The sequence below is a fragment of the Pseudomonas sp. NFIX10 genome, assembly GCF_900111955.1.
GTDB classification, from domain to species: Bacteria; Pseudomonadota; Gammaproteobacteria; order Pseudomonadales; family Pseudomonadaceae; genus Aquipseudomonas; species Aquipseudomonas fluorescens_AA.
Genome location: NZ_FOKH01000018.1, coordinates 57,112 through 114,782 on the forward strand (window position 1 = coordinate 57,112; position 57,671 = coordinate 114,782).

Below are 57,671 nucleotides of genomic sequence, written 5' to 3' on the forward strand. Positions count from 1 at the left end.
TTCTTTGCCTGGGCCCGGTCGAGGGGTTTTACCCAGCGCCGATGCTCGCCCTGGAGGGTTGGGCGCAACCGCGTCCGCTCAATGAACTGCTGTATGAAAACCGTTGGGGAGTGAGCCCATGAGCGTGGCGTTGCTCAGTGCCGCCGCAGTGGCGCTGGATGCGCTGTTGGGCGAGCCCCGGCGCTGGCACCCGCTGGTGGCGTTCGGTGGCTTTGCCGATCGCATCGAACAACGTTTCAACTCCGGCGGACGTGGCTGGCGCAGCCACGGGGTGACGGCCTGGGTGATCGCCGTGGTGCCGTTGACCTTGTTCGCCACGGCCCTGTCCTGGGCGCCGATGGTGGGCTGGTTGGTGGACATCCTGGCGTTGTACTGTGCCCTCGGCCTGCGCAGCCTCGGCGAGCATGTCGAGCCGGTGGCGCGGGCACTGCGCAGCGGTGATCTGGAGCAGGCGCGCCAGCGCGTCGGCTACCTCGTCAGTCGCGAGACGGCTGGACTGGATGAAACCGCCGTGGCCCGCGCCGCCACCGAGTCGGTGCTGGAAAACGGCAGCGACGCGGTGTTCGCCGCGTTGTTCTGGTTCGCCGTGGCCGGCACGCCCGGGGTGGTGCTGTACCGCTTGAGCAATACTCTCGACGCCATGTGGGGCTATCGCAACGAACGCTTCGAGCGCTTCGGCTGGGCGGCGGCCAAGATCGACGATGTACTCAACTACGTTCCGGCGCGCCTGGTGGCGTTGACCTACGCACTGCTCGGCCAGACCCGCCTGGCGCTCAAGTGCTGGCGCAGCCAGGGCCCGACCTGGGACAGCCCCAACGCCGGGCCGGTCATGGCCGCCGGGGCCGGAGCGCTGGGTGTCGAGCTGGGCGGGGCGGCGGTTTACCACGGCGAACTGCACCAACGTCCGCCCTTGGGCGATGGTGTGCCGGCGAGTGCCGATTCCATTGATCGCGGCTGGCAATTGGTCCAGCGCGGGGTATGGTTGTGGTTGCTGATTCTCTGCCTGGGAGCTGAGTTCTATGCTTGAGCACGGTGGACGCTTGCGCAACGCGGCCCGGCAATACGGCATTGCCGAGGCCGATTGGCTCGATTTGTCCAGCGGCCTCGCGCCTTGGCCGTTCGATGTTCCGGCGATTCCCTTGCGGGCTTGGGCGCGCCTGCCGGAAGCCGATGATGGCTTGGAGCAAGCCGCCTGCGATTACTACGGTGCGTTGGATGTGCTGCCGGTGGCCGGTTCGCAGATGGCCATCCAGCTGTTGCCGCGCCTGCGTCGCAGTGGCAAGGTCGGCGTCTTGTCGCCGTGTTACGCCGAGCACGCCGAAGCCTGGCGCCGCAGCGGCTATATCGTGCGCGAAGTGCTGGAAGCGGAAGTGGATTTCTTCCTCGACAGCCTCGACGTGCTGGTGGTGGTCAATCCGAACAACCCCACGGGCCTGAGCCTGGCGCCCGAGCGTTTGCTGGATTGGCATGCCCGCCTGGCCCAGCGCGGTGGCTGGTTGGTGGTGGATGAAGCGTTCATGGACGTCACCCCGGCGCTGAGCCTGGCGGCGTACACCCATCTGGTCGGGCTGATCGTCCTGCGTTCGTTCGGCAAGTTCTTCGGCCTGGCCGGAGTTCGCCTGGGCTTTGTATTGGCCGAACGCCGCTTGCTCAAGTTGCTCGCCGAACAGGTCGGGCCGTGGGCCGTCAGCGGGCCGACCCGGGTGCTGGGCCAGGCGTGCCTGCTGGACAGCACTGCCCACGCAGACCAGCGTCAACGCTGCGAAGCCACCAGCCAACGCCTGGCGTTGTTGCTCGAACGCCACGGCTTCAAGCCGCAGGGCGGCTGCGGGTTGTTCCAATGGCTGGTCACCGAACACGCCCAGGGGCTTCACGATTTCATGGCCCATCGCGGCATTCTCCTGCGCCTGTTCGTGAACACCAGCAGCCTGCGTTTCGGGCTGCCGGCCGACGACAGCGAGTTCCTGCGCCTCGAACAAGCCTTCGAGGCCTACGCCAAGGACAACCCATGACCACAGTGATGGTGCAGGGCACCACCTCCGATGCTGGCAAAAGTACCCTGGTCACGGCCTTGTGCCGCTGGGTCAGGCGCCAGGGTGTGGGCGTGGTGCCGTTCAAGCCGCAGAACATGGCCCTCAACAGCGCCGTGACCGCCGACGGCGGCGAAATCGGCCGGGCCCAGGCGGTGCAGGCCCAGGCGGCGGGGCTCGAGCCGCACACCGACATGAACCCGGTGCTGCTCAAGCCCAACAGCGACACCGGCGCCCAGGTGATCATCCATGGTCGTGCCGTCACCACCATGAACGCCGTGGCTTATCACGATTACAAAGCCATCGCGATGCAAGCGGTGCTGGCCTCCCACGCGCGCTTGAGCGCGGCCTATGCGGTGGTGATGGTGGAAGGCGCCGGCTCGCCGGCGGAGATCAACCTGCGCGCCGGTGACATCGCCAACATGGGCTTTGCCGAGGCGGTGGACTGCCCGGTGCTGCTGATCGCCGATATCAATCGCGGCGGGGTGTTCGCCCATCTGGTCGGCACGCTGGAGTTGCTTTCCCCCAGCGAGCAGGCACGGGTAAAGGGCTTCATCATCAACCGTTTTCGTGGCGACATCGCCTTGCTGCAACCGGGCCTGGACTGGTTGGAGGCGCGCACCGGCAAACCGGTGATCGGCGTGTTGCCGTACGTCATGGATCTGCACCTGGAAGCCGAGGATGGCCTCGATCAGCGCCAGATCGACAAGGCCGAGCAGGTGCTGAAAGTGGTGGTGCCAGTCTTGCCGCGCATCAGCAACCACACCGATTTCGATCCGTTGCGCCTGCACCCTCAGGTCGACCTGCAATTCGTCGGCCCCGGCCAGCCCATCCCGCCGGCCGACCTGATCATCCTGCCCGGCTCGAAAAGCGTGCGCAGCGACCTGGCTTACCTGCGGGCCAACGGTTGGGAGACGGCGATCCATCGTCACCTGCGCTACGGCGGCAAATTGCTGGGCATCTGCGGCGGTTTGCAGATGCTTGGCCAGCAGGTCCACGACCCGCTGGGGCTGGAAGGCGCGGCGGGTTCCAGTGCCGGGCTGGGCCTGCTGGATTTTGAAACGACCCTGGAGCACGAGAAGCAACTGCGCAATGTGCGCGGGCGACTGGCCTTGGAAGCGGCCGAAGTCAGCGGCTATGAGATCCACGCGGGCGTGACCACTGGCCCTGCCCTGGAACAGGCTGCGGTGCATCTGGAGAGTGGCCGTTGCGACGGTGCCCAGAGCCTCGATGGGCAAATTTTCGCCACCTACCTGCACGGGCTGTTCGAGTCCCCCCAGGCCAGCAGTGCGTTGCTGCGTTGGGCGGGGTTGGCGGATGTGCAAACGGTGGATTACCACGGCTTGCGCGAGCGGGACATCGAGCGGTTGGCGGATCTGGTGGAGCGGCATCTGGATACTGGATTGTTGCGTGAGCTCTGTGGGATTTGAGGTGGCTGGGCTGGCCTCATCGCGAGCAGGCTCGCTCCCACATGGGATCTCTGATGACCACAGAATTTATGTACGCCCCAGATCGACTGTGGGAGCGAGCTTGCTCGCGATGGCGCCAGTCGCCACACCGCCAAATAAAGGTAATGACCCATGCTGCAACTGATCCTCGGCGGCGCCCGCTCCGGCAAGAGTCGCCTGGCTGAAAAACTCGCGGCGGACACCGGCTTGCCAGTGACCTACATCGCCACCAGCCAACCCCTGGACGGTGAGATGAACGATCGCATCGCCCAGCACCGCGCCCGGCGGCCGGCCGAATGGGCGCTGGTGGAGGAGCCCTTGGCCCTGGCCCGGGTGCTGCGGGAAAACGCCGCCACCGGGCAATGCCTGCTGGTGGATTGCCTGACCCTGTGGCTGACCAACCTGCTGATGCTCGACGCGCCCGAGCAACTGAACGCCGAGCGCCAAGCGCTGCTGGACAGCCTGGCCGCGCTGCCCGGGGAGATCATTTTTGTCAGCAACGAGACCGGCATGGGTGTCGTGCCGCTGGGCGAGCTGACGCGCCGTTATGTCGATGAAGCCGGTTGGCTGCATCAAGCCTTGGCCGAACGTTGTCAGCGCGTCGTGCTGACCGTCGCTGGCCTGCCCCTGACTCTCAAAGGTACTGCGTTATGAATCATCGCTGGTGGCTGGACCCGTGCAAGCCCGTCGATACCCAAGTGCTGGAACTGGCCGCGGCCCGTCAGCAACAACTGACCAAGCCGGCCGGTTCCCTGGGGCGGCTGGAATCGGTGGCGGTGCAACTGGCGGGTCTGCAGGGGCAGCTCAAACCGAGCCTGGAGCGGTTGTGGATCGCGATTTTCGCCGGCGACCATGGCGTGGTTGCAGAAGGTGTATCGGCTTATCCCCAAGAGGTCACCGGGCAAATGCTGCTCAATTTCGTCAGCGGCGGCGCGGCCATCAGCGTCCTGGCGCGACAACTGGGCGCGTCCCTGGAAGTGGTTGACCTGGGCACCGTCACGCCTACGCTGGACCTGCCCGGTGTGCGGCACCTGAACCTGGGGCCGGGCACGGCGAATTTCGTCCAGGGCCCGGCGATGACCGCGACCCAGGGCGAGCAAGCCCTGCAAGCCGGGCGCGACAGCGTCGCCCGCGCCATCGCGGCCGGGACGCAATTGTTCATCGGCGGCGAGATGGGCATCGGCAACACCACCGCCGCCAGCGCCCTGGCCTGTGCTTTGCTCGATTGCCCGGTGGCGCATCTGGTCGGGCCGGGCACGGGATTGGACGCCGCGGGTGTCAGCCGCAAGGCCCAGGTGATCGAACGGGCCCTGGTGTTGCACGCTGCCCAGGGTAACGACCCGTTGCAGACCCTGTTCAACCTCGGCGGTTTTGAAATCGCCGCGCTGGTCGGTGCATACCTGGCCTGTGCCCAGCAAGGCGTCGCCGTGCTGGTGGATGGCTTCATCTGCAGCGTCGCGGCCCTGGTGGCGGTGCGCCTCAATCCTGAATGCCGGCCATGGCTGCTGTTCGGTCATCGCGGCGCCGAACCGGGCCATCGCCACGTGCTGGAAACCCTCGGCGCCGAACCGCTGCTGGACCTCGGCCTGCGCCTGGGCGAGGGCAGTGGCGCGGCGTTGGCGGTGCCGCTGTTGCGCCTGGCGTGTGACCTTCACGGGCAGATGGCGACGTTTGCCGAAGCGGCCGTGGCGGACCGCCCGGCATGACCTTGCGCCTTGACCTGCTGCGTCACGGCGAAACCGAATTGGGCGGCGGCTTGCGCGGTAGCCTCGACGATGCCCTGACCGCCAAGGGCTGGGAGCAGATGCATACCGCCGTTGCTCAAGGCGGGCCCTGGGATCGCCTGGTCAGCTCACCCTTGCAGCGCTGCGCCCGTTTCGCCGAGCAACTCGGTGCCCGACTCGGCGTGCCGGTGCATGTGGACAAGGATCTGCAAGAGCTACATTTCGGCGCCTGGGAGGGTCGCAGCGCAGCGGCCTTGGTGGAGACCGATTCCGAAGCCCTGGGTCGGTTCTGGGCCGACCCTTACAGCTTCACACCGCCCGACGGCGAGCCAGTGCTGGAATTTTCCAGACGGGTTCTGGCGGCGGTGGAGCGTCTGCACGCGGCCTATGCCGGCCAGCGCATCTTGCTGGTCAGCCACGGCGGCGTGATGCGCTTGTTACTGGCCCAGGCCCGCGGCCTGCCACGGGAGCAGTTGCTCAATGTCGAAGTCGCCCATGGCGCGCTGTTCGCTCTTCAGGTGTCATCCGGTCCCGCACTGAACGAGGTGGGTTAGACATGCTGCCGTTCTGGATCGCCCTGCAATTTCTCAGCAGCCTGCCGGTGCGATTGCCGGGCATGCCAGAACCTGCGCAGCTAGGCCGCTCGCTGCTGTTCTACCCGCTGGTGGGCTTGTTGTTCGGCGGCCTGCTCTGGCTGCTCAATGCACTGCTGACCGGCGCACCGCCACTGCTTCACGCCGCGTTGCTGCTCACCGCTTGGGTCCTGCTCAGCGGCGGCCTGCACCTCGATGGCTTGGCCGACAGCGCCGACGCCTGGCTCGGCGGTTTCGGCGACCGCGAACGCACGCTGCTGATCATGAAAGACCCGCGCAGCGGGCCGATTGCGGTCATCACCCTGGTGCTGGTGTTGCTGCTCAAATTCACCGCGTTGCTGGCGCTGATCGAGCAGGGCCAGAGTCTGGCTTTGCTCATCGTCCCGGTGCTGGGGCGCGGGGCGTTGCTTGGGTTGTTTCTCACCACGCCTTACGTGCGCGCCGGCGGGTTGGGGCAGGCGTTGGCCGATCATCTGCCGCGGCGTGCTGGATGGCGGGTGTTAGCCGGATGTGCGTTGGGTTGCGTGCTGGTGACCGGGTGGAGCGCGATAATCGCGCTGGTGGTTGCCGTGGGAGTGTTTGTCGGCTTGCGGCGGATGATGCTGCGAAGGTTGGGGGGCTGCACCGGGGATACAGCCGGGGCGTTGCTTGAACTGTTGGAAGTCGCGGTGTTGGTAGGGTTGGTTTCGGTCTGATTTAATCAAACCACCTGTCAACTCTGACAGTATCGGTGATCGCCAATAGAGTTTTAAATCATTGCCAGGCCCTTAGCGGCCATCCAATACCTACGAAGTGTCTGCGGACTGTTTTCTCGATCAGGTGGCTGAATTAATCACCGTCATGGTTTGCCCGTGGCGGACACAATTCAAGTCAAGAGCGAGGACTGGCGATGAGCAGCGTATACAGGAAGCGTAAAGGCGAAGAGGCTCGGCAAGCTTACGACAGGTCATTGAAAGAGCCGAGGCTCGTCGGTGAGATGACCCCTCCCGTTGTTGTAGATGCGATACCTGGCGACCCGGATGGATTGCTTCCCAGGCGAGTGCTCGATGCGCCGATCCGCATCCAGATTCCTGCCTTTCGCCTTGAGTCCGACCCCAATCCTGACGGTACTATCTTTGAGACCGAGCTAAAATTACAGTGGCGACGGGAAAGTGAAGAAGAGTTCCAAACGGTTAGGGACACCGAAATACTACGGAACGACGGATCGATCAACTTTCCTATAGGCCGTACCATCGAAGTGGAAAAGCACGATGGCCTGGAAGGTAAGTTAATGCTTCGCTACTTTGTCATATTATGGGATGGCAATCAGGACTGGTCCGAAGAAGTTCCGATTCGTTTAGATAAAACAGGGCCTTATCTTCATCTACAAGATCCTGATGATATTCCACCAGAGGTAATACTCACTTCAAATCCGATAACGGACGCCACTTTGGATGCAGAAGACGGCGTTGAATGTGAAATTCCTGATTTCGATGATCCGGACAAAGACCGTATTGTCGTTGCGGTCGGCTGGGCCGACGCTCCTCCAAAACCTTCAGACCCTATCGACCCAGTGGTAACAATCCTGTTACCTCCGCTACGAAAGGTGAAAGTTCCCAGAGACAGGGTCGAGCCCCTTAGATCCGGTACACATTATGTGAGTTATGTGCTGGTTGATCCGGCGGGAAATGTCAGTAAGTTGTCGTGGGTAAAGGAGGTGCCGGTGGCCTTGGGGGCTTTACCGACTAATCTGCACCCGCATACCGTCCCTTTGGCGGCAGATGGTTTGATCAATCGCGACGATGCCGATCACGAGGTGACGGTGGATATTCCTCTTTACGACAATCCTGAGCCGGAAGACAATATTTTCGTTGAGTGGGGGGCGTCGAAATTGTCTGCATTTCCGGTGGGCGAGGTGCCGCCGAGCGTATTTCGGATACCGGTTTCCTGGGATCGTTTGAAATCACAATACGATTACACAAACCCGGGGGTGCAAACCGTTTCGGTCGGCTATCGGGTCGAGCGGGCACCGACCGTCGAGTTTTTCCCCAACCCCACCACTATCGATGTCGATGTCGATTTTTCCGTAACGGGCCCAGTCGATCCGGCCGATCCGGATCCCAGTCCGGTTAACCCGTTGCTGGACAAGGTGACGGTATATGGTGATTCCGGTGGTATCAATAAACTGACCGATGCAGATTTCGGTCGTTCTGCCACCGCCAAGTTCAAGGCACCGTATCCAATCGTCGTTGGCGATATCTTTACCTTGTACTGGAAGGGTGTGCCCGTGACTGAGACCTATGCAGCCACTGGCGCGGAAAGACCCGGTCTCACTGACATCGTTATCAATGTTACCTGGGATGAGATCGAACGCGGTGGTTCGCACCCCGAACTGCCGGTGATGTATGTAATGAGTAATCCCATCAACTTTCCTAACAATGACCAGGAATCGGTGACGACCAAGGTTGGGGTCAACGCTATCAGGGTCAACCTCCCTGAACCTTCCTTTCCTGATATGGGCTCTACTCCAGGTCCAGTGCTCAACTGCAGTCATTTACGTAGTGTAGGCGGAGTCGTTGGATACAGGATTAAGGTTCCGCCTTCGTCCTATCTGGTACCAGGAGATGACATTACACTGCGTTGGCGGGCTTTCGGGGCCGATGGTACGACCCCTATCGATGCGGTTGACAAGAATTCAACGTTTGCAATACCAGACGGCGCGCAAACCACCGGTGTTGATTGGTTTGTTGAGTATGACGCGCATGTTTTACCTACAGATCCACTCGTGGGGACTAACAGGCACGCCTTCGTTGAGGTGGATTACACCATTCCCGTAGATGGATCGGGAAAAGACTCGATAAAGCTGCGCAAGATGGTGTCGATTGCCTTGGGGTCGGCTGGCGCAACTTGTGACCTGGATATTGTCGTGCCCACGCCTTGAAATTTCCGACGTGCCCAGGATCCGCAGACGGTGTCCTGGGCGCCGACGGAGTCTCTTGCCAATGAACGGAATGAGATTAAGGAATAATCTCTACATAAATAGGAATTTTCCTACATAGCGCACTAGGGTCAATCTGTAGTCTTCGGCGCCTATTGAATGGTGTCGTACGTAGTTTCTGGAATTTACCTACGACGTTGGTGTTAAACCGGAATTTCTCTACGGTGCTTTCCATGACGTGTGTAAAAACCTTTACCTTGTGCCCATTGCCCCTGGCCTTGAAGCTGCTTTCCATCGCCCCCTTTCTGATGGTCAGCCAACCGGCATTCGCCATGATCATCGATGGCGGCAGCCCGGTGGTCATTGACGGCACGGCGCCGCTGGACCGCTATACCGTGCGCAACAACGCCCAGCTCACCGCCAACGGCGCGACGACCAATGAAATCGTCGTGCAAACCGATTCCCAGCTCAACCTGAACGGCTCGGCTGTCAACGCCACTGGAATTACGAACGGCGTCACGCTGACGCAGAGCAGTGCGACCATCAATGGCAGCACCATCGTCAGCAGCCGTTCGGGGCTTTTCCTAGGGCATACCGTCGGCTCGGGAGTTGGGGCCCAGGCCAGTGTCGCCGACAGTTCGATTACCGGCGGCAACCGCGGTGTCACCGTCGCCAGCCTGGGGGTGCTTGACCTGTCGCGCACGGCGGTCACGGCGACCGATGCCAATGGCATCGGCCTGCAAATGACCGAAGCTTCGGTGATAGCACGGGCCAGCACCATCAGCGGTGGCCAGAATGGCATCCTGATGATGTCCAGTGGCAGTGGCCCGGCCGGGGCGTCGCGCACCCTGGAGCTCGACGGCACCCATGTCGAAGGTTTGACCGGCGCGGCCATCAGTGTCACCGACCCCGGCGCCACTTCGGAGCCAGCCGAGATCCTGATCAAGAATGGTTCGACCCTGGTAGGCGGTAACGGCGTGGTGCTGGAGGTGCGGAACGGCGCCATCGCCAACACCACCGTGGACAATAGCAACCTGGTGGGCGATGTGATCGTTAACGACGGCAGCACGGCCAACCTCACCTTGCAGAACTTCGCGACCTTGACCGGGCGCCTGCAGAATGTCGAGACCCTGGACCTCAACAGCCAGGGCAAGTGGATCATGGTCGAGGACGGCCAACTGAACAACCTGAACATGGGCGGTGGTTCGGTGCAGTTCGGTCAGTCGAATGAATACCTGCGCCTGTCGGTGGCCAACCTCAGCGGCAATGGCAACTTCATCATGCACACCGACTTTGCCAGCGGGCAGACTGACTTCCTCGAGGTCACCGGCACCGCCACCGGCAGCCATACCCTGGACATCGCCAGTAGCGGCGCCGATCCGCAGTCCGACAAACAGATCCATGTGGTGCACACCGCCGGCGGCGACGCTGCGTTCTCGCTGCTCAACGGGCGGGTCGACCTCGGTACCTACTCCTATGACTTGCAGCAGGTGGGTGCCAATGACTGGTACCTGGACGCCGCCAGCAAGGTGATCAGCCCGGGCACTGCCTCGGTGCTGGCGCTGTTCGATGCCTCGCGCTCGGCCTGGTACGGCGAGCTGAGCACCCTGCGTACCCGGATGGGTGAAGTGCGCATGAACAGCGGCCAGGCCGGCGGCTGGATCCGCACCTATGGCAATCGTTTCGATGTTTCGGCCGAATCCGGCATGGCCTACAAACAGACCCAGCACGGCCTGTCCCTGGGGGTCGATACGCCGGTCCCGGCGTTGGGCGATGGACAATGGGTGATCGGCCTACTGGGTGGCTACAGCCGTTCCGACTTGCAGATCAAGCACGGCACTTCCGGTGAGGTGGACAGCTTTTATGTCGGTACCTATGCCACCTGGCTGGATGCCGACAGCGGTTACTACTTCGATGGCGTGCTCAAGCTGAACCGCTTCCAGAACGAATCCAAGGTGGCCCTCAGCGATGGCGCCAAGGCCAAGGGCAGTTATGACACCCATGGCGTGGGCACCACGCTGGAGTTTGGCCGGCATATCAAGCTCGACGACGGTTACTTTGTCGAGCCTTTCGTTCAGGCGGCCGCGCTGGTGGTACAGGGCAAGGACTATTCGCTGGATAACGGGATGACCGCTGAGGGTAGTCGCAGCCATTCTTTGCTGGGCACGGCGGGCGCCACGGTGGGCCGGGATATCAACCTGGGCGGTGGGCAGATTCTCCAACCGTACCTGAAGGCGGCCTTGGTGCATGAGTTTGCCAAGGAGAACGAGGTCAAGGTCAACAACACCCGTTTCGACAACGACCTGTCCGGTTCGCGCCTGGCCTTGGGTGGCGGGGTGGCGATGAAGGTCACGGACAAGGTCAGCTTGCATGCCGACCTCGACTACAGTCATGGCGACAAGATCGAGCAACCCTGGGGCGTCAACCTCGGCGCATCTTATGCCTGGTGATCTATCGAAATAACGACAAAGGGCTGGTTATTCCAGCCCTTTGTCGTTTTTGCACACCGGGTTCCAAACGGGTTGTCAACCTAGCAGTTCTATCAGTACTCAAGTTGCAGAGTGCGGTGTTAAATGCTCGTTATTACGTCGGGGCTGATGGATGAAGTTGATAGTTCATTGGCATGTTTGTTCCTGCTTGAAGGAGTATCGCCATGGCTGATGACAACTCTCCACGCCGCCTACTGCGTAAGCCGATTGTTTCAGTACTGCTGCCCGATAGTTCCGATTGGGACGAAACCGGATTGTTGCCGGTTGAGCATGTGAGTAAGCCGTTGCGGGTGGAAGTTCCACCTTGGATCGATTCACCGCCAAGTCCCGGGCTGAGGTCGTTTCTACGGGTTTACTGGGATAACCTGCCCCGTCCCGTTTATGAAAAGGAATGGACATCGACTGACTGGGGGAGTGGAAACAGTCCTCCGCCTGCCGATTTGTTTTTCGATCTTGAGGCATTGCATGTTGTTCATGGTATCCATGATCTGTGGTACGAAGTGACGCTCTTTGGCGGCAATATTGACCCCTCTGAACATCTGACGGTCACCATCGATGAAATCCCCCCCAACCTCGGCAGCGATCCCAGGCTGGTCTTCGACACCACCGAGGTGACCAACCAGTACCTGGACAACAACGATGACAAGTTGATGGGGGATGTGCCGCCGTATGGCGGTGGCGCTCCGGGTGATGTCATCACCTGGTATTGGAGCCAGGTTTCGTCTCCGGTGAACCCGGCGGATAAAGTCGACTCACGGACGCTGTTGCGTGGCGAAAGTGGCCAGCCGCTGCCGCTGGAGGTCCCGGGGCGTGTCATTCGGGACAATAACAATGGCGAGCGTTTTGCGTACTACCAGATCAGCGACCGCGCCGGTAATGTCTCAACCTCTCGCGAGGTGCGCCTGAATGTGAACATTCGGCCGCCTACGCCACGGCGTTTTCCCACCGTGAAGGAGGCGAACAGTACCCCGTCAGGCACGGGCACGTTGAATCCATTCAACGGTGGCTCAGGGGTGACCGTGGTGGTGGAGGCCTCGGAGGTCGATCCTCACGAAGACGTCATCGTGGACTTTGTCGGCCTGGGCGGCGAGGACGGTGTCGGCTCCATCACGGGCGTGCGACCTATTACCGCCGGCGGGTTGGAATTTGCCATCCCGGCAGCCGTCGTCGCGGCGAACATTCCGGTGGACAGCTCCGACTTGCGCAAGGTCGAGACCTATTATTGGCCCGGCACGTCCCCCCAGCATTCGGCGATTTATACCCTGCGCATCAACCCGTTCGCCGTCGGGGCGCTGGGTCAGGTGCATTGCCGCCAGGCGCAGGTGGGCTCGCCGGCGACCCTTTCCAAATCGGGTGTTCCGCCAGAGGGCGCGGACCTGGAAATTGCCCGGTGGATTTATCAGGCCCGGGGCCAGCGGATGAACGTGTGGGCCATCGCGGAAGGCGTGCGCACCGATTTCCAACGCGGGGTCCCGCATGGTTTCGATGGGACATTCAGCATGAAGATCGCGAAGGATTACGTGGATAGGCTGGCGCTTGATTCCATGTTTACGCTTTATGCGGGGGTGAGTTTTGATGGGGGGGAGAGTTATGTTGAGTTCAGGAGTTTGGCGTTGAAAGTTGTGGCTTAAAAACGTCTGGGGCTACCCGGTAGGGAACCTACCGGTTTTTTCAATGGTGCCATTGTATCGCTAGCTCTTTGAATAAAATCTAGCTACGGTCTCTGATCCATTTTCCGTCCTTCGATATCTTGGCGCTGAATGACTTGACATTAAGTTTGCCGTTAGTGACTTCGGATTGGACAAGATGCCATTTTCCGTCTCTGCCGTGTATTAGCTCCCCACCTGCTCCGGAAAGCTCTGTTGCGTTTGAACTGACTTCAGCACCAGCGCGATCTCCCCCAGCAGGGGAGTCACCTACGCTACGGGATCGTTTTAGCTTACGGGAGTTCGTAGGCCCAGTGTATTGGGATCGCACCCTAGGGAGTTTTTCTCTCCGATAGAAGCGATACTTGCTCCTGAATACCTCATTCAAGAAATCGGTTTCTTCTGTGGCACTGGCGCTACGCTTTACAGCGTTTGCGCTTTGCACCGCCGCTGACGCTCCTTCATCAGCCATGCTAGCGGTTGCGCGGCTATTCTTCAGGTTTTTCCCTACTTGCAAGTAACGGGAAAGGTCTCCGACGGTACTTTCAACCGCGTTATGCCAACTTTTTTGAGCAGCAGCAGCAATAGCCGCCTTTGCAGCAGCTTTTCCTGCTTGCCAGAGTCCCAATAAACCAAATCCAGTATCAAATGCACCCGAAATTACCGAACTCATTGCCTTTTTTTCACGATCTCGCAACCTTGTAGCGTGGGTAGCCATGATGCCTTCATACATGCCATAAACACCCGTCCCAACCCCCACCAAGGTAAAGGTACTCGTAACGCCTATCGCCAGCGCTCCAGCCGGAGGCGCAATAAACACCGCCGCTATCGACAACGCAATACCAATCGCCGACAGCGCCGCGCCCAGCGCGCCCAGCCAGTTCACGCCACGATTGGCATGCCCGGTGGGGTCGACGAAGTTGATCGGGTCGCCTGCCGTGTACATATAAGGGTTGATCCCCCCGGCATCGAACGGGCTCAGCGAGTCCGGGCTGTGGAAGCACATCAGCGTCGGGTTGTAGGCGCGGTAGCCGCGGCCCAGCAGATACCAACCACTGGCTTCATCGCGGACTTCGCCGTTGAAGCCCAGCAGGCATTGCAGGTCATCCTGCGGGCGGCGTTCGCCATAGGCGCCATATACGGCCTTGCGCAACTCATCCTGGCTGCTCTCGCCCAGTACGCTGTTCTTCGCATCGGTCAGCAGCAGCAGGGTTCGCTCGGGATCGTCCTGTTGCTGCTGGCCCAAGGGTTGGCCGTCGATTCCCAGATAATGGATCTTCCTGTCGCCTTGTTCGGTCCGGGTCAGGCTGTCGTCATCGTAGAAGCGCAAGGTTTCCTCGTCCGCCTCGCGGGTGACGCCGAACAAATGGTCGTGGGCGTCGTAGCGGTATTGGCTGACGGTCTTGCCGTCGCTGTCGGTGACGCGCAACAAACGACCCTGGCTGTCATACGTCAGGCGCTGGCCGTTTTCGTCGTGCAACAGGTTGCCATCCTCGTCGTAGTCGAGCTCGATGCTGTCCGGATAGTCGGGGTGCTTGTGGGTAATCCTGATCAATTGGCAGTGATCGTCATCGGCGAACGTGCGCACGGTTTCGTCGCGGCTACCGTCGGCGAACAGCGTATAAACCTCGGTGATATTGTCCAGCGCATCGAAGGCGAACAGCTGTTCACAAATCCCGTTGCCATAGCGATCTTGCGGCAGTTGGCTGCCTTCGCAGTTGTACTGCACCAGCCGTCCGCGCGGGTCGTAGCCGAAGGTTTCGAGCAGTTCGGTTTCATCGCCCTGTTGCCGATGGCGGCTGTGCAGCTTGCTGTCTGCCCGGTAGACCTGGGTGATGGTCTGCTGCGGGTGACCACTGCTCAGGTTTATCTGGCGGAGTATCTCGCGGCCCTGGTCGTCGAAGCTCAGCCGGGTTTCCAGTGACTGCCGGGTATGGGTGTTCTGCGTGGTGATCAGGCTGATCTGGCCGAGGCTGTCGTATTCGAAGGTCGCCTGGATCTGGCCCTGGGTCACACTCTTGAGCCGGGCCTTTTCGTCATAGTCATAGGTGCAAAGCAGGCCATTGTCGTTGGTGCGGGTCAGGGGCCGGCCATTCAACGTATGGGTGTAGTGACTTTGCCATTGTTTGCCCGAGCGCTTCTCGGTCCAGCTCTCGCGTCGCAGTTGGCCGGTGGAGCTGTAGTCGAAGCTGTGCTGGCCCTGAGTGTTTTCCGAAAGCGTGAGCTGCGCGCTTTGCTGGTCGTAGTTGAAGCTCGACTGCTCGTCCGGGGCGATGCTGGCGACCGGTGCGCCGGTCAGTCCCAACTGGTACTCGTAGCTGATGGATTGGTTGCTGGCGGTGATCCGCGTATCGACCTGGAGTTGCCCGCCTTTGTACTGGAACTGTTGCAGGCGCGGGCCGACTTTCAGGGTGGTCTGGCGATCCAGCCCGTCGAAGGTCTGCGAGCCGATGCAGGTGCTCGTCTCATTGACGACCACCTCAAGCTTGATGGGTAACTCATCGGCGCTGTGAGGGGCGTACGTGCGATGGATTTCACTGTAGTCGGGCAATGTGGTGGCCTGCACCCGGCCGAACAGGTCGTAGGTGAAACGGGTGGATTCGCCCATCGGGTCGATCTGCTCGACACAATTGCCCAACCCGTCATAGAAAAACCGCATTTCGCTGACCGTCTTGCCCGCTGCGTCCAGCGCCTCGATTTTGTCTTCCTTGCCAAAGCGATTGAGCGTCGAGCGGGTCTTGCCCGTTATTTTCACCGGGGTGGCAACGCTCTCGCTCCAACTGCGCAGAGTTTGCGAGGGCGGGTCGTTTTCAGTGACATGCGCCACGCCATCGCTGCCGATGACCTTGTATTGCTCGCCCCAGGCGTCGTACTCGTAGCGGCTGGTCAGGGCAACATTTTTGCTGCCTTCCCAATCGATGTCGGTCTCGCTGGCCAGTTGTCCGAGGGCGTTGTAGGTCGCTCGGTAGGTATCTCGCAAGGCATCGGGTTCGCCGCCCATGGCATCGGCATCCTGACGCTGCACTTTCAATACGCGGTTCAAGCCATCCAGCCAGGTAATGGTTTCGACGCCCTTGGCATCCTTGGCCCACTGCTGCGCCTGTTGCTCCGGTGCATGGGTCAACGTGTAGCTGTAGGTGCGCTTGGCGTGGTAGGCGGTTTCCGGCGCCACGCTCTCCTCGATAACCCGGCCCAGGCGATCGTATTGGTAGACGATCTCGGTGCCGACATCATCGGTGCTGAGCAGTCTGGCGCCATTGAACAGCGAGTGTTCTTCAATGATCGTTTTGCGGATTGGTGCACGGGGTTGGTCGTCATAGCCGACCAGGGTGGTTTCGGTGCGCATGACTATGGCCCCGGTACGGGCGCTGCGGCTCATGCTGTAGGCGTATTCGGTGGTGGTCCGGGTATCGTCCTGGCCGTGCAGCGTTTGCCGCATTTTGCTGAGCAACCCGTGCTGGCGGGGATCATCGGGGTTGACGAGATACTCATGGGCGATACGGCGCAACTCGGTCTGTGGTTGGTCGTCCACCACCTGAAACAGGGTCTCGTCGCTCAAGGCCAGCCAACGGTCGCTGCTGGCGAGCCCGGGGTATTCAACGTAGCGATAACAGGTTTGCAGAACAGGCGCCTCACCGTACTCGGAAGCGGCCGGCGTCACGGTCTTGCTCTTGATATTGCGCACGAACCCGTGCGGATCGGCCGGGCAGTCATCCTCGCCCAAGGCGCTGTACCAGGTATTGGTTTCGGTCACGCCATTGGCATTGACCTGCACCAGCAGGTTGCCGAAATCATCGTAGGTGCTGGTCGTCACCTCACTGTGCCGGGGCACGGTGGCGGCAGCATTGCGCCAGGTCTGGGTCAGGCGCTTGGGCAACTGGAAGTAGGTCGGTTGGTCCTTGAAGTCATCCAGCGGGTCGCCGTAGTACTCGGTCTCGGTCACCAGCAGGGAGTCGTCCTTGCCTGGTGTGCTGGCTTTTTGCGAAGTCTCTTCCAGCACCTGCAGGTGGAACCGGTTGAACACCCGGCGGGTGGTTCGTATCGGTTTCTGGGCCAGGGCGTCCCAGAGAATCTCGCTGGTTTCATAGCGATAGCCCCGGACCACGCCATCGCGATAAAGGTTATCCAGGCCATTATTGGTCCAGGTGACACCACTGCCATAACCGAGGAAGTTGTTGCCGGTTCGGTCGTACTCATAATGGGTTTCGATGATCGGCTGCCCGAATCCCGGATCGATCTTGTGCCAGTGCACCCTGGGCAGCGTACGGTCGAGCACGCCTGGGAAGGAGTGCGGTGTGCCTGAATAACTGACGCTTTCATGGCCGCCAGCGGGGGTACGGACCTCCTTGAGCAGGGTCAGGCCGCTCAGGGAAATGTACTCGAAACGCCAGGACGCCTGGTCGTCGGTGGGCAGCACCACGCTTTTGGTTTCGCCGCCGAGGATGTTCAGCACGAACAGTGCTTCCAACGCGCTGTCGGGATACAGCTTGACCTCCAGGGTGTTGGTGCTGCGTTCCAGTCTGAGCAGCTCGGTACGGTCGGCATTGCGGATTTTGCTCAGCAGTGGCTGGGTACCGAAGGCTGCGTATTCCAGGGTCACGCTATGGCCCTGGGGCGAGAGCATTTCCACGGGCATCGCGACCTGGCCCTGGCCCACCTGGAGGATTTCCACCAAGCCGGATTTATGCACGACCTTGTAGCGTTGATCGCCCAGGTCGTGGAAGTGAAAGGTATCGAGTTTCTTTTCCGGGATCTCCATGCCATCGGGCCCGGGATCGACCTTGAAGGTTTCCCCGGAATACAGGGAAAGTATCCGGCTGTTCGGGTTGTACTGGGACAGTTGCAGGTCCCAACCTTTGCCAAAGCCACTGTCGCTGGTGTTGAGGGCATTGAAATTCAATTGCAGCGGTACGACTGGGCCACAGAGGTTATTGGCCTTGAGTTCGGGCAGGGAGATGGCGCAAGTGTATTGTCCGGTGCGGGGGTCGACCTGGCTGAGGATGAAGTTCAGGAAGTTGAAGGCGTTGGAGGGCACGGAGGTGGCGGTGGTCATGGACTTATCCTCGTTGAAGGCAGCGCAATGGCGGTGCCAGTCAATCCACGGTAGTGATCAGTTTGCAGGTTGCGAGCGCTCGATATAAATGCAACTAAGCCGCTCATTGAGGTTCTTGTTGGTTAGATCGGAACCTACAAAAGCCCCATCGGGGTCAACCCTTAGGTGTTTTCCGGCAATCAGCTCTCCCGGCCGCAGGTGTCGCAGTGCATCGATGGACTGTGTCACGGTGCTGTGCGGAGTCCAGTCAGTGGGTTGCTTGACGGTTTTCAACAGGAAGAAAAAATTACTCGGCTCTATTACATTCGAGCAGGATTCATTTGCAAAGAATTGAATCAAAGTTGCCGAGGGTACGTTTTCCAGCCAGAAAGTTGAAACCATATTGTTTTCGCAATATTCAGTGGGGTTTTGGAGGTGAAATCTTTTATTGGTTTCCGGTATGGGTAAAGTGCACTTCTCCTCGCCCTTGTCATTATTTAAATGAATGCTTCCGAAGGCGTTGCTCGTTGTGTTGCCTCGGTCGGGTGCAACGCACGCCACAGTGGCGAGAGCGCTGAAGCCGACAAGCATCATCCAGGTACAAGTTCTCAATATCGATTTAAGCGAGTTCATTCTCGGACACCTCTTTATTAGACATTGACGAAGGCGGCTTGAAAGGGCGGTTGCACAGTTACCTTCTCTTGGAATCTAGCACCGGTTGGCACCATTGGAACCTAGTAGTTCTGCTAGTACCCAGCCTGTTTGGCCAAGCGTATAAATAAAAAAAACTCAGGTATTTGCACGGGCAATTGTCCGGCTACCGGCATTGACTCAAGGGTGGCAATATGACTACAAGCCATATCAAAGACGGAAAAAAAACGCCGACCAAACCTCGTCAGGATGGCCTGTTACCCGCCCCGCAAATCAAGGAGTCCCACGACCAGCACCTGGATGCCGACAAGATCGACGGCAGCATGACCCTCGCTGTCGTGCCTTATCCCGGCATGGCCAACGGTGATGTAGTCCGCTTGTTCTGGGTGGGAACCCGTGGCGATGGGACCTCCGGCCCTCCGGTCAACCTGCCTGCCAAGACCTTGAGCGACAGTGACACCGACCCGAGCAACAACCCCGGTTCGGTGCTGACCTGGACCGTGTTGAAAAGCAGTGCCGTGGCGGTGCGCGACGGCAGTATCGCTTTGCACTATCAGGTCAAGTACGCATCCCCCTCACAACCCGATGACGAATCGGTGGAACGCACGATCCTGGTCACGCCACCCAGCACACCCGAACTGCCGGCGGCGACCGTCAAGGGTCTGACCGGCAGCGTGATCAATCCCATCCAGTTCCCCGAGGGCATCCGGGTGGTGGTGGCGCCTTACCCGGGGATCCTCGCGGGTGACGATCTGCTGGTGTATGGCACACGCACCGGGTTGGGCAGTGGGCAGAACAAAAACACGGTCCAGTATTTGCGCATCGACCAGGCGATGATCGACAGCGGCCGGATCGAGGTGCCGATGCCGCTACAGTGGTTGCTCGACAATCAGGGCGGCGCCGTCAGCCTGCGCTATCAGTATGCCCGTGACGATGGGGCCGGATCCGGCGAAACCCTGGAACTGACGATTCGCGAACCGCTGGTGTTGCCGACACCCACGGTGGACAACAGCGTGGTCACCGAGGGCCGCGACGAGTTGAACCCGATCACTGCCATCAATGGTGCCTTTATCAGCGTTCCGCCGAGCGCGACCATCGGTGACGATGACTCAGTCATCGCCCATTGGAAAGGCTTCGGGGCCGAGGGCTCGTATGACGCGGTGGATCCTGCTCAGACCAACCCATTGAAATTCAAGGTGCCTTCGACGGCCTTACCGCCAAACTTCGGCAAGACGGTGGAAGTGACGTATAGCGTTTCCGGCCAGGTGGCCCAGCCCCCGTTGCAGTTGTTCGTGCGTGAGCTGACCAGTCATCCGGCGATTACCTGCGAAGGCGCCCAGGTCGGCTCGCCGGCGACCCTGAGATTGTCCGCTATTCCCCCCGGCGGTGCGTTGTTGAGCCTGGGGCTTTGGTCGTTCATTTCAACGGCCCAAAGCGTGCGCCTGTGGTTGACCTCCAGCGCTATAGCCGAGCGCGACATCATTGCCGTGCGCCAGGTACTGCCCGCCGAGACGACTTCGGGGGTCACGGCGCGCCTGACGACCACGCACCTGGCGGGAATCCCGGTTAATTCACTGTTCACTCTGCGGGCGAGTGTCAGTTTTGATGGCGGGCACTCGACCGTGGTGTTTAAAAATCCGTTGCAGTTGAAGTTGTTGGATTGATTCGCACAAGTGGTCCGCCCCATCCATGACCCTGGGAAGACTGAATCATGAGCAAGATGTCACTGACACAGTTAATTGCCAATATGCAGGGAAAGTCCCTGACCTATGGTTGGGATGCTTTGGTGCTTTACGATCAACGTAAGACCAATGAATTGCTTTTCCAACTTTATGTCGAGCGGATCAATAGCGAAAATGGTTACATCGAACCTCTGTCAATGGTTGCGGGTTGGGATGACGGTGCCTACAAGGAAATTATTCATGACCTGAAGCTAAGTGCCCCGCGTTTGTCTTTTGAAAATGCCAAGCCCAACCTACCGGCCAAGGCAAGACTTACCCTGGATATGATTGGCGGTATGATAGTCAGTGCTCGGAAACTGCCTGGCATGCCTTTTTATATTTCCAGATTGCTGAAGATCCTACCCGTGGGTGGACCGCAGCTGTGGATGGACCAGCCAGTGACCAAGGCGGTAGTCGATGGGTTAGGAGAAGTGCTGATTGATCTGAACAATGCCGATAACTTTCAGGCCAATTTTGTGCTGGGCGGTCTCGCAATGGAGGAGGTGGGCGCCCGCTTTAAAGAATATTTTGCAAAAATAATTCCCTCAGATCAGAAAATTTTCCCCTTAGGTCGCTTGGATGGACAATCAAACGACATTTTGACTCCACAGAACTTCCAAGTAAGAGTCATGAAGTCAGATCCTCTTGCATTGTTGGGGGATGTGCAATATGGCGATGGCGCAATAATGCTGTTCATTACTTTAAAGGGAGGGAGTGATGGCCCACGATTCCCTGGTGAAAAAGATATATATCTGATTCCTACGGATGGTGGCGGACATAAATTCACTGGGACGTTGCTGCTCTCCAGCAGGATTCTGATGGAGAAAATTGTAAAACCTGCCGTTGAGAGAGGTATTGGTAGCGGGTTAGCACTGATTAGCATTAATTTGAGTCATGAAATTGCATATGGCTTGAAGGCCTCCGCCGGCGGAGGCAATGTGAGCGACAACCGTGTCACCTACCATTATTGGCAGGGGGGGGCGAACTGGGGATTTCAACATTCAGCGTATTCGACTTTGGATCCATTTCCCTATGATTTCACGTCAGGCTCAGGTTTGATGATAGCGTTTAAAGAAGGAGATATAGCTGTTAGTTGGGCGGGTATAAAAACGGGACGATGCAGTGTGAAGACGTTCACTATGAGTGGTCCAAGCGTTTTTGATTTTTCTTACAGTTATAACATGGAAAAGAAATTTTCCGTAGCGCTAGATCCCCAAAGCAATTATGTGGTGTTGGGCTCGCCAGTCACTGTTCGTGACAGCTTTGGCGCATCGTTCAGTGCAAAGCCAAGTCCGGCCTGGAATCAAGATGGCGAAGCGACGACACGGTCCTTCGTCATTGGCAAGGCGCGCGCATTGGTTCAGGGCTTGCTCAATAAAATTGAAATTCCAGCCATTAATACTTTCCTTCTGAGAAATCTTTTATTCCCCGGCGGCAACTTTCTGCATCTGAGCGAAGCATTCGTCCCGGGCGATCTTGCCCTGTTTGGTCAAGTCGATGTGCCACGGACGAGCATACAGCTGTTGCCGGCCAAATCGACGGTTGAGGCCGGTAGCGGTTTTCAATTCAATCTGACCCCTGTGCCGAGCAGCGTCACTTGGACAGCTCGGGATATCGATGGTCGTGATTTGTTACCGGACGTTATCAGTTCGAGTGGTTATTTTACCGCACCGTCCCAAGATCAACTGCCGGAAGGTTTTCTAACCATTGTCGTTACCGCACAGGGCACTCTGGGTGGAGTGCCGCTGCGAAGCTCTGCACTGGTCGTGGTGGTTGGCAGCATGATTCTGACTAACCCGCTTTACGACAGTTGTGACCCCGGTGAGACCAAACAATTGTCTGCCGAGTCTCTGAGTGGCGGTGTGCTCGAGTGGGAAATCCTGACACCACAGTGGGGCTCGAGACTGGACAGGGTTGAGGGTAGTCCAAACAGCCGTGTTTATACAGCGGGAGGTAGCTTGGATCGTGATACCCCATTTTCCTTGGACAAAATAGAAGTCAAGCAAGTCTCCAATGGTCAACTGAGTCATCTGCATATTCTGATTCATAACCAGGCTCCCAGAACGCCATTGTGGATCTCGGAGGGGAGCGATCCGGCGACGGGCATCGTGCAATTTGAATTAAGAGGTGTGGGGGGACCGATTGACCCGGCCCGGGTGACTTGGAAGCTGCTTGGCGGACCCGGCACATTCGATGAACGAACCGGGATCTATCGGCAGCCTGAATCCGTAGCGGCGAATAGCTTTATCGTGGTGTCTGGCACGGTCCCCGACGACTTTCGGGATGCGCACGCAGTCGCGGCAGTTCCATTGCCGCTCAGCAAGTATGTGGATTTATTGGAAAACCTTCAGAAAGAAGTGCCGTCTTTGTATCCCCCGCCTTCGCCTCCGACCGGCTTTCGATTGGAACACAATAATTATTACCCGATTATCTTGCAGTGGGATGCTTCTCCCGACGCTGTTAAATATCGGATTTATCGCTGGTTCGTTCCTGTCGCCGATGTCAAGGGGAACGAATATGTAGCAAATATTAAAGGCTACAACCGCTTTCATCTTCGGGCGGTGGATGCTGCGGGGCAGTTATCGGAGCGAACGCCCTATGTTTACTTTTTTCCGCCAGGTTATGTCGCCAGTGATGACGGTGACCATCTCGCGGAACAGTAGCGATGGGTATGCAAAGCAGAAGTAAGAGTTAAAGACCTATCATTCTGATTAGTCGGTCCCCAGCAGTGATGCCGATTTATCTATTGTGAAGCTTTCACTGGTCCGTCGTACCCGGCGGGTTAACTGGTTTTCTTGATTATTGGAGTGGGTGCCATGAGTAAGTTAACGCTTTCGCAACTGGTTAGTCATATGCAAGATAGGTCCCTGACATACGGATGGGACGCTCTGACTCTTTATGATCAACGTAAAGCCAATGAACTTCTATTGCAGCTTTATATTGAGCGTTTCAATAGCGAAACTGGTTACATCGAGCCTTTGACCATGCTCGCGCCGTGGGGCGACGGTGATTTCGTGGAACATATCTATGGGCTGAAATTAAGTTCGCCACTTTTGTCTTTCGAAAATGCCGATCCCAGTCTTCCAGCCAAAGCGCGGCTGACCATGGATATGATCGGCGGTATGATCGTCAGCACCAAAAAGTATGCAGGTGGTACGCTCTTTGTATCGCGTATTTTGAAAGTTATGCCCGCTGGTGGCCCGAAACTGTGGATGGATCAGCCAGTGACCAAAGCCACAGTCAGCGAACTGGGAGATGTGCTAATCGATATAGCGAATGCCGATACATTTGTGGCGAATTTCGTTATCGGCTCTCTGGCAATGGAAACTGTTGGACTGCATTTTAAAGATTATTTTGAAAACAATATTCCTGACGAGCAGAAGGTGTTTCCCCTAGGTCGTTTGGAGGGTGAGCTCAATGGTGTTCTTACTCCGAAAAATTTTGAAATAAGAACCATGAAGTCCACGCCAAACGCCGTGTTGGGCGATGAGCAGTATGGTGACGGTGCGATAATGTTATTTATCACACTTAAAGACGGTGAGAACGGAAAAGGTTATCCCAATGAAAGTTCTCTGTATTTGATTCCGGCAGATGACGGCGGTAATAGATATACGGGAGTCATGCTGCTTTCGAGCCGGGTGCTCTTCGATAAAATAATGCGTGATCCGGCGGCGGCAGATATCGGTTATGGCATTCGCTTTCTTGATTACACACCCGAAAACGGCGGAGGGAGTGAGATTGGTTGGAGCCTGCGCGGGGCAGCAGGAGGAATTGATCTTGAATTTGTTCATGATTACAGAGTACGTTCTGATGATTTTCCCGCACAATTCAAGGCAAATCTTTATTCCCACTTCAAGGTTGATGACGGTGGCCCAGCCCTCACTATCAAGGGCGGTGGTACACGTATTGAATTTATCTGGAATAAAACCTATACCACCCGGTTCAGCCGAGTGATTCACTACCAATGGCCTCATGGGGATGATTGGGAATATGGCGATCTGACGTTTGTCTGCAATTACAGCGTCATTTTTGATATTGTATTGAATAAGGAAACCGGTGTTGTTGACTTCAGCCGGAATGAACAATCCTCAAACTTTCGCATGGCGGTAACTGGATTTGAGCATCTGTTCGATATGGTATGGGAAGGGATCAATATGATCCCTAAAATCGAGGAATTCTTTCGGCCGAAGTTACTTGAGATTCTCAAGGAGTTGTCGACTCCTACCATTGATACCTTCTTGCTGCGAAATTTGCTTTTCCCTGGCCACAATGCCCTGCACTTGACTGAGGCGTTCGTTCCTGGAGACCTCGCGGTATTCGGAGAAATTGATCCGCTGCGCACAAGCGTAGTGCTTTCGCCTTCTAACACTTTGATTGAAGCAGCTGGTGGACTTCAATTCCGATTGTCTCCTGAGCCGACCAGCGTCCGATGGACTGCGCGCGATGTTGATGGGCAGATTTCAATGACCGAAGCCATTAGTCCGAGTGGTTACTTTACGGCTCCGGACGCGAGTCAACTACCCGATGGATTTCTCGCCGTCGTAGTGACTGCCGAAGGAACTTTGAACGGATTGCCCGTGAAAAGCTCTGCTTTGGTCACCGTAGTCAGCAGCGCGATCGTAGCCAACCCGATTTATGAATCCGGTGATCCTGGAAAGGAAACTACCTTTACTGCCCAGTCGGTAAAGGGCGGAGTCTTGGAGTGGAAAATTCTTACTCCGCAGTGGGGCTCCACTTTGAAGCCAGTGGCCGGCGAGCCCAACCATCGTGTGCACACCGCAGGTCGCGGTGGCACCGATCCAAGCGTTCCTTTTTACATGGACATAATCGAAGTCAAGCAAACCGCCGGTGGGGTGACGACTACTGCTTATTTCCATTTCCTTATCACCGCCCGGCCAGTCGGTACGACCATGTGGATCTCTGATGACAGCGATCCTGCCAGCGGTACCGTACAGTTTGAACTCAGGAGGCAAGACGGTACCCCTGTGGATCCTTCTCGCGTGACTTGGCGTTTCCTGGGGGGCGCAGGAACTTTCGACGAGCAGACTGGTGTTTATCGCCAGCCTGACTTTGTACCTCCAGGAAGCTTGGCCGTGGTCTCGGGCACTGTACCAGGTGAGCTTTATGACACTCATGCGCTGGCCGCAGTCCCATTGCCGCTCGAAAAATATGTCGAACTGATAGGTACTCTGGGCAGAACTTTGCGTGCCGGTTGATCCAGGCTACGGGGGCTTCGCTGTCCTTAATTTTCACAGCACTGCATACCATTAAAGGTTGAAAGTCATGACTACTTATTCATTGGCTGCACTGGCTAACAGGATGAAAGGCAGGTCCGTCACGCTGGGTTGGGACGCCGTGGTCTTTATGAATCGGGCCAAGGTCAATAGCTTGTTGGAGCAGCAGTACATTACCCGCTTCAATAGTGGAAGTTTTTTGAAGCGTATTTTTGGGGCTGTCAATATGGTTCCGGATAACAGCGAATATCTGGAAGTGAGTGGCTTGATACTTAGCCACCCCCGCCTTAGCTTTGAAAAAGCCTCCCTCCGAAATTCGCGCGCGACTGCGACCATGGATATTGTCGCGGGTACCGTATCTTATATACGTAAAGGTTCCAATCAAGTGCCCGCAGCAGTACTTTACAGTTATGTGGTCAGTGCTCATCAAGGTTATAAGCTGACCATGGATGTGGATCTGGCGGCCAGTCGCGGTACGGTCAATGAACAGGGTAGGGTCATTGTCGATATCGGTGATGGGTACAATTGCAGTTGTAATTTGGTTAATAATGACCGGTCTCGGGAGGAACTCGGAAACTTCTTCAAGGAATTGTTTCTTGAGCAGAAACCTGAAGACAGGATATATGAGCTTGGGATGCTCGACTTGCGCGATGTCGATCTTCTGGCGCCACGCTCCTTCCTGATTCGCACCATGGCTACAGAGGAGGGAAAGAATCGGGATTCCGACGATTACGGTGAGGGAGCGGTGGTGTTATTTGTCAGGACCAAGGGCAATCCGAATGAAGGCGGCGACCCTAATGAACTCGCAGTGGATTATTTGATTCCCGATGATCGGCATCCGACGACGGGTAAAGCGTTGTACTCGGGGTCCCTGGTGTTGTCCAGTCGGGTGGTGTTTGATTGGTATGTGCGGGAGGCCATTCAAAGACAGATAGGGGGACATTTAAGGTTGGTTGCGTCAGATTCAAATGATTTGGCCAAAACTTTGATAGCAGCGGTGGGCGAGTTTGATCTTCCAGGTTTTGAACTTAGATGGCACTCGGACGCTTATCATTCTCATACTCTGCGCAATGACGGACCATTGCGATTCAAATTGACTGATCCTGATCCGCAAAAAGCATTTCGAGTGGTTGCAAATGAAAATCATGATCTTGAGTTGTCTCTGGAGGGGCCAAGATTATTGCCGTTTCATCTGCACAATTGGTTTTGGGCGCTTCCAGACAACCATAAATATTGGAATGCATTGGCGACTGCCAAGGTGCAGGCTGTTTTTACACCGGAGCTTTCATCTGGATTAAATTATGTAACCTTTGAGCAAAAAGCCGATCCACTTGTCCAGTTCAGCGGCAACTGGGATCCTCAAAGCATGATAGATTCGCCCTACGACGATTATCTGCTTCGACAACTCGATACTAAGCTCAAACCCTCATTCCTAGACGCATTGAAGGTATTCAAATCATTGGATTTGCCTGGTCTCAATGTCCTCGCCATCAGCAACCTGCTATTTCCTGAACGCAACGCCCTGCAACTAACCGAGGCCCGTTTGCCGGGCGACCTGCTAATGGTCGGGCACATCGATCCAAAAGAAACAACTTTCACTCTCGACCCTTTATTGCCAGTGGTAAAGGCAGGTGACAAGCAGACGTTCGAGATTCGACAGTTGAGCTACAGGTCCTCGAATGTTCAATGGAGCGTACGCAGTGTGGACGGCAGTCGAGCACTGGGCGTCATTAACAATAATGGCGAATATGAAGCCCCCGCCGTCCACCTGCTCGATGGCAGTGCCATACGCAACGTAGTCACCGCCACCTACACCGATCCGGACACCGGTAAGGAAGTCACAGCTTCGGCCTTGGTAGTCGTTGTGCTGACCAGCGTTGTAGTAACGCCTTCGATGTCGCTGATCCCGATGATCGATCGCCGTGATGTGCGGCTCCAGGCTACCTCATTGGGCGCCGGACCATTCCGCTGGACGCCGCGTAGCGATGTCGGTTCGCTACAGGCCAATGGTGCCGAGGCCGTCTACACACCGCCATCTTCGGACCTGCCGGATGGCACATTGGAGGCGGTGTTGATCGATGTCGAGGATACCAGCACTGGCGAGAAAGCCGTGGCTACCGTCTTGCTGCGTCAAGGTAATTTCGCATTGAACATGTCGCCGGCCCTACATCCTGGTTTGCAGCCCGATGGTACTGCATTGTTGAAACCACCAAGTCCTTATCGCCCCGAGCAGTTCACGTGGGAAGTCGTGGCCGGGGAGGGCAGCATCGACCCGCAAACCGGTTTATTCACCGCTCCGTCGACGATTACGCTGCCTTATAGCGTGGTGAGAATCGGCGTTTCGGAAGAGTTCTATGATCACTTCGGCTACAGCATCATTCACTTGTCCGAGCATGCCAGGCAGTCGCAATGGCACGCCCTGGATACCTTCGATTTCGAAGTCAGCACCTACCCTCCAACGGTGTATGCCAATGGCTTGCAACAGGCCAAGGTGATGGTGCGGGTCCAGCCTGCTGGTGATGGAGAGTTGTCGGAGAGTGAAATCGAGAGCATCAAACTGGTCTCGGCAGAACAGAAAATCCCGTTGCCGGAAGTCGGTGAAGACGGAGTACCTGAAGGTAATAAATGGTATTACACCGAGTCCGAGAATATCTATGAGCGGTACCCTCATCCCACACTGAGTCAGGAGGATCCTCCAAAAAGACCGAAGGGCATGGTGGTCAAGGAATTCTTTGTCCAATGCCATAAGGTTGAAGACCTGCGCGTTGCAGCTATGTTACGTAGCGACAACTATGAAACGTTCTATTCCAACCCGGGATCGGAAGGCGATGCGGACCGTAAGGTCATCAATCTGCATGCTGTTGAACCGCCGGAAGCCGGCACCAGTGGAGGGGTACTTTTAACCTTTGGTGACAAAGGGCCGACGCGTGTCGATGGTGATGAGGACGATGAAAAAGATCTGACCACCCTAGATTACTACTATTTGAAGCTACTGATTAACCAAAGACAGGTACCTATAAAGAAAATTCAGTTTGTCGGCAATTCAAGTATGGTGAAGTGGGAAAGTGACACCACGCTTGAGGATATCCATAGCATTACCGGATATGCCATCGCCAATGACCGGGATAATCAGGGAAAAATAATTCTGCATACCGATGAAATTCTCAAGAGGCGTTTGGTTGGCCAAGTCAATGCACCAGAAGAAACGGTTAGAGATGATTCTGATGTGCCGATAGGCGAAGTGCTGTTCAGTTTACAGCGGCGTGAGTATTGGCGCTATGACCGTTATGCCAAGTCCGACTTTGATAAGCCGTTGGATGTTATCGTATTTGACAAATATGGCAACAGGCACAGTGTGAAAATCGGCTTCGACGGAACTAATCGAAACAAACTCGCGATAGTTGGGCAATTCTAGAGGTATACGGCACGACCTATTACAAGTCGCACCGTTTAAATATTCCGCAGCTACAGGAGAAGCACCATGTCCACCTCAACAACTATCCACTCCAACGCCTTCAACTTCCTGAGCTTCATCCTGAACCAAGTAGACCCGCGAACCGGGCAATACACGTGCGCTATCTCCCTGCCCGAACTCAAGGCCAATGATCTCAACGGCCCGGTCGTACCGCTGCAATTGAACTTCAATCCGCTCAACGCTACCGACAGTGGTTTTGGCAAGGGCTGGAACCTGCAACTTTCGCAATACGATCCGAACCGGCGGATCCTCTCGTTGTACACCGGGGAAACCTTCAAGGCCTACCCCGGGCCCGATGGCATGGAGATCCCGGAGAAGAAGCTCGACTCCTTTCATTTCCACGACCTGGGCAATCAACGCTACCGGGTCGAGCATAAATCCGGATTGGTGGAGATCCTCCAGGTGGGGCAGGGCCAGTTCGCCATGCCGGTGGAAATGCGCTCGCCCCAAGGCCATGGCGTGACCCTGGAATACACCCCCTTCGGTACCGACCCGTTGCTGAGCAAGGTCCGCAACGCCGACCTCACCGAGCTGATGAGCCTGGAGCGCAGTGGCAACACCCTGAAGGTCAAGCTGCACCCCGGCAGCAAGTACGAAGCGTTGTTCGTGCTGAATATTCTGGGGGGCGAGACAAAAAGCATCGTCCTGCCCACCGAGGACCAGGCGTCCTGGCGTTTCGAGTACATCCCGCTGAGCGGTCTGACCTTGCTCAAGGAGGTCCATACCCCCACCGGCGGCCATGAAACGGTTAGCTATTCCGGTTCGCCACATGCGTTTCCCGGACTGGGCGACCGGACATTACCCCGGGTGCATTCGCACACCCGTGATCCGGGATTCGACCAGCCGCCCATCGAAACCCATTACGAGTACGACCGCACCGGCAATAACTTTCTCGGTTACGGCAGCGGCGTGACCTGGAGCGATGATGGCCTGGACAACCTTTATCACGACAACGTGATCAGAAACTACCAGTACGAAACCCGGGAAATTCTTTGGGACGCGGTCGCCGAGAAACCGATACGGACCACTCGCCGGGTGTTCAACCGGTTTCATCTGTTGGTGCTCGAAGAAGTCCTGCAAAAGGCCGGCAGCGCCAACGGGGATGACACCTTGTTGGTGACTGAGAACGAGTACCACGTCAATCCGCTGGACGACTTCAAGGATCAACCTAACTATTTTCAACTGCCCAAGCGCGTGACGCAGACCTGGCGCCATGCCGCTGCCACCGTGCCGCGGCGCGAAGAGGTGGTCACCACCACCTATGACGATTTCGGCAACCTGCTGGAGCAGGTCAATGCCAATGGCGTGACTGAAACCAGCAGTTGGTACCTCGCCGGCGGCGAGGATGGCTGTCCGGCCGATCCGCAGGGTTTCGTGCGCAATATCAAAAGCAAGACCATTACCCCGGCGCCCTCGGGTTACGGTGCCGCACCGACTTTGCAGACCCGTTATCGCTACGCCGAATACCCCGGCCTCACGGGCACGCCGCCCTGGTTGGCCTTAAGCGAGGAAAACCTGTTCGAGGGTGATCAGGTTCGGCAACAGAGCGCCTTCACCTACATCAATGCGCCGGACGATGCCTTCGAACACGGGCGCAAGTTGCAGGATAAGGTGACCCTCAACGGCCTGGCGACTACCACCGACTACGTCTACAGCAAGACCCGCAACGCCCGCGCCGATGAAACCGTACTGCACACCGTCAACACCGTGCGGGGTTTTGACGGCGAGGAAAAGACGATTCGCCTGGAGCATTCACTGCTCAATGGCGAGCCGCTGCTCAGCCGTGATGACAACGATGTGGCGATTGCCACCGAATATGACCTGCTCGGTCGCGCGACCAAGGAAACCGTGGCCCCGGACACCCCCTACGAGGCCAGTCGTACCTACAGCTACACCCTGGTCAACGCGGTGGGCCAGCAGGCCCAGCAAAGCGCCATCGACGTCAAGGGGGTCGAGACCATCAGTTGGCTCGACGGGCACAACCGGGTGCTCAAGGAAACCCGTCGCGATGCCGATGGGCTGGGCGGCAACCCACAGGCGTTCCGCGAGATATACCGGGCGAGCTACAACCAGCTCGAACAGATGACCAGCGAAACCGTGATCGACTGGGAGCGCGGCAAGGACGTGCCGCTCACCAGCCTCTTCAACTATGACGACTGGGGGGAACAGCGCAGTGTGATCCGCCCCGATGGGGTCGAGGAACACGAGGTCACCGACCCCATTCACCGCACCACCACGCAATGGCTCGAGGGCCAGGGCAAGACCGTCACCACCAACAACCTGTTCGACAAGCCCGACAGCGTCAAGCGCATCGACTGCAATGAGCAGCAGATCAGCGAGCATGCGTACCATTACGACGGGCTGGGGCGCACCGCCGAGGAATACGACGCGGCCGGCAACTGGACCCGTTATGAATATGATGCGTTCGACCGGATGACCAAGACCCTGTTGCCGGACAGCACCGAGGTCGAGCGCAAGTATGCGCTCCACAGCAGCGAAGACCTGCCGGTGGAGATCAATGTCAATGGAGCGGTGCTCGGTGAGCAGGTCTTCGATGGCCTGGACCGGATGATCAAGTCGATTACCGGCGGGCGCGTAAGCGTCTATACCTTCGATCCGGGGCAACGCCAGCCGAAAAGCGTCAAGCGCCCCAGCGGTTTGGAAACTGCCTATGTCTACCGGCCGGAACTCGGCGAAGACCCGGAGCAGCGGATCGCCGTGGAAAGCACCGCGAACTACAGCTATGACGCGCAAAATGCCCGGCTGCTGAGCACTGAGGAGCAGGATCCGCAAGGCAACACCCATCGGTTGGTCCGCTCATACTTCAGCACCGGCGAAATAAAAAGCGAAAGCCGCGAACAGACCGGCCAGCCAACGCGGGTCATGCACTACGAGTACAGCCGCCAGGCGCGCCTGGTCAGCTACACCGATGTGCTCGAACAAACCCAGTCCTATGAGTACGACGATCATGCCCGGCTGATCGCCACCGAGCTGGGCACCACCCGTTCGACCTTTACCTACGACGATTGGGGGCAGCTCCAGGACATCGAGACCGTCGATGGCGGGCAGACATTGAACACTCATCTGGAGTACGACGATTTTGGTCGGGAGGTGCTGCGCCGTTTCGACTTGGGCGGTGGCGTGGTCCAGACCCTGACCCAGGTGTACGATGAGGTCGACCGGCTGACGCAGCGGACCCTGGTGCAGGGCAGCGAGACCTTGCGCGATGAAACCTACAGCTACGATATGCGTGGACGATTGGTGGAGTACGCCTGCACCGGTAGCCAGGCGCCGGAAGATCCCTACGGCAAGATCATCCGCAGCCAGATGTTCGGCTTTGACGCCCAGGACAACCTGGACTTTGTCGAAACCACGTTCGACGGCGGGAGCAACGCCAGTTACTACGAGTACGATAATCTGGATGATCCCTGCCAACTGACGGCGATCACCAATACCTTCCAACCGGATTACCCGGCGCGACTGGAGTTCACTTATGACGCCGATGGCAACCTGCTGCAGGACGAGGCCGGGCGCATCCTCGAGTACGACAGCCTGGGGCGGTTGATCAGTGTCAGCGCTTTGTCCGGCGAGGCGCCCAGCGATTATCGCTACGATTCGCTGGATACCTTGAGCGAAAACAGCTCAGCGGGCGCCAATGAGTCACGGTTTTATCGGGACGGGGAACTGGCCAATCAGTTGGTTGGTGCCGAGGGCAGTACGTTTGTGCGTGCCGCAGGCATGGTGCTCGCCGAGCAGGCTGAAAGCGGGGGAAAGCCGTTACTGTTGGTCGTGGATGACAAGAACAGCGTACTGCGCGAAGTGAGTGGAGCAGCGGTCAACGATATTGCCTACAGCGCATATGGCCAGGAAAGCGCCGGGCACGCGATGGACACTTCGCTGGGGTTCAATGGCGAGCGGCGCGAGAAACATACTGGGCGTTATTTGCTGGGGAATGGTTATCGGGCTTATAGCCCTGTGTTGAGGCGCTTTAATAATCCGGATAATTTGAGCCCGTTTGATGAGGGAGGGGTTAATGCGTATGCCTATTGTGAGGGGGATCCGGTCAATAACATTGATCCAAATGGACACTTTGCGGCATTTGGAGCTCTGTTATCCGTTGTAGGCGCTGGTGCGCTGATTTCTTCCTTCGTAGTGGAAGATAAAACCGCCAAAACTATTTTACGTGTGGGAGGGGTCGTTCTACTGGCTTTCGGGGTAACAGGTTTGGGGTTGGGTGCTATTCAAAAAAATAGCTTTCCTGTGGCTAGAGAGGTCAGGCCAAGGAAGGGAGTAAGCGATAGGGTTATTAGATTGGCTAGGAGAATTGATAAGGATATTGCCGCCCCGTCTGCCGCTAGAATTAAAGAGCCAACGAGATCGCTTTCGTTTTCTGGACGCGGAGCTGAGGTTGCAGAAGTGGCACCACGAAGGAACAGTGCTTCTAACATTTCCCCACGAGCAAGTATCGGAAGCGAAGTGAGTGACATTCGCCGAGCAGGTAGCGCACCACAGTTAAACGGGGAGAACTGGATGGTAGGAAAAAACTCAGGCGAACGCGCTCAAGAAAAATTTTACATAGAAAGCAAACTGTACGGGCTGAGATTCGTATGACAGCCGCAATGAAACCGGAGGACTACGGTACTCCGGTTTCATTGGTCTCTTACTTTTCCCAACGCACATACTCAGCTTGAAACGTCATTCCCATCCTCTGCGGAATACCATCCTCTCCCGCATTGCTGAAATTTCCCACAACAAATGTCGTCCTCTCCGGCATCGACCTGTAAGAGAAATCCTTAAAGTCCGCCCCGCAATTCATCGGGGCTTCAGGCGATAGCCGCAAGTCCCGAGTTTGCCCGTTAACGCCTGCTCAAGCCGAATCCAAGGCACAGGGCCGGTCTACGAAATACTTGCGCGCACCGCCGTTCGTACGGGGTTGTGGCGCGAGAAAACTCTACTTTTTCCCTACAGGTTCGATCCTCCATGAAGCAATCCCTTTTGGCACTTCCCCTTGGGCTAGTACTCGGCATGGCCGCCTCTTCGGCCTTTGCCACCACCGGCACCATCAACTTCGAGGGGATGATCACCGACATCACCTGTCCGATCGAAATCATCAACCCGGAAACCGGCGCGCCGGGCAACCTGGTGCGTCTGGGCCGGGTTGCCAGCAGCCAGTTCGCGACCATCGGCGATGAAGCCGGGCACCGTGACTTCGCCATGCGTGTCACCCCAGGCGCTGGCTGCACTGCCCCGACCAATGCCACCGTCAAGTTCACCGGCGTGCACGGTGCCACTGGCGCCGGCAACACCCTACATGCCCTGCGTTCGGGCACCGGTTATGCCCGTGGTATCGGTCTTGCGATCATGGACAACAAGGGTGCGCTGATCGGCTACGGCGCCGAGTCGGCCGACTACCCACTGGATGACACGTCCCCTACCGATATGCGCTTCACCGCGGCCTACAAATCCACCGCAGGGTCGGTCACCACCGGTGCCGCCCAGGTTGAAGTTGCCTTTATCGTCAACATCACCTGATCTGCATCCCCCGGCGTCAGCCGGGGGGGCCTCGGTAAGCGCCTGGGTACTCTTGGAGTGCCCAGGCCCAAGGTATCCGTTTTATGTACAGCCTGAGCACCCCCTCCGTTTTTTTTAAAACGATCCGCGCCTGCCTACTGGTTCTCGCACTGATCGTCCAGATTCCCGCCAGCCAGGCGGCCTTGAGCATCAACGGCACACGCCTGGTGTTCACCAGTGAACAGCGCAGTGCCGCATTGATCGTCAGCAACCCCAGCCAGCAGACCTATGCCGTGCAAACCTGGGTCAATACCGAGAGTGACGACACCACCACCGCCGTGCCGCTTATCGCTTCGCCGCCGTTGTTCCGCCTGGATCCGGGTAAGGAACAGCAGGTGCAGATCAACCGCCTGCCCAACGATTTGCCCGAGGATCGCGAGTCGCTGTTCTTCTTCAATGTCCAGGAAATTCCCCAGGCTGAGAACACGCAATCCAATGTGTTGAATATCGCCCTACGTACGCGAATCAAGGTGTTCCATCGCCCCGCCGGGCTTACGCAGAACCCGACGCTGCGCCTCAAGGACTTGCAATGGTCGATCAGGCAAGTCGAGGGCAAAACGCATTTGTGGGTGGACAATCCGAGCCCGTTCCATGTGTCTTTCCTGCGCATCGAAGTCAAGGGCAATGGCCAGCAACAGGCCTTCAGCAGCCCGGCCATGGCCTATCCGTTCTCCAGCCAGTCCTACCCGTTGGAAGGGATCAAGCCGGCCGCCGGACTGCAGGTGAGTTTCTCGACCGTGGACGACTATGGCGCGCATGTCAGCTCGGCGCCCATGGCGATCCAACTGCTTCCCTGACACGCCCCCGCACGACTATCGCTGGAAGACCACCATGACCCATGTACTTGCCCGCCGCCGGCCCTTGCGCCAGCGGCTCGCCCCTCTGTTTGTCCTTGGCGGAGCCGTTGGCGGGTTCGACGCCAAGCCCGCATCGGCGACCCAGGCGCTTGAATTCCAGTCTGGCTTCATGCATCAGGGCGGCACCGCCGGCACCCTGGCCCTTGAAGCCTTGACCCAGGGCCAGGCGCTCGCTCCGGGGCGCTATCGGGTGGCTGTCCAGATCAACCGCCATTACATCGGTGAGCGGGAACTGGATTTCAGTCGCGATCCCGACCAGCAAAGCCTCTCGCCTTGTCTGGATGCGGGGCTGCTGGAGCAGCTGGGTGTCAGGCTCGAGAGCCTGGTCTTGCCCCAGGACGCCAAATGTCTGGATCTACGGGCATTGATTGCCGATGCCCGCGTCGAGTTCGATGCCGGCAAGTTGTTGCTGTCGCTCTCGGTGCCGCAGATCGCCATGCGCCGTGACAGGATCGGACAGGTCGATCCCGAGCAGTGGGATGCCGGTATCAACGCGGCGTTCGTCAACTACCAGGTATCCGCCCAGCAAGGCACCAGTCGCTATCGCGGTTCTACCAGCAGCGATGACCTGTACCTCAACAGCGGCCTCAACCTGGGCGCCTGGCGATTGCGCAGCAATCATGCACTGCACCAGAACACCGACGGCCAGCGCGAATGGACCCAGGCTTATACCTATGCCCAGCGCGACCTGCCCGGCACCCGGGCCAACTTGACCCTGGGCAAGACCTTCACTGGCGGCGAGATTTTTCGCAGTGTGCCGATCACCGGGATGGTCGTTGCCTCCGACATGGGCATGCTGCCCGACCTGCAGCAGGGCTACGCGCCGATCATTCGCGGCGTGGCCCAGGCGCGCTCCAAGCTGGAAATCAAGCAGAACGGCTACCCGATCTACTCCACCTATGTCAGCGCCGGCCCCTATGAGATCGACGACCTGAGCACCGCTGGCGGCAGCGGCGAGCTGGAAGTGGTGTTGACCGCCGACGACGGGCAGGTCCAGCGTTTTATCCAACCCTATGCCACCTTGGGCAACTTGCTGCGCGAAGGGGTCTGGCGCTACAGCGCGACCCTGGGGCGTTATTCGGCCGCCAGCGGCCAGGACGATCCCTTGCTCTGGCAGGGCACCCTGGCCCTGGGCAGTGCCTGGAACACCACCTGGTATGGCGGGGTGATGGGCAGTGATTTCTACCGGGCCGGCAACCTGGGCCTGGCCCGGGACTGGGGCGGCCTTGGCGCCCTGGCCTTCGACCTCACCCATTCCAGCGCCGAGTCGGGACGTGGTGAGGGTGTGCAGGGCATGAGCTACGCGCTGAAATACAGCAAGGCCTTCCAGACCAGCACCAGTCTGCGTTTCGCCGGTTATCGCTACTCCACCGAAGGTTATCGGGATTTCGACGAAAGCGTGCGTGAGCGCAACCGCGACGGCAAGTTCGCCGGTAGCCGGCGTAGCCGCCTGGAAGCCGCGGTATTCCAGGACCTGGGGCGAACCAGCTCGGTCAACCTGACCCTCTCGCAAGATGATTACTGGGGCAATAACCCGCAACAGCGCCAGTTCCAGTTCAACCTCAGTACCCAGCACCGCAAGGTCAGCTACAACCTGTTCGCCTCGCAGTCCCTGAGCGATGAACGCAACGGCAGTCGCCGACAGGCCGGTTTGAGTATTTCCTTTCCCTTGGACTTCGGTCATTCGAACACCGCGACCCTGGGCTTCCAGGACAATGCCGGTCGCTACAGCCAGACCGCGCGCCTGACCGGCAGCGCCGATCAGAACCGGCTCAGCTATAGCACTGCGCTGAGCAACAGCGACGACAACCAGCGCTCGGCGACCTTGGCCCTCGGTTATCAAGCGCCCTTCGGCAGCGTGGGCGGAGGCTACACCCAGGGCAACGGCTATCGCAGCCTCTCACTGAATGCCAGTGGTGCGCTCCTGCTGCATGGCGATGGCCTTGAATGGGGTCCCTACCTAGGCGAAACCATGGGCTTGGTGGTGGTGCCCGACACCCCGGGCGTCGGCGTACTGAATGCCACCGGCGTGCGCACCAACGCCCAGGGCTACGCCCTGGCCCCGCATCTGCGTCCTTACCGGCAGAACCAGGTGGTGCTGCAAACCGATCAACTGGATCCGGAGGTAGAGATCGACAACGGCGTGACCCATGTAGTGCCCCGACGCGGCGCCGTGGTCAAGGCCGCCTTTACTGCGCGCAAGGTCAACCGTCTGGTTCTGACGGGCCGCACCCCGGGGGGGCAGCCCTTGCCATTTGGCGCCCAGGTCAGCGATGCCCGCGGCGAGCGGCTCGGCGTGGTTGGGCAGGCCGGGCAAGTCCTGCTGACCACCACGACCGAACCTCAGACGCTGGATGTGCGCTGGGGCAAGGAGGCCGGACAGCATTGCCAGCTGCAGATCGCGCCGCAAAGCATGGAACAGGCGCAAGGCTATCGGCTTCAGACACTCACCTGCACCGAGCCGTTGGCGCATTAATTTCCTTGCCGGGCGCCGCAACGCTGCGCGCGCCCTGATTCTTCAGGATTCGACAGATGAAATCAGCATCACGAGGATTGGCCGGGGTCGTTGCCTTGATCGCCGCCTGCCAGATCGAGGTGGCTGCGGCTGCCAGTTTTTGCCGTTGGGTGACTTCGGCCAGCAGCATGACTTTCCGCCTCGACGCAGGCAGCGTCTATGTGCCCAGGGACGCGGCGGCGGGGCATGTGATCGGTGAGTTCGATCGCAGCTTTTCCATGCCCAGTACCGAAGGCCAGATCATTCACTGCGAAAATGACCTGGGTTCGACGCTAACCTTCAACGCCGTCGCCAGCGCACCGCTATTTCCCGGCACCCTGCCACCGGTCAATGGCGAAGACGTCAACGGTAAGGTGTTCATGACCGGGATCGACGGCATTGGGGCGCGTATCAAGTTGCAGCATCCGTTCGACGGCGTCGCCGCCGATGCCTTCGTTCCGATTACCGAGCCGACCGTTCCCTTCAATGCCTTGCTCAGCGCCGCGGTGCCCAATACCGCACCGCTGCGTATCGACCAGCTTCGCGGCAAGCTCACGCTGATCAAGACCGGGCCCATTGCCCCTGGCCCGCATACCTTCGACAAGCCATTGTTTGGCACGCGCTTTTCCAATATTGGCAACGGCTTCGACTTCCAGTTGAGCGGCACGGTACTCCAGGCCCAGTGCGGTGTCTCCAGCGTCAGCGCCAACCCGGTGCCGTTGGGCGACTGGCGCACCTCGGACTTCGGCGCGCCCGACACGGCCACCCCGGCGGTGCCGTTCAATATCACCCTGGGCAACTGCGACGCCGATCCCGGCGACATCAACGTCGCCTGGGCCAATATTCGCCTGGAGACCACCAACGGCTCGGTGCCGATCCCCGGCGTGGAAGGCGGGTTTACCTTGGGCACCGGTTCGACGGCCAGTGGCGTCGGCATCCAGGTCCTCAAGGCCGACGGGGTGACCCCGGTGGCCCTGCAACAGGAGGTTCCGCTGGCGGCGATTTCACCGGGGACTACCGTTCTCGACTTGAGTGCGCGTCTCTATCAGACGGATCCACGGGTTGTTGCTGGGGTGGTGAAGGGGGCGTTGAATTTTACGATCAGTTTTCATTGAGGATGAAGCTTCCTGATGCAAGTGGGCTCCCGCAGGCTTGCGCCGTTCACCGAAGTTGGTTCGAAAGGCGCGGGCTTGCTGACGATAGGGCCTATGACCGCACTTGACGTTGTAGATGTTCATGTACGCATGTTGCCATTCTGACGTCGCAGTATCGGTCTACCTGTATGTCGTCTTATGCGTGCATTTTCCAGAGTAGTTATTCGAGCATGTTCGGCTTCAAGAGCTCGGATCTCTTGCTCTTGTTGTAACGCGCGTATGCGCTCCCTCTCCCGTGTTGCGCCAGGCCAATAGTCTTTGCGTTCCTTGGGAGCTGTGCCTGTGAGTTTATTTTGAGTCTTGCGCGGAAGGGCTGTAGGCGGGCTATGCGCGGTGATAGGAGCACTAACTTCAGGGTGGCTCTTAAAGAGTGAGCCATACGGCGATGCTTTTTCAGGATGAACGAAGCTCATCGTGTCACTATTAAAGGCTATTTTTTTCCTCGAATCTGTCAAGTGTGTGCTCGAGCGCCCACCAAACGACACGTATCCCGCACCAAGTCCTGATGCCGCGCTAATAACCAGAAGCGCCGTGCCGACAGCTGGATCCTTTTTCATCACCGCTAGAGCAGCAATGCCACTGATAATAGACGTTGCGGTCAATGCGCCCGTAGGTGTTGCCAAGCGGCCCAAGAGTGCCCCACCCAAGCTGAAGATCGCCAGATGCCCGGTTGGGTCCCGGTAATTAATCGGATCCCCCACGCAATAGGCATACGGATTCAAGCCACCCCGATCAAACGGGCTTGATCTGTCTGGGCTATGAAATCGTCTCAGCACCGGATTATAGGCTCTATAGCCGTTGCCTAGGATGTACCAGCCAGGTTCATACTCTCGAAGTTCTCCGTTGAAACCCAGATGAGTCGAGGGCGGTTCATTCATTGGCCGGTAACCGTAGGCGCAGTAGGCCACTTGCTTGATATCGATCGAGCTGACTTGAGCCAGAATCGATTGGTTCTGATCGGTCGCGAAAAGGATTGCTTGCGGTTTGTTTTCAATGGGCATGGACTGGCTTCCCCGGGACGCGGCGTGACCGTGTCCAGTATCGGATCTGTGCTGCAAGAACGGTACTAGCAGAACAGATAGGGTGACTGACTTGTGGTTTTAGCTTTGTTTGGTTGCCAGACCTGTTACTTCTTACAGTAGGCAGATCGGCCGGGAAAACCGACACTGACGGTCAGGTTGTTTTACCCTACAGGTATCAAGGTCATGTCCAGCCCACGGCTTATTCCGCTGGTCAGATACCACTACGACTCGCTGGATCGTTTGCTCGACTGCGCGCCTTTCGATCAGCCGGTCCAGCAGCGGTTTTATCAAAGAGATCGTTTGGCGAGTGAAATTCACGGGCAGGTTCGCCACTCGTATTTCCAGCAGCCCGACAGCGTGCTTGCGCAACGGCGGCATCACGGTGAAATCGACGAGACGACGTTACTCGCCAGCGATCTTCAGCGCTCAGTGTTGCATGCATTGAACCGCAATCAGCACCAGGCCATGACCTATGCACCTTATGGGTACCGGCCGACATCGAGCGGGCAGCTCAGTTTGTTGGGGTTTGATGGCGAACGTGCCGATCCGATAACCGGCCACTATTTATTGGGCAACGGTTACAGGGCGTTCAATCCATGGCTAATGCGTTTTAACAGCCCGGATTCGATGAGTCCGTTCGCAAGGGGCGGTATAAATGCTTATGCGTACTGTGGGGGGATCCAGTCGGCCGAGTCGACCCCTCGGGGCATGTATTCAAGGTCGTAGCTTCATTGCTGGGGCTCGTGACGGTCGGCCTGTCCGTAGGTGCTGTTTTTACCGAGGGGATGACGCGTACGACATTGATGATAGCTGCGTCGTTAAACGGTGCGATGGGCGTAGCGTCGCTGTTTGCCGCATTTCGGCCTCCTCGATATGTTGTTGGGCGCGGCAGGCCCGCCGTGATAGGACAGAGGCCGGGTACTCGGATACCGCGTACTGCTTCGGTGGCGTCTCTCCCCCGTTATGATCAGATAGTTAACAACCAGCCTCGGGCCTCGGATGTCTTAGTCAGCCTGAATGACGATGTTCCACCGCCCAGTTATGCGGAGGCTATAGCGAAAGAGACGAGTAGAAGAGCACCACCAAAGGATGTAGAAATTGAAATGTCGGATCTGACCCGACGTCCCCCTGCCTCTGCGGCTTCGAACGTCGTGCCACCGCTTCCGGAGGATGTGCAAAGGATCCGAAACAATTGATGGGTAACGCTTAAGCAGGGTTCGAGGCTGTTACGAAACACTGGACAGCTGGCTCGACTGCGCACCCGCCAGAGCGCTTCGATGAGTTTGAACACCCATGTTCGTGCGCCCTGCAGGCGAGCCGATCTTGTCAAATCAGGAAGTCTTTTCAGAATTTGCGTGGACGTAGGGTTTATCAATCAAACCCAGCTCCAACGCCTTGAATGCCGCAGTCCAACGTGAGCTCACACCGAATTTCCGACGAATGTTGGAAAAGTGATAATTCACACCGGCTTCGCTGCAGTTGACGATCTGGCTGATCTCCCAGGAAGACTTGCCGGCGGCGCTCCACTGCAGGACCTCTGTTTCCTTGCGCGTGAGTTTTACTGCTGCCTGTTGTTGCGAAGGCTCAGGCTGGAAACCGCCTTGGGCAGATGAAGGATGGGTCGCGATGGGGTCGGAGCGATACATGACAAAACTCCCGTATACGATGAATGACGGCGTGGGGAGCGCCAAACCCTGTTTCATACGAACCGGGTGTCGCGAGCGCGTTCAAGTCCCTTGGCCAAAGCTGTCGGTACAGGCTCGTTATAGCGCGGTTTGGAGGCGTTGAAACCTGTAAGAAATAACAGGGGCGAGTGAATGGTTTCTTTGAATCGGCGCGCACTGCGGCGAAAATCTCGATTTAAAAATTGCATTCGCTCTATCCCGGGTATATACACGCACCATGCTTCCTTCCCAATGTCTGTGCATCAACCTGCGTCGTGCCGCTCGTGGCGTCAGCAGGTATTACGACGGCGCCCTCGATGGCTTCGGGATCAACGTTGCCCAGTATTCTTTGCTGAACAACCTGGCGCGCCTGGACCAGCCGAGCATTTCTTCCCTGGCCGAGGCCATGGGGCTGGACCGCAGCACCCTGGGGCGTAACCTGCGGGTACTGGAAGGCGAGGGCCTGGTGAGGCTGGCCGAGGGTGAAGACCTGCGTAACCGCATCGTCGAGCTGACCGAAACCGGGCACGCCCGGCTGGCGGCGGCGCTGCCGGCCTGGGAAGCGGCGCAACAACGATTGATCGATAAGCTGGGCGCCGAGAAGCGCACGGCATTGCTGGCCTTGCTGGACGAACTGGCGTAGAGCCGGTTCGTTCGACTACAAGCGGGTATATACCCGCGACTGGAGAACAAGAATGACCTCGATGTGGCGTACCTGTGGTTGGGTCCTGGTGGGCAGCGCGCTGATCCTGGCGTTGTCCCTGGGTGTGCGGCATGGCTTCGGGCTGTTCCTGGCGCCCATGAGTGCCGAGTTCGGCTGGGGCCGCGAGATATTCGCCTTCGCCATTGCCTTGCAGAACCTGATCTGGGGCCTGGCGCAGCCATTCACCGGTGCGCTGGCCGATCGCTTCGGCGCGGCGAAAGTGGTGCTGATCGGTGGGGTTCTGTATGCCGTCGGCCTAGTGCTCATGGGCCTTTCCGATTCGCCCTGGTCGCTGTCCTTGAGTGCGGGGCTGTTGATCGGCATCGGCCTGTCGGGCACCTCGTTCTCGGTGATCCTGGGTGTGGTCGGGCGTGCCGTGCCGCCGGAAAAACGCAGCATGGGCATGGGTATCGCCAGTGCCGCCGGCTCCTTCGGCCAGTTCGCCATGTTGCCCGGCACCCTGGGGTTGATCGGCTGGCTCGGCTGGTCGGCTGCGTTGTTGGTGCTGGGGTTGCTGGTGGCGCTGATCGTGCCGCTGGTGAGCATGCTCAAGGACACGCCAATGCCAACCGTCGGCCATGAGCAGACCTTGTCTGAAGCCTTGCGCGAGGCGTGTAGCCATTCCGGGTTCTGGTTGCTGGCGATCGGTTTTTTTGTCTGCGGTTTCCAGGTGGTGTTCATCGGCGTGCATTTGCCGGCCTATCTGGTGGACCAACATCTGCCGGCGAGTGTCGGGACAACTGTGCTGGCGCTGGTCGGGCTGTTCAATATCGTCGGCACCTACACCGCCGGTTGGCTGGGCGGGCGCATGTCCAAGCCGCGCTTACTGACTTGGCTTTACCTGTTGCGGTCGGTGGTTATCGGCTTGTTCCTATGGCTACCGGTGACGACCACCACGGCCTATCTGTTTGGCATGGCAATGGGCGTGCTGTGGTTGTCGACCGTGCCGTTGACCAACGGCACGGTAGCGACCCTGTTTGGTGTACGAAATCTGTCAATGCTCGGTGGGATCGTGTTCCTGTTCCACCAGTTGGGCTCCTTCCTCGGCGGTTGGCTGGGCGGGGTGGTGTACGACCACACCGGCAACTACGACCTGATCTGGCAGGTATCGATCCTGCTCAGCCTGTTGGCGGCGGCGTTGAATTGGCCGGTGCGTGAGCGTCCGGTAGCGCGCTTGCAGGTCCAGGTGGGTGCCGCATGAGTCGCGTCGCTCCGTGGTTGCTTGTGATCGGTGCTGGCCTGCTACTGGCGCTCGCTTGGTGGGGCTGGCATCAGGGCGGGTTAGCCCTGATGCAGCTGGGCATGGGCAACTGTTGAGCGGTGGACGGGACCGGGCGTGGCGGAGTAACGTCGAGGCCTTACATGCTTTGAAGGAAAATTCGACATGTTGATGCGCTGGTTGGCTGTTCCCGCCCTGTTGCTGGCTGTGACCGGGCAAGTCTGGGCCGCCGATTGCCCGCCGTTGCTGGAGGGTTCGTTGCCCAAGCTGCGGGCCAAGGAAACCATTGATTTGTGCCAGCGCTTTGCCGGCAAGCCTCTGGTGGTGGTGAACACCGCCAGCTTCTGTGGGTTCGCCCCGCAATTCAAGGGCCTCGAGGCGCTCAACCAGCGCTACAAGGACCAAGGGTTGCAAGTGTTGGGCGTACCGTCCAATGACTTCAAGCAGGAATCCAAGGACGGGGCCGAAACCGCCAAGGTCTGCTACGTCAATTACGGTGTGACCTTCACCATGACTGAACCTCAGCCGGTGCGGGGTGCGGATGCGATACCGCTGTTCAAGCACTTGGCTGAACAATCCGGCGCGCCGAAATGGAATTTCTATAAGTACGTGGTGGACCGCCAGGGCAAGGTGGTTGGCAGTTTTTCCAGCCGGATCAAGCCTGACGATCCCGATTTCATCAAGGCGGTAGAAGCGGCCATCGCCTCCAAACCCTGACGCCTGCCACGAAAAAGCCCCGCCTCTTTGCAGAGTGCGGGGCTTTTTTTCGCTTCAGTTGGCGAGGGGTTCAGGTTCGCCGTGAAACATCAGAAGCGGTAGGTTGCACCGACACCGAAACCGTTGGCGCTGTTTTCGTATTTGGCGTTGTAGGACTGGCCCAGGGCATTGCTGCCGCTGACGTTGACTTTTTCTTCCTTGAGGTAGGAATAAGCCACGTCGATGGTCAGGTCGTCGGTCGGGCTCCAACCGGCGCCCAGGCTGAAGATGGTCCGGTCGCCGGTCGGGATGCGTGGCGAACGATCCTGGTTATTGGTCGGTGCCTGGTCGAAGGTCAGGCCGGTACGCAGTACCCACTGTTTGTTCAACTGGTAGGAGGTACCGATGGCGTAGGCCCAGGTGTCGTGCCAGTTCTGCTCTTCAGTAATGGAGCTGAAGAAGGCAGGCGCGAAAGCACCGCCCGTTGCGGGTGTCACACCGTCGTTGTTCACGGTGATTTCTTTCAGGCGGCTCCAGCGAGTCCAGGTGCTGCCCGCGTAGACGGTCCAGGCATCATTGATTTGCTGGGTGACCGAAAAGTCCACCGATTCAGGCGTGGTGATATCCAGCGAAGCATCGTAGCGCGCGCCATTCAGCAGGCTGGGAGGTGTGCCAGCCCCAGGACTGATTTCGGTGTGGCCTTCGAGCTTGTACTTGACCTTGGAGTGATAGGTCAGGCCAACACGGGTGGTGTCGGTCGCCTGGACCAGCAGGCCGATGTTGTAGCCGTAGCCAATGTCATCGCCCTTGATCTTCACGCTGCCATCATTCGGTGACAGCGGCGAGGTCAAATCCGATTCCAGGGCGCCGGAAATGCGGTTGATGGTCGGGCCAAAACCGATCGATACCTTGTCGTTGAAGGCATAGCTGACGGTTGGCTGGAAAGTGACGACTTTCACTTCGCTCTTGCTGCCGAAGTTACCGCCCTGGAAGCCATTTTCGTAATCGGTGATCAAGCCAAACGGCGCGTAGACACCCAGGCCGAAAGCCCACTGATCATCGATAGGCTTGACGTAGTAGCCCATCGGAACGCCGGTGAGCGGAACCATGTCGCCCTTGTTGGTGCCGGACTGGGTACCGCTGGCATCGTCGATATCGGTGGAGGCATCGATGGCGGCGAAGCCACCGGTGACCTGCTGGCGCTTGAGGCGCGACATGCCGGCAGGGTTGCCAAACACGGTGCTGGCGTCATCGGCAGAAGAGGAACGACCTGCGAAACCAGTGCCCATGCCACTGATGCTTTGTTCGTTCAAGGCAAAGCCACTGGCGAAAAGTTGCGTGGATGCCAAGGTAACGGCAAGGCCAAGGGTGGTTTTGAGCATCATTTTTTTCATTGTTAGAACTCCTGGTGATCACCGGGGCGAAAATTACCAACATTTTCGTTCAAGCGCTATAGCCTGCATGGCTTGATTTAGAGCGGTTTTGTAGGACAATCCGACCAGGTTCGCGAGCGTTGTAGGAAGTTTCCAAATTTCCCATCAGCAAGCGACCTGATTCAGCGGCGAAACACAGCTTTGCCAGGCGTAGGTGAAATCTCGCAGGCGCCCTTGGGGATGAAAGGTCTGGCGCCAGATGCGGGCCATGCCCAGCAGGTCGTCGGCGTCGGGAAGCGGGGTATTCTGTTCCTCCACCAGCAGCCAGGCGATGGCGGTGGCGTAGCGCAAATTGACGGTCAACTCCAGGTGCGGGCCGCTGAGAAAGGCATGTTGGCTGGCCAGGCCGCGCACCAGGCTGGCCCGTTCCGGATCTTGTGCCAGGTAATGGTCCCAGAGGGCCTGGTGGCGGGGCTCGGTAATGCGATACAGGCCATGTCCGCGTCGATCATGCAGGGCCGAACCCAGGGCGGACTGGCTGGCGGCAATGCCCAGTAACAAGGATTCCGCCGTTGCGCTGTGACGCTCAAGGTAGAGGAGCGTCGGGCGGATCACATATCGACACAGTTCGCTGGCAGCGATACCCATAAAACCCTCGAAGTGTGAAAAGGGCGGAGCCTGAAGAGTGTGGGCTTGGCAGCGGTGGATCGGTCCAGGCCCCGCCGGAAGCGGATCATGCCGCTTGACTTGAAGTGTAGTGTCATATTCCCGCTGTAAAGGACTGTTTTTAAAACATCTTCAGCGAGCGGTTATAACTGTTATATCCATTGGTGCTTACGGCGTTTCGCTTAATCGAGAAATTTCGGGCAATAAAAAGCCCCGCTTTCTGGGCGGGGCCTTTGGGGTTTCAGCCTTTCTGGCGTCTCAGGCAACCAGTGCCTGGCGAGTACGCTCGATCACGGCCTGCAGCGGTTCGGCGCTGGAGTACTGGTCGGGGTACAGGCGTTCGCTGTGACGGGCGATGCCGTGTTCGTTGACCAGCGTGAAGCTGAAGCAGCCTTTGCGAGCGGCCATGATCAGGCAGTTCATCGGTGCAAAAGCGTTGGTGAGGGTGCGGATAGCATCCTGTGCGTGGATTTGAGTGGACATGTTATGGGTGTTCCTGCAAATGACACGGTTAAGAACCGTGCAACGTTAAAACGTTCCAGTAACGTCGACCACCATTGGTCGAACGAAGAACCCGACTGGAACAAAGCAGCCAGTTTGAGCGCTATATAAGTGCGCGCTTGGGCTGGCAGGTAGGTACTTAGGAGGGCAGGCAGCACATCGAGGGCAAAGGTTCTGGGCCCGGGGTGAAGATCCTGATCAATTTTGCAGGTTGGTTCGGTCAGAGTAAGGAGCCTGACAACACCCTTTGCATTCGATCAAAGGCTGTGTTGGCGCAAGCTTTACCTGGAAACCATCGAGGGGGCCGGTCTCCTTTTTTCGGTGAGGCGTCCTTGGGAGGATGGCTGACCTTGGAGATGTGTTCGACCCGGAATTGACTTTCAGCTTGGTACTAACGCTGCGGATACTAACGGATCGAAGCCGTGAAGGGAAGGGTGTTGGTTAAAAAATATTCAAATGGGCACTCAATTGCTGTAGGGGGGCCTGCCGTAGCACAGCAACCGACGCTTGCAAGTGCGCCCACGCCACCGTTGCCGCAATGCACGACCAAAGGTTATCCCCAGCTTTTACTGCCCGTTTTGCCAAAAAATCGCAACGTTTATAACTCGTTCAGTTGTTACTTGTGCACACTCGCTGCATCACTTGTCACCGAACTGTCATGTCGGAACAATCCGGGGTAGGTGCCTGTATCCAAAATTTAAGTCAATGAAAAACATCGCTTTTTTTTACTGGTGAAAAAATCGTCAGTTTGAGCGCAGGCCCCGTTCCACAGGGCTTTGCGCGAGTTCAGGGGGGGTTGTCCACTGAGTTATCCACAGCTTCTGTGGATTGTCCCAAGCGCTTGCTCTAGCACGGGCGTGCCGGTTTTTTTCGGCTTTACCCGTACGAAAAAAGGAGTAGAGTGGCGCGCCTTCCGATCTGTCCCACAGTGCTTTATGAAGTTTCGCTCAGTATCAAATCCTGTTACCTCCACACCCTCTGGTGTTACCCCACCCAAGCGTTTGTCGATGCGGGTGGCTGAGTGGCTGCTCGACAGCCCGCGGCTGGGAGACAGCCCCAGCGTCAAGCACTTGGCTGGTCGTTTGCTCAAGCAACCGGCCCGTGAAGGCGTAGTGGCCGCGCAAAGTCGCCTCGGGCAGTTGATGTGCCGAGAATGCGGCAACGCCCGGGATCGACGCATCGGCCACGACCTGCTGCGCCAGGCCGCCCGGGCCGGCGATGATCGTGCCCGCCGGGCCCTCGGTGAAATCGAAGGCTGAAAACGAAGACTGCGCTGGGCAACCCCCAGCCGCTTGGTTAACCTTCGGGCTTTATTTGATCGGCAGGAATTGTCATGGCTATGGATTTGACCAGCCTGTTGTTTGGCCTGGCAGGCGCTGCGGTGCCGTTGCTGGCACTGGCCTGGCACTTGCAACGCCAAGCCGCCGCCGCGCAGACCGGGCTGGCCCTGCTGGAGGAGCGCCTGGCCACGGCCCACATGGCCCACGATGGCCTCAACGCCCAGCTCGATGCCTGCCGCGATGAAATCAGCGATCTGAGCCAGGCCAACGCCGCCAAGCAGGCCGAGCTTGCCGCGGCCTGCCGTGAGGTCGAATTGCTGCAGATCGAGCGCGACAATGCCCGGGATGCGGCCCACGCCTGGAACCTCGAGCGTGCCAACAAGGAAGCCGAGCTGCGCCGGCTCGATGCCCAGGCGGCGTCGTTGCAGGCCGAACTGCGCGAGCAGCAGGAAAGCCATCAGCAACGCCTGGATGACCTGCAAGGCTCGCGAGACGAGCTGCGGGCGCAGTTCGCCGAGCTTGCCGGGAAGATCTTCGACGAACGGGAACAGCGTTTCGCCGAAACCAGTCAGCAACGCCTGGGCCAGTTGCTCGATCCGCTGAAGGAACGCATCCAGTCCTTCGAAAAACGCGTTGAAGAAAGTTACCAGGCCGAGGCCCGGGAACGTTTCTCCTTGGGCAAGGAACTGGAGCGCTTGCAACAACTGAACCTGCGCCTGAGCGACGAAGCCACCAACCTCACTCGGGCGCTCAAGGGCCAGAAGACCCAGGGTAACTGGGGCGAACTGATCCTGGAGCGGGTGCTTGAACATGCCGGCCTGGAGAAGGGCCGCGAGTATCAGACCCAAGTCAGCCTCAAGGGCCCGGACGGCGAGCGCTTCCAGCCGGACGTGTTGATTTATCTGCCGGGCGACAAGCAAGTGGTGGTCGATTCCAAGGTCAGCCTCACGGCCTATCAGCAGTACGTGGCCGCTGAAGATGACGCCATCGGCCAACTCGCCCTCAAGCAACATGTGGTGTCGTTGCGTGCCCATGTCAAAGGCTTGGCCGGCAAGGACTACAAGCGCCTGGACGGTTTGCACAGCCTGGATTTCGTGTTGCTGTTCGTGCCAATCGAAGCGGCGTTTTCCGCCGCCCTGCAAGCCGAGCCGAACCTGTTCCAGGAAGCCTTCGACCGCAACATCGTGATCGTCAGCCCGACCACGCTGCTGGCGACGCTACGGGTGATCGACAGCTTGTGGAAGCAGGAGCGCCAGAGTCAGAACGCCCGGGAAATCGCCGAGCGGGCCGGGTGGCTGTATGACAAGTTCGTCCTGTTCATCCAGGACCTGGACGAGATCGGCAGTCGCTTGCAGCAGTTGGACAAAGCCTACAGTGCGGCGCGCAACAAACTGACAGAGGGGCGCGGCAACCTGATCAGCCGCAGCGAACAGCTCAAGCTGCTCGGCGCCCGGGCCAGCAAGAGCTTGCCTGCCGATTTGCTCGAGCGGGCGATGACGGATGCGGATGGATTGCCTGAGTTGCCGGAAGAAGCCAGCGAGAAAATCCAGGGCTGAAACACAACCCCAAGGATGAAGCAGAAACTTGTGACGAGGTCACCTTGTGGAGAAGTCATCTTGTGGGAGCAAAGCTTGCTCGCGATGACGGTCTCAAGGATATCATCGCGGGCAAGCCTTGCTCCCACAAAGATGCCCTTGCACAGGGCCATCATTTGCCCGAATTACAACGGCAAGTGCCGACTCAACAAAGCCCTCAACGCCGCCGGCTTCACCGGCTTGGCCAGGTAATCCAGGCCCGCCGCATGCACCATGGCCACCGTCTCGGGGCGGCCATCGGCGCTGATCACCACCCCGGGTACCGGTTCCCCCATGCGCCTGCGCAACCACGCCATCAGTTCGGTACCGGTCTCGCCGTCGTCCAGATGAAAATCCACCAGCGCCAGTTGCGGTCGGCCGCCCTGGGCCAGCCAACGCTCGCATTCCTCGCGGTTGCGCGCGGTCCACACCTGGCAACCCCAGCGCGTCAGCAGGCTGTTCATGCCGATCAGGATGCTGTCTTCGTTATCGACGCACAGCACCTGCGCGCCGCTTGGCAAGTGACCGTTGGGTTCGGCCACGGGGCCCGGTACGACGGCCTGTGTCTGGGCCAAGGGCACGCTGACGCTGAACACGCTGCCGCGCCCCGGCCAGGAGCGTACGCGCAAGGTATGGCCCAGCACGCGGCATAGGCCGTCGGCGATCGCCAGGCCCAGGCCCAGGCCTTTTTCGGCGCGGGTCTGGTGGCTGTCCAGGCGCTTGAACTCTTCGAAAATGACTTGCAGCTTGTCCTCGGCGATGCCCGGCCCGCGGTCCCAGACTTCCAGGCACAATTCGCCGTTGCGCCGGCGTACGCCCAGCAGCACCGGGCCCTTGGCGTAGCGGAAAGCGTTGGTCAGGAAGTTCTGCAGAATGCGCCGCAGCAGCTTGATGTCGCTGTCCACTCGCAACTTCGAGCCGCGAACCCGGAACTTCAAGCCTTGTTCCTGGGCCAGCGCCGTGAACTCCGCACCGAGGGTATCGAGCAGCTCGTTGAGGGCGAAGGGCTTGCGGTCGGGGTTGATCTTGCCGTTTTCCAGGCGGGAGATATCCAGCAAGTCGGTGATCAGGTCTTCAGCCGAGCGCAGTGAACTGTCCAGGTGTTGCACCAGTTGCCGGGCCTCGCTCGGCAAACCGTCGTGCTGGTGGGACAGTGCGGCGGAGAACAGGCGCGCGGCATTGAGCGGTTGCATCAGGTCGTGGCTGACCGCCGCCAGGAACCGGGTCTTGGATTGATAGGCCGCTTCGGCGGTGCTCTTGGCTTCGGTCAGGGCCAGGTTCAACTGCGACAGTTCCCGGGTGCGTTCCGCCACTCGTTGCTCCAGCCCTTCATTGGCTTCGGTCAGCGCCTGTGCGGCCTCACGGAAGGCGGTGATGTCGGTGAAACTCATGACGAAACCGCCACCGGGCATCGGGTTGCCGATCAGCTCGATGACCCGGCCGTTGGGGAACAGCCGTTCAGAGGTATGGGCTCGGCCCTGGCGCATCCAGTGCAGGCGCCTGGCGACATGGACTTCCGCTTCGCCCGGCCCGCAGAGGCCACGTTCGGCGTTGTAGCGGATGATGTCGGCAATGGGCCGACCGACACTGATCAAGCCGTCCGGGTACTTGAACAGCTCCAGGTAGCGGCGGTTCCACGCCACCAGCCTGAGGGACTGGTCGACCACGCTGATGCCCTGGCTGATGTTCTCGATGGCGCCTTGCAACAGGGCGCGGTTGAACTGCAGCACTTCCGACGCTTCGTCCGCGATCCGGACCACGTCTTCGAGCTGCATCTCCCGACCTTCGATGGCGGCTTTCACAACCGCGCGTGTCGAAGAGGCGCCGAGTACACCGGCCAGCAGGCGTTCGGTGTGGGCGATCCATTCGCTGTCGGCGTTCTGGTTCGGGTTGAAGCCTTTGCCCTGGCGGTAGGCGAAGCGAATGAAGCTTTGCCGCGCCCGCTCTTCGCCGACGAAACGTGCGGCCAGTTGCAACAGGTCTTCGATGTGCACCGCCAGCATCGAGCGGGGGTTGGGGCGGGCGCTGATTTCCTGGCCGATGAAGCGCCCGGCCTGCCAGTGTTCCGAAACGCGTGTGCGCGACAGCACCGACACCCAGGCGAACAGCGTGAAGTTGCCGGCCAGGGACAGGACCACCCCTTGGGTCAGCGGCGTAATCGGCAGGTTCAAGGGATTGCCGTGCAACCAGGCCAGCCCCGGGAAACTGCTGAGCGACCAGCCCAGGCTGTGGGCGGCAATCGGCAACACCAGGGTGTAGAACCACAGGAAGATCCCCGTGGCGAGGCCGGCGAACACGCCGCGGCGGTTGGCCTGTTTCCAGTACAGCGCGCCGAGCATGGCCGGGGCCAGTTGGGTCACGGCGGCGAAGGCGATCTGGCCGATGGTCGCCAGGCTCGCCGTCGAACCCAACAACCGATAGCTGACATAGGCCAGCAACAGGATGACCACGATGCTGACCCGGCGCACCGACAACATCCACTGGCGGAACACCTCGAAAGGCCGTTCAGCGTTATTGCGACGCAACAACCAGGGCAGCAGCATGTCGTTGGAGACCATGGTCGACAGCGCCACGCTGGCCACGATCACCATGCCAGTGGCCGCCGAGGCGCCGCCGATGAACGCCAGTACCGCCAGGGCCGGATGAGCCTGGGCCAGCGGCAGGCTGATGACGAACGAGTCCGGCAGCACGGAACTGGGCAGCATCATTTGCCCGGCGAGGGCGATGGGCACCACGAACAGCGCGGCCAGGGCCAGGTAGGCGGGGAATACCCATTTGGCCAGGCGCAGGTCCTGGGGCTCGATGTTTTCCACCACGGTCACGTGGAACTGCCGCGGCAAGCAGATGATCGCCATCATCGCCACCCCGGTCTGCACCACCATGGACGGCCAATTGATGGTTTCTTTCCAGTATTGCTCCAGGCGCGGGGCGAGCATCGCTTGATTGAACAGGTCGTCGAAACCGTCGTACAGGCCGAAGGTCACGAAGGCGCCAACCGCAAGGAAGGCGAACAGCTTGACCAGGGATTCGAAGGCAATCGCCAGCACCATGCCACGGTGGTGTTCGGTGGCGTCCAGGTTGCGGGTACCGAACACGATCGTGAACAGCGCCAGGATCAGCGAGACGATCAGCGCGGTGTCCTGGGCGCGGGTGCCCATGGCGTCGGCACCAGCGCCGATCAGCAGGTTCACCCCGAGCACGATGCCCTTGAGCTGCAAGGCAATGTACGGCAGCACGCCCACCAGGCAGATCAGTGCGACCACCACCGCCAGGGATTGGGACTTGCCGTAGCGGGCGGCGATGAAGTCGGCAATGGAGGTGATGTTCTCCTGTTTGCTGATCATCACCATTTTCTGCAGGACCCACGGCGCCAGTACCAGCAGCAGGATCGGCCCGAGGTAGATCGGCAGGAATGACCAGAGCTGTTCGGCGGCCTGGCCCACGGCGCCAAAGAACGTCCAGCTGGTGCAGTACACCGCCAGCGACAGGCTATAGACCCAGGCCCGCACCCGTGGCGGCAGCGGTGTGCTGCGCCGGTCGCCGTAGAAGGCGATGGCGAACATGATGGCCATATAGGCCAGGGCGACAACGGCGATCAGCCCGCTGGACAACGACATGGAAACTCCCCAACAAAGACACCGGGACTTGAGCCCGGCAGGACAGTCTCGCATGCCCGCTCGGGTTCGTCAGTGTCGACCAAGGTCGAGGCGTGGTGGGGTGTCGCAGGTGAGGAATGAGGTGTCTGGGTGGGCCTCATCGCGAGCAAGCTCGCTCCCACATTTGATCTGCTGTGAACACGAAATTTATGTTCGCCTAATACTCAGTGTGGGAGCGAGCTTGCTCGCGATGACGGTGTTACTGACCCAACGCAATATCCACCAACCGATACAACTCCTCAGCCTCCAGCGGCGCAGTAGCAAAGAGAATGCGAAAAACCGTCGGCGCCACCACCACATTGATCAGCCGTTCGACGCCCGGGTTGGGTTCATCGGGATAACGGTCCAGGATGATTTGCAACTGACGACTGATGATCCCTACGCAATACCCCGGCGTGGCGCAGGCCTGGATGTCGCGCATCATGTTACGACCGGGCTCGGAACTCATTTCGTCCAAGTACTGCTCGGCCCAGGCGCGCAGGTCGCCGCGCAAGCTGCCGGTGTCGGCCGGTTCGCCGTCGGGGCGCATGCGGGCGATGGCGACGTCGGCCAGCAGCGCCGGCAGATCGCCCCAGCGCCGGTAGATAGTGGACGGCGTGACCCCGGCGCGCGCAGCGATTTGCGGCACGGTCAGTGTGGCACGGTCCTGCTCTTGCAGCAGGGCGCGGACCGCCGAATGAATCGATTCCTGGACCCGGGCGCTTCGGCCGCCGGGGCGTAAACCTTCTTTAATAGCCATGTGTCAGACCTTAACACAAAGAATTTGCTTTAAGCGCACACCGGTAGCACACTCCGCAAAAGCAAAAAATTAGCTTTTGCGAATGTTCTTGTGGAGCGTGCCCATGTCCCGTCCAGCTTCGACCCGCGCCAGCCTGATTTTCCTGGCGCTTGCTTTGCTCGGTTTTCTCGCCGCGTCCAGCGCGCCGACGCCGTTGTATCACCTCTATCAGGAACAATTACAGTTTTCCCCGGCCGTTCTGACGCTGATTTTCGGCGTGTACGCCTTCAGTCTGCTGGCGGCCTTGCTGACCGTGGGGTCGCTGTCGGATTACCTGGGGCGCAAACCGGTGATTTTTGTGGCGTTGTTGCTCAACATATTGGCGATGCTGCTGTTCATCAGCGCCGACAGCGTCGCCTGGTTGATCAGTGCCCGGTTGATCCAGGGGTTCGCCACCGGCATGGCCACCAGTGTATTGGGTGCTGCTTTACTGGACTTCGACCGTCGCCAAGGCCCGTTGATCACCAGCGTTGCGCCGCTGTTGGGCATGGCGTGCGGGGCGCTGGGCTGTGGCCTGCTGGCCGAGTTCGCACCGTTGCCGTTGCAACTGACCTACTGGCTGCTGCTGGGGTTGTTCCTGGCCCAGGCCGTTTACCTCTGGCGCCTGAAAGAAAGCGTCAGCCCGCAAGCGGGTGCCTGGCAGTCCTTGCGTCCGACCTTGCACGTGCCACTCCAGGCGCGGCGAGCCTTGTGGCGGGTCCTGCCACTGGATCTGGCGGCCTGGGCCGTGGGCGGTTTCTACCTGTCACTGGCACCGTCGCTGGTGCGGGCGGCCACCGGATCGACCTCCAATCTGATCGGTGGCGCGCTGGTGGCGGTGTTGACCCTCAGCGGCGCATCAGCCATCTACCTGTTGCGCAACCAGGAGGCCGACACCATGTTGCGCCCCTCCGCGAGCCTGTTGGTGATCGGCCTGGCATTGGTGCTGGTGGCGGTGCATGGCGCCAGCTTGCCGTTGTTCTTCGTCGGCACGCTGGTCACCGGTGGCGGTTTCGGTGCCGGGTTCCTAGGGGCGCTGCGCAGCATCATGCCGCTGGCGTTGCCCCACGAACGGGCCGGCTTGATGTCGGCGTTCTATGTCCTCAGTTACCTGGCCTTCAGCCTGCCGTCGCTGCTGGCGGGGAACCTGACGCGGGTGTTCGGCTTGATCCCGACGACGGATGGGTATGGCGCCGTGTTGATTGTGTTGTGCGTCGCCGCGTTGTTGGGGTTGCGGCAGTCGATCAAACCGCTCAGCGATGGCGTTCGGCCTTGAAACCAGGCATGCAGGTGCCGCAGGCAGTGGGTTAGTCTTGGCACCTCAGTCTTCTTCCGGACGGATCTCTTGAAAATCATCCGCAGTAAATCCTTCACCGGTGACCGTGCCTGGGCGGCGCTGGATATCGCCAACATGAACGGCATCACCACGCGCCTGCACTGGACCGATCAGCCTTATAAATGGCACATCAATGACGGCCAGGAAGTTTTCGTGGTGCTCGATGGGCAAGTGCAGATGTGCTATCGGGAAGACGGTGTCGAAAAGGCGACCTTGCTGGACGCCGGGGATATTTTCTACGCCTCGGTGGGCACCGAGCATGTGGCCAAACCGTTGGGCGAGGCGAGAGTTCTGGTGATCGAGACTGAGGGCAGTGTCTGACTGTTATCTGCAAAGTAGATAACAGATAGAGAAATTACCCGTTATATAGATATTCGATCCGGCTCTAGCATGGCTCCACCTCATCCGAGGACAGGAGTTCGTCATGACATGCCGTGCTGCAAAAAACCGCTTGCGCCCCTTGAGCCATTTGCCCAGGCCGCTGGAGGCCATTCGTCAATTCACGCCTAACTGGTTTGCCGTGGTCATGGGTACCGGTGTGCTGGCGCTGGCCTTGGCGCAATGGCCGGCAGCTATGCCAGGCCTGCACGCTCTGGGCGAAGGGTTGTGGGTGTTCACTACGCTGTTGTTCGTGGTGTTCGCCTTGATGTACACGGCCCGTTGGGTGTTGTTCTTTGACGAAGCACGACGGATTTTCGGCCATTCAACGGTCTCGATGTTTTTCGGCACCATTCCCATGGGGCTGGCGACCCTCATCAACGGCCTTTTGCTGTTTGGTCTGCCGCGCTGGGGCGAGGGCGTGGTGCCGTTGGCCGAAGCGCTGTGGTGGGTCGACGTGGCGATGTCCGTGGCTTGCGGCGTGTTGATTCCATTTCTGATGTTCACCCGCCAGGAACACCGCATCGACCAGATGACTGCCGTGTGGCTGTTGCCGGTAGTGGCCGCGGAAGTCGCAGCCGCCAGTGGTGGGCTATTGGCACCGCATCTGGCGGACGTTCATTCGCAAATGATCATGCTGGTCACCAGCTACGTACTCTGGGCCTTTTCCCTGCCGGTGGCGTTCAGCATCCTGACAATCTTGCTGTTGCGCATGGCCCTGCACAAACTGCCTCACGAAAGCATGGCGGCCTCGAGCTGGCTAGCCCTCGGCCCGATTGGCACCGGTGCCCTGGGCATGTTGTTGCTGGGCAATGATGCCCCACTGATTTTTGCCTCTAATGGCCTGCCTGGCGTGGGCGAGATCGCCGCCGGATTGGGGCTGGTGGCCGGTGTCACGTTATGGGGTTTTGGGTTCTGGTGGATGTTGATGGCGTTGCTGATCACCGCCCGCTATCTACGCGGCGGCATCCCCTTCAACCTTGGCTGGTGGGGCTTTACCTTCCCATTGGGCGTTTTTGCGCTGACCACGCTGAAGCTGGCGGACCTGCTGAAACTGGAATTCTTCAGCGCTTTCGGCAGTGTGCTGGTGACGATGCTGGCGGTGATGTGGCTGATCGTTGGGCGGCGTACGTTGCTGGGTGCCTGGCACGGTGAGTTGTTTGTGTCGCCGTGCATTGCGGGGCTGGCGAAATAATCGTTAAAGACAGGTAATGTGTGGCCTGGATCGAAAAACGTTCATTCCAATAAGCGTCCACGCCACTCAGGAACATGGAAGATGAGTCACCCTTCGCAGTTCACCTTGCTTCGCACGCGGCGTTTCCTGCCGTTCTTCATCACGCAGTCCCTTGGCGCGTTCAACGACAACATTTTCAAGCAGTCGCTGATTCTTGCCATTCTCTACAAACTGACCATCGAGGGGGACCGCTCGATCTGGGTCAACCTCTGCGCGCTGCTGTTTATCCTGCCGTTCTTTCTGTTCTCGGCGCTGGCGGGGCAGTTTGGGGAAAAGTTCGCCAAGGACGCGCTGATTCGTCTGATCAAGCTCGGCGAAATCGTCATCATGGCGGTCGGCGCCGTGGGCTTCATGTTCGATCATTTGTGGTTGATGCTGCTGGCGCTGTTCGCCATGGGCACGCATTCGGCGCTGTTCGGTCCGGTGAAGTATTCGATCCTGCCCCAGGCCTTGCATGAGGAAGAGTTGGTCGGTGGCAACGGCCTGGTGGAGATGGGGACTTTCCTGGCGATCCTGGCCGGCACCATTGGCGCCGGGATCATGATGTCCTCGGCGCATTACGCCCCGGTGGTGTCC

40 protein-coding genes (2 of these 40 only partly in view) are annotated in these 57,671 nt (G+C 58.8%); 30 read left to right on the forward strand and 10 right to left on the reverse strand.

The window, feature by feature from the left end:
* The 11 genes from bluB to BM321_RS17465 form a co-directional block, all read left to right on the forward strand.
* On the forward strand, positions 1-122 hold the end of the coding sequence (gene bluB, locus BM321_RS17415; protein ID WP_092330445.1) for a 5,6-dimethylbenzimidazole synthase. The gene continues 529 nt to the left of window position 1, outside the view; 122 of the gene's 651 nt are visible here — the last part of the coding sequence; its start codon lies beyond the left edge, outside the window; the stop codon is at positions 120-122.
* The gene (cbiB, locus tag BM321_RS17420; protein WP_092443616.1) at positions 119-1,027 is read left to right on the forward strand and encodes an adenosylcobinamide-phosphate synthase CbiB; all 909 of its coding nucleotides are present in this window, start codon (positions 119-121) and stop codon (positions 1,025-1,027) included. Before bluB ends, cbiB begins: the two co-directional genes overlap by 4 nt.
* Entirely contained in the window at positions 1,020-2,012 is a 993-nt protein-coding gene (gene cobD / locus BM321_RS17425) for a threonine-phosphate decarboxylase CobD (RefSeq protein WP_092443618.1), read from the forward strand. Before cbiB ends, cobD begins: the two co-directional genes overlap by 8 nt.
* On the forward strand, positions 2,009-3,460 hold the full coding sequence (locus BM321_RS17430; protein WP_092443620.1) for a cobyric acid synthase: 1,452 nt from the start codon (positions 2,009-2,011) through the stop codon (positions 3,458-3,460). The genes cobD and BM321_RS17430 overlap by 4 nt, the downstream gene beginning before the upstream one ends.
* 150 nt (positions 3,461-3,610) lie before the next feature.
* Positions 3,611-4,132, forward strand: coding sequence for a bifunctional adenosylcobinamide kinase/adenosylcobinamide-phosphate guanylyltransferase (cobU, locus tag BM321_RS17435; RefSeq protein WP_092443622.1), 522 nt, complete (start codon positions 3,611-3,613; stop codon positions 4,130-4,132).
* Positions 4,129-5,184: a nicotinate-nucleotide--dimethylbenzimidazole phosphoribosyltransferase gene (gene cobT / locus BM321_RS17440; protein WP_092443624.1), complete on the forward strand. Its 1,056-nt coding sequence runs from the start codon at positions 4,129-4,131 to the stop codon at positions 5,182-5,184. The genes cobU and cobT overlap by 4 nt, the downstream gene beginning before the upstream one ends.
* Positions 5,181-5,756, forward strand: a complete 576-nt coding sequence (cobC, locus tag BM321_RS17445) for an alpha-ribazole phosphatase family protein (protein WP_092443626.1) — start codon at positions 5,181-5,183, stop codon at positions 5,754-5,756. Before cobT ends, cobC begins: the two co-directional genes overlap by 4 nt.
* A 2-nt stretch (positions 5,757-5,758) precedes the next feature.
* Positions 5,759-6,490, forward strand: a complete 732-nt coding sequence (locus tag BM321_RS17450) for an adenosylcobinamide-GDP ribazoletransferase (protein WP_092443628.1) — start codon at positions 5,759-5,761, stop codon at positions 6,488-6,490.
* 194 nt (positions 6,491-6,684) lie between these two features.
* Complete coding sequence (locus tag BM321_RS17455) at positions 6,685-8,715, forward strand: hypothetical protein (protein ID WP_092443630.1); 2,031 nt, start codon at positions 6,685-6,687, stop codon at positions 8,713-8,715.
* A gap of 230 nt (positions 8,716-8,945) precedes the next feature.
* Complete coding sequence (locus tag BM321_RS17460; protein ID WP_092443632.1) at positions 8,946-11,162, forward strand: autotransporter outer membrane beta-barrel domain-containing protein; 2,217 nt, start codon at positions 8,946-8,948, stop codon at positions 11,160-11,162.
* 203 nt (positions 11,163-11,365) lie between these two features.
* Positions 11,366-12,832 carry a hypothetical protein gene (locus BM321_RS17465; protein WP_139230511.1) on the forward strand — a complete coding sequence of 489 codons (1,467 nt, stop codon included), beginning with the start codon at positions 11,366-11,368 and terminating at the stop codon, positions 12,830-12,832.
* A gap of 79 nt (positions 12,833-12,911) precedes the next feature.
* Here the strand turns inward: BM321_RS17465 and BM321_RS17470 are convergent, their stop codons facing one another.
* Both BM321_RS17470 and BM321_RS17475 read right to left on the reverse strand, forming a co-directional pair.
* On the reverse strand, positions 12,912-17,900 hold the full coding sequence (locus tag BM321_RS17470) for an RHS repeat domain-containing protein (protein WP_092443636.1): 4,989 nt from the start codon (positions 17,898-17,900) through the stop codon (positions 12,912-12,914).
* A gap of 57 nt (positions 17,901-17,957) precedes the next feature.
* Positions 17,958-18,512 carry a hypothetical protein gene (locus BM321_RS17475; RefSeq protein ID WP_139230512.1) on the reverse strand — a complete coding sequence of 185 codons (555 nt, stop codon included), beginning with the start codon at positions 18,510-18,512 and terminating at the stop codon, positions 17,958-17,960.
* Between the two features lie 212 nt (positions 18,513-18,724).
* Here BM321_RS17475 and BM321_RS17480 point away from each other — a divergent pair, with 212 nt between their 5' ends.
* The 8 genes from BM321_RS17480 to BM321_RS17515 all read left to right on the forward strand — a co-directional run bounded on the left by BM321_RS17480 (position 18,725) and on the right by BM321_RS17515 (position 37,864).
* Entirely contained in the window at positions 18,725-20,194 is a 1,470-nt protein-coding gene (locus tag BM321_RS17480) for a hypothetical protein (protein WP_092443640.1), read from the forward strand.
* 47 nt (positions 20,195-20,241) lie between these two features.
* Positions 20,242-22,914 (forward strand): hypothetical protein, encoded by a 2,673-nt coding sequence (locus BM321_RS17485; protein ID WP_139230513.1) that lies wholly within the window; start codon positions 20,242-20,244, stop codon positions 22,912-22,914.
* Positions 22,915-23,067: 153 nt separating this feature from the next.
* Complete coding sequence (locus BM321_RS17490; protein ID WP_092443644.1) at positions 23,068-25,467, forward strand: hypothetical protein; 2,400 nt, start codon at positions 23,068-23,070, stop codon at positions 25,465-25,467.
* Between the two features lie 67 nt (positions 25,468-25,534).
* Positions 25,535-28,900, forward strand: a complete 3,366-nt coding sequence (locus tag BM321_RS17495; protein ID WP_092443646.1) for a hypothetical protein — start codon at positions 25,535-25,537, stop codon at positions 28,898-28,900.
* A gap of 66 nt (positions 28,901-28,966) precedes the next feature.
* On the forward strand, positions 28,967-33,571 hold the full coding sequence (locus tag BM321_RS17500; protein ID WP_092443648.1) for an RHS repeat domain-containing protein: 4,605 nt from the start codon (positions 28,967-28,969) through the stop codon (positions 33,569-33,571).
* A 369-nt stretch (positions 33,572-33,940) separates the two neighbouring features.
* A complete protein-coding gene (locus BM321_RS17505; RefSeq protein WP_092443650.1) occupies positions 33,941-34,492 on the forward strand; it encodes a fimbrial protein in 552 nt (183 codons plus the stop codon).
* An 83-nt stretch (positions 34,493-34,575) separates the two neighbouring features.
* Complete coding sequence (locus tag BM321_RS17510) at positions 34,576-35,328, forward strand: fimbrial biogenesis chaperone (RefSeq protein ID WP_092443651.1); 753 nt, start codon at positions 34,576-34,578, stop codon at positions 35,326-35,328.
* 34 nt (positions 35,329-35,362) lie between these two features.
* Positions 35,363-37,864: a fimbria/pilus outer membrane usher protein gene (locus BM321_RS17515; RefSeq protein WP_092443653.1), complete on the forward strand. Its 2,502-nt coding sequence runs from the start codon at positions 35,363-35,365 to the stop codon at positions 37,862-37,864.
* On the opposite strand, the gene BM321_RS30560 is transcribed toward BM321_RS17515, so the two are convergent.
* Positions 37,836-38,033, reverse strand: a complete 198-nt coding sequence (locus tag BM321_RS30560) for a hypothetical protein (protein ID WP_175534945.1) — start codon at positions 38,031-38,033, stop codon at positions 37,836-37,838. The genes BM321_RS17515 and BM321_RS30560 overlap by 29 nt on opposite strands.
* Between BM321_RS30560 and BM321_RS17520 the strand changes: the two genes are divergently transcribed.
* Entirely contained in the window at positions 38,032-38,997 is a 966-nt protein-coding gene (locus tag BM321_RS17520) for a fimbrial protein (protein WP_175534946.1), read from the forward strand. The genes BM321_RS30560 and BM321_RS17520 overlap by 2 nt on opposite strands.
* 119 nt (positions 38,998-39,116) lie before the next feature.
* Here the strand turns inward: BM321_RS17520 and BM321_RS17525 are convergent, their stop codons facing one another.
* The gene (locus BM321_RS17525) at positions 39,117-40,037 is read right to left on the reverse strand and encodes an RHS repeat-associated core domain-containing protein (protein ID WP_092175700.1); all 921 of its coding nucleotides are present in this window, start codon (positions 40,035-40,037) and stop codon (positions 39,117-39,119) included.
* 204 nt (positions 40,038-40,241) lie between these two features.
* On the opposite strand from BM321_RS17525, the gene BM321_RS31005 reads away from it, so the two are divergent.
* Entirely contained in the window at positions 40,242-40,784 is a 543-nt protein-coding gene (locus BM321_RS31005) for an RHS repeat-associated core domain-containing protein (protein ID WP_256573449.1), read from the forward strand.
* A gap of 605 nt (positions 40,785-41,389) precedes the next feature.
* Here the strand turns inward: BM321_RS31005 and BM321_RS17535 are convergent.
* Positions 41,390-41,704 (reverse strand): helix-turn-helix transcriptional regulator, encoded by a 315-nt coding sequence (locus BM321_RS17535; protein ID WP_092443656.1) that lies wholly within the window; start codon positions 41,702-41,704, stop codon positions 41,390-41,392.
* A gap of 256 nt (positions 41,705-41,960) precedes the next feature.
* On the opposite strand from BM321_RS17535, the gene BM321_RS17540 reads away from it, so the two are divergent.
* From BM321_RS17540 to BM321_RS17550, 3 genes are all read left to right on the forward strand, one after another.
* Positions 41,961-42,365, forward strand: coding sequence for a MarR family winged helix-turn-helix transcriptional regulator (locus tag BM321_RS17540; protein ID WP_092443658.1), 405 nt, complete (start codon positions 41,961-41,963; stop codon positions 42,363-42,365).
* A 61-nt stretch (positions 42,366-42,426) separates the two neighbouring features.
* Positions 42,427-43,626, forward strand: a complete 1,200-nt coding sequence (locus BM321_RS17545; protein WP_371856633.1) for an MFS transporter — start codon at positions 42,427-42,429, stop codon at positions 43,624-43,626.
* 183 nt (positions 43,627-43,809) lie between these two features.
* The gene (locus tag BM321_RS17550) at positions 43,810-44,361 is read left to right on the forward strand and encodes a glutathione peroxidase (protein ID WP_092443661.1); all 552 of its coding nucleotides are present in this window, start codon (positions 43,810-43,812) and stop codon (positions 44,359-44,361) included.
* Positions 44,362-44,450: 89 nt separating this feature from the next.
* Here BM321_RS17550 and BM321_RS17555 read toward each other — a convergent pair whose 3' ends face one another.
* The 3 genes from BM321_RS17555 to BM321_RS17565 form a co-directional block, all read right to left on the reverse strand.
* On the reverse strand, positions 44,451-45,734 hold the full coding sequence (locus BM321_RS17555) for an OmpP1/FadL family transporter (protein ID WP_092330421.1): 1,284 nt from the start codon (positions 45,732-45,734) through the stop codon (positions 44,451-44,453).
* A 144-nt stretch (positions 45,735-45,878) separates the two neighbouring features.
* Complete coding sequence (locus BM321_RS17560; protein ID WP_092443663.1) at positions 45,879-46,361, reverse strand: hypothetical protein; 483 nt, start codon at positions 46,359-46,361, stop codon at positions 45,879-45,881.
* Between the two features lie 276 nt (positions 46,362-46,637).
* Positions 46,638-46,862, reverse strand: a complete 225-nt coding sequence (locus BM321_RS17565) for a hypothetical protein (protein WP_003204606.1) — start codon at positions 46,860-46,862, stop codon at positions 46,638-46,640.
* Positions 46,863-47,815: 953 nt separating this feature from the next.
* On the opposite strand from BM321_RS17565, the gene BM321_RS17575 reads away from it, so the two are divergent.
* Both BM321_RS17575 and rmuC read left to right on the forward strand, forming a co-directional pair.
* On the forward strand, positions 47,816-48,139 hold the full coding sequence (locus tag BM321_RS17575) for an SEL1-like repeat protein (protein WP_092330416.1): 324 nt from the start codon (positions 47,816-47,818) through the stop codon (positions 48,137-48,139).
* Positions 48,140-48,327: 188 nt separating this feature from the next.
* Positions 48,328-49,716, forward strand: coding sequence for a DNA recombination protein RmuC (gene rmuC / locus BM321_RS17580; protein ID WP_175534947.1), 1,389 nt, complete (start codon positions 48,328-48,330; stop codon positions 49,714-49,716).
* 164 nt (positions 49,717-49,880) lie between these two features.
* Here the strand turns inward: rmuC and BM321_RS17585 are convergent, their stop codons facing one another.
* Both BM321_RS17585 and BM321_RS17590 read right to left on the reverse strand, forming a co-directional pair.
* Positions 49,881-53,351: a hybrid sensor histidine kinase/response regulator gene (locus BM321_RS17585; RefSeq protein ID WP_092443666.1), complete on the reverse strand. Its 3,471-nt coding sequence runs from the start codon at positions 53,349-53,351 to the stop codon at positions 49,881-49,883.
* 238 nt (positions 53,352-53,589) lie between these two features.
* Entirely contained in the window at positions 53,590-54,129 is a 540-nt protein-coding gene (locus BM321_RS17590) for a TetR/AcrR family transcriptional regulator (RefSeq protein ID WP_092443668.1), read from the reverse strand.
* 103 nt (positions 54,130-54,232) lie between these two features.
* On the opposite strand from BM321_RS17590, the gene BM321_RS17595 reads away from it, so the two are divergent.
* The 4 genes from BM321_RS17595 to BM321_RS17610 form a co-directional block, all read left to right on the forward strand.
* Complete coding sequence (locus tag BM321_RS17595; RefSeq protein WP_092443670.1) at positions 54,233-55,423, forward strand: MFS transporter; 1,191 nt, start codon at positions 54,233-54,235, stop codon at positions 55,421-55,423.
* A 69-nt stretch (positions 55,424-55,492) separates the two neighbouring features.
* Positions 55,493-55,804 carry a cupin domain-containing protein gene (locus BM321_RS17600; RefSeq protein WP_092330404.1) on the forward strand — a complete coding sequence of 104 codons (312 nt, stop codon included), beginning with the start codon at positions 55,493-55,495 and terminating at the stop codon, positions 55,802-55,804.
* Positions 55,805-55,907: 103 nt separating this feature from the next.
* A complete protein-coding gene (locus tag BM321_RS17605) occupies positions 55,908-57,056 on the forward strand; it encodes a TDT family transporter (RefSeq protein WP_092443672.1) in 1,149 nt (382 codons plus the stop codon).
* An 81-nt stretch (positions 57,057-57,137) separates the two neighbouring features.
* Positions 57,138-57,671 carry the 5' end (the start) of an MFS transporter gene (locus BM321_RS17610; RefSeq protein WP_092443674.1) on the forward strand. Its footprint extends 1,341 nt past the window's final position, so the window shows 534 of its 1,875 coding nt (coding positions 1-534); its start codon is at positions 57,138-57,140; its stop codon lies off the right edge, out of view.

Coding starts and splice junctions, on each gene's coding strand:
- BM321_RS17550 (WP_092443661.1), top strand. CDS start 43,810: ATGTTGATGCGCTGGTTGGCTGTTCCCGCCCTGTTGCTGGCTGTGACC.
- BM321_RS17595 (WP_092443670.1), top strand. CDS start 54,233: ATGTCCCGTCCAGCTTCGACCCGCGCCAGCCTGATTTTCCTGGCGCTT.
- BM321_RS17475 (WP_139230512.1), bottom strand. CDS start 18,512: ATGAACTCGCTTAAATCGATATTGAGAACTTGTACCTGGATGATGCTT.
- BM321_RS17605 (WP_092443672.1), top strand. CDS start 55,908: ATGACATGCCGTGCTGCAAAAAACCGCTTGCGCCCCTTGAGCCATTTG.
- BM321_RS17450 (WP_092443628.1), top strand. CDS start 5,759: ATGCTGCCGTTCTGGATCGCCCTGCAATTTCTCAGCAGCCTGCCGGTG.
- BM321_RS17535 (WP_092443656.1), bottom strand. CDS start 41,704: ATGTATCGCTCCGACCCCATCGCGACCCATCCTTCATCTGCCCAAGGC.
- BM321_RS17465 (WP_139230511.1), top strand. CDS start 11,366: ATGGCTGATGACAACTCTCCACGCCGCCTACTGCGTAAGCCGATTGTT.
- cobT (WP_092443624.1), top strand. CDS start 4,129: ATGAATCATCGCTGGTGGCTGGACCCGTGCAAGCCCGTCGATACCCAA.
- BM321_RS17470 (WP_092443636.1), bottom strand. CDS start 17,900: ATGACCACCGCCACCTCCGTGCCCTCCAACGCCTTCAACTTCCTGAAC.
- BM321_RS17510 (WP_092443651.1), top strand. CDS start 34,576: ATGTACAGCCTGAGCACCCCCTCCGTTTTTTTTAAAACGATCCGCGCC.
- cbiB (WP_092443616.1), top strand. CDS start 119: ATGAGCGTGGCGTTGCTCAGTGCCGCCGCAGTGGCGCTGGATGCGCTG.
- BM321_RS17575 (WP_092330416.1), top strand. CDS start 47,816: ATGAAGTTTCGCTCAGTATCAAATCCTGTTACCTCCACACCCTCTGGT.
- BM321_RS17590 (WP_092443668.1), bottom strand. CDS start 54,129: ATGGCTATTAAAGAAGGTTTACGCCCCGGCGGCCGAAGCGCCCGGGTC.
- BM321_RS30560 (WP_175534945.1), bottom strand. CDS start 38,033: ATGCTGCTGGCCGAAGTCACCCAACGGCAAAAACTGGCAGCCGCAGCC.
- BM321_RS17485 (WP_139230513.1), top strand. CDS start 20,242: ATGAGCAAGATGTCACTGACACAGTTAATTGCCAATATGCAGGGAAAG.
- cobU (WP_092443622.1), top strand. CDS start 3,611: ATGCTGCAACTGATCCTCGGCGGCGCCCGCTCCGGCAAGAGTCGCCTG.
- BM321_RS17505 (WP_092443650.1), top strand. CDS start 33,941: ATGAAGCAATCCCTTTTGGCACTTCCCCTTGGGCTAGTACTCGGCATG.
- BM321_RS17495 (WP_092443646.1), top strand. CDS start 25,535: ATGACTACTTATTCATTGGCTGCACTGGCTAACAGGATGAAAGGCAGG.
- BM321_RS17560 (WP_092443663.1), bottom strand. CDS start 46,361: ATGGGTATCGCTGCCAGCGAACTGTGTCGATATGTGATCCGCCCGACG.
- BM321_RS17515 (WP_092443653.1), top strand. CDS start 35,363: ATGACCCATGTACTTGCCCGCCGCCGGCCCTTGCGCCAGCGGCTCGCC.
- BM321_RS17460 (WP_092443632.1), top strand. CDS start 8,946: ATGACGTGTGTAAAAACCTTTACCTTGTGCCCATTGCCCCTGGCCTTG.
- BM321_RS17480 (WP_092443640.1), top strand. CDS start 18,725: ATGACTACAAGCCATATCAAAGACGGAAAAAAAACGCCGACCAAACCT.
- BM321_RS17525 (WP_092175700.1), bottom strand. CDS start 40,037: ATGCCCATTGAAAACAAACCGCAAGCAATCCTTTTCGCGACCGATCAG.
- BM321_RS17585 (WP_092443666.1), bottom strand. CDS start 53,351: ATGTCGTTGTCCAGCGGGCTGATCGCCGTTGTCGCCCTGGCCTATATG.
- BM321_RS17455 (WP_092443630.1), top strand. CDS start 6,685: ATGAGCAGCGTATACAGGAAGCGTAAAGGCGAAGAGGCTCGGCAAGCT.
- BM321_RS17430 (WP_092443620.1), top strand. CDS start 2,009: ATGACCACAGTGATGGTGCAGGGCACCACCTCCGATGCTGGCAAAAGT.
- BM321_RS17565 (WP_003204606.1), bottom strand. CDS start 46,862: ATGTCCACTCAAATCCACGCACAGGATGCTATCCGCACCCTCACCAAC.
- BM321_RS17490 (WP_092443644.1), top strand. CDS start 23,068: ATGAGTAAGTTAACGCTTTCGCAACTGGTTAGTCATATGCAAGATAGG.
- BM321_RS17540 (WP_092443658.1), top strand. CDS start 41,961: ATGCTTCCTTCCCAATGTCTGTGCATCAACCTGCGTCGTGCCGCTCGT.
- cobD (WP_092443618.1), top strand. CDS start 1,020: ATGCTTGAGCACGGTGGACGCTTGCGCAACGCGGCCCGGCAATACGGC.
- BM321_RS31005 (WP_256573449.1), top strand. CDS start 40,242: ATGTCCAGCCCACGGCTTATTCCGCTGGTCAGATACCACTACGACTCG.
- BM321_RS17555 (WP_092330421.1), bottom strand. CDS start 45,734: ATGAAAAAAATGATGCTCAAAACCACCCTTGGCCTTGCCGTTACCTTG.
- cobC (WP_092443626.1), top strand. CDS start 5,181: ATGACCTTGCGCCTTGACCTGCTGCGTCACGGCGAAACCGAATTGGGC.
- BM321_RS17545 (WP_371856633.1), top strand. CDS start 42,427: ATGTGGCGTACCTGTGGTTGGGTCCTGGTGGGCAGCGCGCTGATCCTG.
- BM321_RS17520 (WP_175534946.1), top strand. CDS start 38,032: ATGACTTTCCGCCTCGACGCAGGCAGCGTCTATGTGCCCAGGGACGCG.
- BM321_RS17500 (WP_092443648.1), top strand. CDS start 28,967: ATGTCCACCTCAACAACTATCCACTCCAACGCCTTCAACTTCCTGAGC.